This window comes from Methylorubrum sp. Q1 (genome assembly GCF_004683995.1).
In the GTDB taxonomy this organism is placed as follows: Bacteria; Pseudomonadota; Alphaproteobacteria; order Rhizobiales; family Beijerinckiaceae; genus Methylobacterium.
In genome coordinates this window covers 1-43,278 of the sequence record NZ_SRHQ01000033.1, presented here as the reverse complement: position 1 = coordinate 43,278, position 43,278 = coordinate 1, and the positions used below count along the sequence as shown (strand labels likewise).

At 67.9% G+C, this 43,278-nt stretch carries 35 protein-coding genes and 1 pseudogene; 30 read left to right on the top strand and 6 right to left on the bottom strand.

The features are described 5' to 3' along the window. Nucleotides 1-791 precede the first annotated feature (791 nt). The 14 genes from exbB to E4V01_RS22900 all read left to right on the top strand — a co-directional run bounded on the left by exbB (nt 792) and on the right by E4V01_RS22900 (nt 17,727). Complete coding sequence (gene exbB / locus E4V01_RS22965; protein WP_245517666.1) at nt 792-1,466, top strand: tonB-system energizer ExbB; 675 nt, start codon at nt 792-794, stop codon at nt 1,464-1,466. 4 nt (nt 1,467-1,470) lie between these two features. After that, entirely contained in the window at nt 1,471-1,908 is a 438-nt protein-coding gene (gene exbD, locus E4V01_RS22960; RefSeq protein ID WP_060768816.1) for a TonB system transport protein ExbD, read from the top strand. Next, entirely contained in the window at nt 1,905-2,780 is an 876-nt protein-coding gene (locus E4V01_RS22955; RefSeq protein WP_135299957.1) for an energy transducer TonB, read from the top strand. The genes exbD and E4V01_RS22955 overlap by 4 nt, the downstream gene beginning before the upstream one ends. 64 nt (nt 2,781-2,844) lie before the next feature. After that, nucleotides 2,845-4,161: a pitrilysin family protein gene (locus E4V01_RS22950; RefSeq protein WP_245517665.1), complete on the top strand. Its 1,317-nt coding sequence runs from the start codon at nt 2,845-2,847 to the stop codon at nt 4,159-4,161. Between the two features lie 18 nt (nt 4,162-4,179). Beyond that, nucleotides 4,180-5,457 carry a pitrilysin family protein gene (locus E4V01_RS22945; protein WP_135299956.1) on the top strand — a complete coding sequence of 426 codons (1,278 nt, stop codon included), beginning with the start codon at nt 4,180-4,182 and terminating at the stop codon, nt 5,455-5,457. Nucleotides 5,458-5,527: 70 nt separating this feature from the next. Beyond that, nucleotides 5,528-6,025 (top strand): hypothetical protein, encoded by a 498-nt coding sequence (locus tag E4V01_RS22940; RefSeq protein WP_135299955.1) that lies wholly within the window; start codon nt 5,528-5,530, stop codon nt 6,023-6,025. Between the two features lie 99 nt (nt 6,026-6,124). Continuing rightward, nucleotides 6,125-7,231, top strand: a complete 1,107-nt coding sequence (locus E4V01_RS22935; protein WP_135299954.1) for a TlpA disulfide reductase family protein — start codon at nt 6,125-6,127, stop codon at nt 7,229-7,231. A 207-nt stretch (nt 7,232-7,438) separates the two neighbouring features. Continuing rightward, the gene (locus E4V01_RS22930) at nt 7,439-8,044 is read left to right on the top strand and encodes a LysE family translocator (RefSeq protein ID WP_135299953.1); all 606 of its coding nucleotides are present in this window, start codon (nt 7,439-7,441) and stop codon (nt 8,042-8,044) included. Then, complete coding sequence (locus E4V01_RS22925; RefSeq protein WP_135299952.1) at nt 8,041-9,153, top strand: PLP-dependent cysteine synthase family protein; 1,113 nt, start codon at nt 8,041-8,043, stop codon at nt 9,151-9,153. The genes E4V01_RS22930 and E4V01_RS22925 overlap by 4 nt, the downstream gene beginning before the upstream one ends. Before the next feature lie 166 nt (nt 9,154-9,319). Continuing rightward, complete coding sequence (locus tag E4V01_RS22920) at nt 9,320-11,824, top strand: TonB-dependent receptor (RefSeq protein WP_135299951.1); 2,505 nt, start codon at nt 9,320-9,322, stop codon at nt 11,822-11,824. 29 nt (nt 11,825-11,853) lie between these two features. Then, complete coding sequence (locus E4V01_RS22915) at nt 11,854-13,596, top strand: ABC transporter ATP-binding protein/permease (RefSeq protein ID WP_193763285.1); 1,743 nt, start codon at nt 11,854-11,856, stop codon at nt 13,594-13,596. After that, complete coding sequence (locus E4V01_RS22910; protein ID WP_135299949.1) at nt 13,593-15,368, top strand: ABC transporter ATP-binding protein/permease; 1,776 nt, start codon at nt 13,593-13,595, stop codon at nt 15,366-15,368. The genes E4V01_RS22915 and E4V01_RS22910 overlap by 4 nt, the downstream gene beginning before the upstream one ends. Nucleotides 15,369-16,215: 847 nt before the next feature. Next, nucleotides 16,216-16,731 (top strand): sigma-70 family RNA polymerase sigma factor, encoded by a 516-nt coding sequence (locus E4V01_RS22905; RefSeq protein WP_245517668.1) that lies wholly within the window; start codon nt 16,216-16,218, stop codon nt 16,729-16,731. A gap of 3 nt (nt 16,732-16,734) precedes the next feature. Beyond that, the gene (locus E4V01_RS22900; protein ID WP_135299948.1) at nt 16,735-17,727 is read left to right on the top strand and encodes a FecR domain-containing protein; all 993 of its coding nucleotides are present in this window, start codon (nt 16,735-16,737) and stop codon (nt 17,725-17,727) included. A 142-nt stretch (nt 17,728-17,869) separates the two neighbouring features. Here E4V01_RS22900 and E4V01_RS22895 read toward each other — a convergent pair whose 3' ends face one another. The 4 genes from E4V01_RS22895 to E4V01_RS22880 all read right to left on the bottom strand — a co-directional run bounded on the left by E4V01_RS22895 (nt 17,870) and on the right by E4V01_RS22880 (nt 22,823). Further along, nucleotides 17,870-19,894 carry a family 2A encapsulin nanocompartment cargo protein cysteine desulfurase gene (locus tag E4V01_RS22895; protein ID WP_135299947.1) on the bottom strand — a complete coding sequence of 675 codons (2,025 nt, stop codon included), beginning with the start codon at nt 19,892-19,894 and terminating at the stop codon, nt 17,870-17,872. Beyond that, nucleotides 19,881-21,272, bottom strand: coding sequence for a family 2B encapsulin nanocompartment shell protein (locus E4V01_RS26640; protein ID WP_135299946.1), 1,392 nt, complete (start codon nt 21,270-21,272; stop codon nt 19,881-19,883). Before E4V01_RS26640 ends, E4V01_RS22895 begins: the two co-directional genes overlap by 14 nt. Before the next feature lie 421 nt (nt 21,273-21,693). Then, nucleotides 21,694-22,536 (bottom strand): serine O-acetyltransferase, encoded by an 843-nt coding sequence (cysE, locus tag E4V01_RS22885; RefSeq protein ID WP_135299959.1) that lies wholly within the window; start codon nt 22,534-22,536, stop codon nt 21,694-21,696. Between the two features lie 83 nt (nt 22,537-22,619). Next, the gene (locus tag E4V01_RS22880) at nt 22,620-22,823 is read right to left on the bottom strand and encodes a hypothetical protein (protein ID WP_060768829.1); all 204 of its coding nucleotides are present in this window, start codon (nt 22,821-22,823) and stop codon (nt 22,620-22,622) included. 274 nt (nt 22,824-23,097) lie between these two features. On the opposite strand from E4V01_RS22880, the pseudogene E4V01_RS26345 reads away from it, so the two are divergent. Then, a pseudogene (locus E4V01_RS26345) lies at nt 23,098-23,341 on the top strand (transcriptional regulator). Between the two features lie 163 nt (nt 23,342-23,504). Here the strand turns inward: E4V01_RS26345 and E4V01_RS22870 are convergent. Further along, nucleotides 23,505-25,445 carry a heavy metal translocating P-type ATPase gene (locus tag E4V01_RS22870; protein ID WP_135299945.1) on the bottom strand — a complete coding sequence of 647 codons (1,941 nt, stop codon included), beginning with the start codon at nt 25,443-25,445 and terminating at the stop codon, nt 23,505-23,507. A gap of 356 nt (nt 25,446-25,801) precedes the next feature. Between E4V01_RS22870 and E4V01_RS22865 the strand changes: the two genes are divergently transcribed. The 6 genes from E4V01_RS22865 (at nt 25,802) to E4V01_RS22840 (ending at nt 31,161) form a co-directional block, all read left to right on the top strand. Then, nucleotides 25,802-26,227 (top strand): YeeE/YedE family protein, encoded by a 426-nt coding sequence (locus tag E4V01_RS22865; RefSeq protein ID WP_135299944.1) that lies wholly within the window; start codon nt 25,802-25,804, stop codon nt 26,225-26,227. 18 nt (nt 26,228-26,245) lie between these two features. Beyond that, nucleotides 26,246-26,695, top strand: a complete 450-nt coding sequence (locus E4V01_RS22860; RefSeq protein ID WP_135299958.1) for a DUF6691 family protein — start codon at nt 26,246-26,248, stop codon at nt 26,693-26,695. 373 nt (nt 26,696-27,068) lie between these two features. Then, the gene (locus E4V01_RS22855; RefSeq protein ID WP_060768834.1) at nt 27,069-27,965 is read left to right on the top strand and encodes a LysR family transcriptional regulator; all 897 of its coding nucleotides are present in this window, start codon (nt 27,069-27,071) and stop codon (nt 27,963-27,965) included. Nucleotides 27,966-28,067: 102 nt separating this feature from the next. Then, nucleotides 28,068-29,177 carry a carbon-nitrogen hydrolase family protein gene (locus E4V01_RS22850; protein ID WP_135299943.1) on the top strand — a complete coding sequence of 370 codons (1,110 nt, stop codon included), beginning with the start codon at nt 28,068-28,070 and terminating at the stop codon, nt 29,175-29,177. Between the two features lie 108 nt (nt 29,178-29,285). After that, complete coding sequence (locus tag E4V01_RS22845; RefSeq protein ID WP_060768836.1) at nt 29,286-29,582, top strand: DUF485 domain-containing protein; 297 nt, start codon at nt 29,286-29,288, stop codon at nt 29,580-29,582. Nucleotides 29,583-29,592: 10 nt separating this feature from the next. Continuing rightward, nucleotides 29,593-31,161: a sodium/solute symporter gene (locus tag E4V01_RS22840; RefSeq protein ID WP_060768837.1), complete on the top strand. Its 1,569-nt coding sequence runs from the start codon at nt 29,593-29,595 to the stop codon at nt 31,159-31,161. Between the two features lie 74 nt (nt 31,162-31,235). Here the strand turns inward: E4V01_RS22840 and E4V01_RS22835 are convergent, their stop codons facing one another. Further along, nucleotides 31,236-31,940 carry a DJ-1/PfpI family protein gene (locus tag E4V01_RS22835; RefSeq protein WP_135299942.1) on the bottom strand — a complete coding sequence of 235 codons (705 nt, stop codon included), beginning with the start codon at nt 31,938-31,940 and terminating at the stop codon, nt 31,236-31,238. A gap of 50 nt (nt 31,941-31,990) precedes the next feature. Between E4V01_RS22835 and E4V01_RS22830 the strand changes: the two genes are divergently transcribed. The 9 genes from E4V01_RS22830 (at nt 31,991) to E4V01_RS22790 (ending at nt 42,998) form a co-directional block, all read left to right on the top strand. Further along, nucleotides 31,991-33,025, top strand: coding sequence for a GlxA family transcriptional regulator (locus E4V01_RS22830; protein ID WP_135299941.1), 1,035 nt, complete (start codon nt 31,991-31,993; stop codon nt 33,023-33,025). 304 nt (nt 33,026-33,329) lie between these two features. Next, a complete protein-coding gene (locus E4V01_RS22825) occupies nt 33,330-34,937 on the top strand; it encodes a sigma 54-interacting transcriptional regulator (protein WP_135299940.1) in 1,608 nt (535 codons plus the stop codon). A 212-nt stretch (nt 34,938-35,149) separates the two neighbouring features. Then, on the top strand, nt 35,150-35,701 hold the full coding sequence (locus E4V01_RS22820) for an OsmC family protein (RefSeq protein ID WP_135299939.1): 552 nt from the start codon (nt 35,150-35,152) through the stop codon (nt 35,699-35,701). A gap of 60 nt (nt 35,702-35,761) precedes the next feature. Continuing rightward, the gene (locus tag E4V01_RS22815) at nt 35,762-36,955 is read left to right on the top strand and encodes an acyl-CoA dehydrogenase family protein (protein WP_135299938.1); all 1,194 of its coding nucleotides are present in this window, start codon (nt 35,762-35,764) and stop codon (nt 36,953-36,955) included. Further along, nucleotides 36,952-38,286, top strand: coding sequence for an FAD-dependent oxidoreductase (locus tag E4V01_RS22810; RefSeq protein WP_135299937.1), 1,335 nt, complete (start codon nt 36,952-36,954; stop codon nt 38,284-38,286). Before E4V01_RS22815 ends, E4V01_RS22810 begins: the two co-directional genes overlap by 4 nt. Before the next feature lie 165 nt (nt 38,287-38,451). After that, nucleotides 38,452-39,813 (top strand): CmpA/NrtA family ABC transporter substrate-binding protein, encoded by a 1,362-nt coding sequence (locus E4V01_RS22805; protein WP_135299936.1) that lies wholly within the window; start codon nt 38,452-38,454, stop codon nt 39,811-39,813. A 4-nt stretch (nt 39,814-39,817) separates the two neighbouring features. After that, on the top strand, nt 39,818-40,657 hold the full coding sequence (gene ntrB, locus E4V01_RS22800; protein WP_060768847.1) for a nitrate ABC transporter permease: 840 nt from the start codon (nt 39,818-39,820) through the stop codon (nt 40,655-40,657). A gap of 8 nt (nt 40,658-40,665) precedes the next feature. Beyond that, nucleotides 40,666-41,646, top strand: coding sequence for an ABC transporter ATP-binding protein (locus E4V01_RS22795; protein WP_060768848.1), 981 nt, complete (start codon nt 40,666-40,668; stop codon nt 41,644-41,646). Nucleotides 41,647-42,020: 374 nt separating this feature from the next. After that, nucleotides 42,021-42,998 carry an NAD(P)/FAD-dependent oxidoreductase gene (locus E4V01_RS22790; RefSeq protein WP_135299935.1) on the top strand — a complete coding sequence of 326 codons (978 nt, stop codon included), beginning with the start codon at nt 42,021-42,023 and terminating at the stop codon, nt 42,996-42,998. The last annotated feature ends 280 nt before the right edge of the window (nt 42,999-43,278 follow it).

Below are 43,278 nucleotides of genomic sequence, written 5' to 3'. Positions count from 1 at the left end.
CTTCGTGCCGCCGGGTCTGTCGGGCCGCTGCCGGCCGGTCGCCGTCAACGGCCCGCTCGTCGAGGCCGAGCGCGCTCGCATCGACGGCCTCTTCCTCGAGACGCTGACCGGCGATTGCGCATGGACCGATGGATTGGATGACTTCCGCGCCGCCTGAGGTTTGAGGCGTTCACGGCTTGCTGTTCCCGCGGCCGGCCGTTGAATGCCCCCCGTTACGCCACGTGCCCGAGCGCCTCGTCCTGGATGCAGGACGAGGCGCTCTTTTTTAGCCGCCTTTCTTCGAAGGTCGGCGACCGCCGTCCTGGGATGGTGCGAAGGCTCGCCGCACCGTCGCGGCTGCCCTGCAGCGCCGGACTGGACTCACATCGGAACCGTCAAACGCCGAAGCGCGGTCGTAAATCTTACCCACAAATTGAAAAACCGAGCCGATGGCCGTGTCAGTTTGCGGGCCTCGTTGCACAGACCCTTCGAAACCCGACGGTCACCGCAACGAAGGTGAAAGCGCGATGACAGTACTGAAGGACTTGCAACAGTCTGTTTCAACGCCCGGTCTTGGGCGGTTCCTGACCCGGACACTGGTGAAGGCCCTCTTTCTCGGCGCGCTGGCCCTGTCCACGCCGGCCGCGGCGCAGGATACACAGCCGGCGCCTCCCGCAGCAGCCCCTTCGGCGCCTACCGCAGAGTCCGCCCCGGCTGCGACGCCAGCAGAGGCCGCCCCGGCTGCGACGTCAGCAGAGATCCCGGCCGCACCCCGGAAGCCCGAGGCCGCCCACGACCTTTCGCCGATGGGGATGTTCCTCGCAGCCGATCCGGTCGTGCAGGCCGTGATGCTGATCCTGGTCGCCGCCTCGGTGGTCACCTGGACCATCCTGCTCGTGAAGGTCCTGAGCCTCGTCTTCGCCAAGCGGGGGATGAGGGCCAGCCTCAAGGAGATCCGGGCGTCCGCCACCCTCGCGGAGGCCGGTCAGCGTGTTCGCCGCGGCGTCGGCGCCCTTCTTCTGGTCGAGGCCGAGGAAGAGTTGACTCTTTCGCGGGGCCTGCCGAGCGAGGGCGTCAAGGAGCGGGCAGCGATCGCTCTAAGCCGGATCGAGACCATGGTCGGAAAGCGCATGGCGTCCGGAACCGGCATCCTGGCCACCGTCGGCTCGATCGGCCCCTTCGTCGGCCTGTTCGGCACCGTCTGGGGCATCATGGGCAGCTTCATCGGCATCGCCAACTCGAACACCACCAACCTCGCGGTCGTGGCGCCGGGCATCGCCGAGGCGCTGCTCGCCACCGGCATCGGCCTTGTCGCCGCCATCCCCGCCGTCGTCATCTACAATGCGCTGACCCGCTCCATCACCGGCTACCGCGCCATGACCGGCGACGCCGTCGCGCTGATCATGCGCCACCTCTCGCGTGACCTCGACCGCCGCGAGCTCAATACCTACGGCGGCAAGCCCGGCATCCGCGTCGCGGCGGAGTAAGGGCATGGCCGTCAATCTCGGATCCAACGACGGCGGTGATCTCGCCGAGAACGCCGACATCAACATCACGCCGTTCATCGACGTGATCCTGGTGCTGCTCATCATCTTCATGGTGGCAGCGCCGCTCTCGACGGTCGACGTGCCGGTCGAGCTGCCGGTCTCCGCGGCGCCGCAGCAGCCGCGCCCCGACAAGCCGATCTTCGTCAGCGTCAAGGCCGATCTCGGCGTCGCGCTGGGCGAGGACGCGGTGGCCCGGCCGGCTCTGGGGGCAGCCCTTGATGCCGCGACCAAGGGCAACAAGGATGAGCGCATCTTCCTGCGCGCGGACAAGGGCGTGCCCTACGGCGAGCTGATGGGGGTGATGAACCTTCTGCGCGCGGCCGGCTACCTCAAGGTCGGCCTCGTCGGTCTCGAAGACGTTTCGAGCGGAACGCAGCCATGATCCATCCGCCGCCCGAAGCCTTCGTGCGGGCCGCCGAGCGGGGCCGCACGCATCAGGAGAGCCGCGAATCCTCGTCGGCGGTCCAGATCCTGGGCTGGGCGGCGGCGGGCCTGCTGACGCTCGGTGTTCATATCGGCCTCTACCTCCTCCTGACCCGTCAAGCCGAGACGCCGGCCGCCCCCCTCGAAATGCCGGCGGCGGTGATGATCGACATGTCGCCGGAGCCGACCGTAGCGAAGTCCGAGGTCGACAACGCCGCGGAGGGGCCACCCGTCCCCGCCAGCGACGAGGCCGAGCCCGAACCGGTCGAGGAGGCGCCGCCGCCGGACGCGGAACCGGTGATCGAGGCCCCGCCCCCGGTGGTCAAGCCGCAGGCCGTGCTGCCGCCGACGCCGCCCAAGGCGGTGACGAAGCCCGCGCCGAAGCCTCCCGAGAAGAAGCCGGAGAAGAAGCCGCTCGAGAAAAAGAAGCCCGAAAAGCCCGTCCTGAAGAAGGACCACCCGAGCACTGCCGCACGTAGCAGCGGCGGTCCCCGCTCGGATCAGGCAACGGCCGACCGTACGGCGGCCTCCGCCGCCGGCGCTTCGATCAGCCAGGCGTCGCGGGCGTCCTGGCAGAACGAAATGCGGATACGGATTGTGCGCGCCAAGCGGTTTCCCCCAGGGGCGGCGGGGGCGACCGGGGTGGCCGTGGTCAGCGTGAGCTTTGCGGGCAACGGCAGCGTGACCGGCGCACGTCTCATCGCCTCATCCGGCAATGCCGCCCTCGATGCCGAGGCCGTGGCGGTGATGTACCGGGCCGCGCCCTTCCCGCCGCCCCCCGGCGGCCAGCCGATGACGCTGACCGTCCCGATGAACTTCAACCGCCGCTGAGACGGTCAAGGCGTTCCGGTGCAAACGGGCACCGGGACGGAGCGATCGCAAGAAACCGAGACCGATGCTTCCGAATTCCTCCTCTTCGAGCGGGCATGCTGCCTCCGCCGTCCCCGCCTCGGCCTCGGCCTTCCGGCTCGACAACGGGATGCAGGTCGTCGTTATTCCGGATCGACGCAGCCCGATCGTCACGCACATGGTCTGGTACCGGAACGGATCGGCCGACGATCCGGCGGGCAAATCCGGCATCGCTCACTTCCTCGAACACCTGATGTTCAAGGGCACCGACGATCACCCGGCCGGAACGTTCAGCACCCTCCTGGCCTCCGTGGGTGGCGAGGAGAATGCCTTCACGGGCTGGGATTTCACGGCCTACTACCAGCGCGTACCCAAGGAGTATCTGTCCACTTGCATGGCCTACGAGGCGGACCGGATGCGCGGCCTCGTGCTCGACGAGGCGGTGGTGGCCACCGAGCGCGCCGTCATTTTGGAAGAGCGCTCCATGGTCGCCGATGCCAATCCGCCGGGGCTCCTCGGCGAGGCCGTGGCGCTCACTGCGATCCCCTCCCACCCCGCCGGCCGGCCCATCATCGGCTGGCGCCATGAGATCGAGAGCCTGACCCGGGCGGACGCGCTCGCCTATTACCGGCGGTTCTACACACCCGAGAACGCCCTCCTCCTCGTCGCGGGCGATGCCGAGCCGCAGGCGGTGCTGGACCTCGCCGCCGGGATCTACGGCTCGATCCGTCCCTCCGGCGTCCCTCTGGCGCGCAGCCATCCTCAGGATCCGCCGATCCGCGCCCACCGGCAGGTCACGCTGGCCGACCCGACGGTGAGCGAGCCGCAATTGATGCGGCTCCACACCGTACCTTCGCCCGGCACGGCGGCGCCCGGCGAGGCCGAGGCTCTGGAACTGCTCGCCTTCCTGCTTGGCGGGGACGATACCTCGGTCCTGCATACCCGGCTCGCCGTGGAGCGATCCTGCGCGACCCGCATCCAGGCCTCCTATTGGAGCAGCCTCTTTGCGGGCCGCTCGCGCTTCTACATCAGCGGCCTCCCCGCACCCGGGACCACGCTCGATGAACTCGATCAGGCGGTCGATGCGGTTCTCGGCGGCCTGCGCGAAACCGGGTTCGAGGCGCAGGCGGTCGAGCGTGCCAAGACGCAGCTCGTCGCCAGTGCGCTCTATGCTCGCGACAATCAGGTCAGTCTCGCCAACTGGTACGGCATGGCCCTGTGCTGCGGGCTGCGTCTCGAGGAACTCGCGACGTGGCAGGATCGCATCGAGGCGGTCACGCCCGAGGCGCTGAGCGCGGCCCTGCTCCTTCTGGACCGGCAGGGCGGGGTCTCCGGCCATCTCGTCCGGTCCGAAGCGGCCTAAGGAGTGGAGGCGCCCGTCATGACGATCCACGTCCCCCCCCCTGCCACGACCTTCTCCGAACGCGTGCAGCGCGTGCGAAGCCCCGGCGGACTCGAGGCCTGGCTGGTCGAGGACCACACGCTGCCGATCCTGTCGGTGCAGTTCGGGTTCCGCGGCGGACCGGTGCTCGATCCGCCGGATCGGGCCGGCGCGGCGCGGATGCTCGCCGATCTGCTCACGGAAGGTGCCGGGCCGCTGGAGGGCGGCGCGTTCCGGCGGGCCCTGGGCGACCAGGCCATCCGCCTGTCCTTCTCGATCTGGAGCGACACGCTGCGAGGCGAGCTCAAGACCCTCTCGCGCAACGCGGAGCGGGCCTTCGAGTTGCTCGGATTCGCCCTTCGCGCGCCGCTTTTGGCACCCGACGACGTGGCGCGTATCCGGGGCGCCGTCGCGTCCGAGGTGCGCGCAGCCCTGAGCCAGCCGGACAAGGTCGCAGGCCGGGCCTTCGCCGCCCGCGGCTTCGAAGGGCATCCCTATGCGCGCCCCGCCAACGGCGACCTCGCCAGCCTCGAGCGCATCGAACGCGTAGACCTCGTCGCCCTGCACGCGCGCATGGTGAGCCGCGGCAATCTTCGCGTTGCCGTCGTCGGTGCGATCGGGCCCGAGGCGCTCGGCGCCGCGCTCGACCGCGCCTTCGCCGAGCTTCCGCCGGAAGCGGTGGCGCCGACACCCGCCACCGTACTCGGCGGCCTCGGCGACCGGGTCGTGACGCGCCTGGAGTTGCCGCAATCCACGATCCGGTTCGGGCGGCCCGGCATTCCCCGCACGGACCCGGATTTCGCGGCCGCCATGGTCGTGAATCAGTGCCTCGGCGGCGGCGACCTGTCCTCGCGCCTGTTCCGCGCCGTCCGTGAGCAGCGGGGCCTGTGCTACTCGGTCCGCTCGATGCTTCAACTCGCGGACGGTGCCAGCACGCTGGTGGGCACGACGGCGACGCGCAACGACCGCGCGGCCGAGGCGCTCGGCGTGATCCAGGACGAGATCCATCGCCTCTCTCGCGAGGGCCTCGCCGCCGAGGAGATCGACAGGGCCAAGGGCTATCTGCTCGGCTCGCATAAGCTTCGCCTCGACACCTCCCCGGCCATCGCCGCCCTCATGCTCCAGTTGCAGCTGGATGGGCGCGAGCCGGACTGGCTCGATACGCGCAACCGCTGCATCGCGGCGGTGAGTCCGGCGGACGGCCGGCGCGCGGCCGAGCGTCTGCTCGGTGATGGCGGGCTGCTCGTCGCGGTGGCCGGCGATCCGGAGGGGCTGTGAGCGTGCCGGTCCGGCCGCGCGCGCACGAGGACAGAGGGCGGCACGGACCGCCGGACTGGGAGGTGAGAGCATGAGACCGATCGTCGTGATGAGCCTGGGCCTGATCCTCGCCCTGCCGAGCGCGGCCGGGGCGCAGCCATCGCCGCAGGACGCGGGCGCGGCCGCCGTGCCGGGCCAGCCGCTGGACGCCGCGTTGCGGCGACGGGCGGACCAGAATGCGATGGCGGCGGAGACGCGCGGCACGCTCCTGGCTCCCGGAGCCCCGCCGCAGGCGGGAGGCTCCGCTCCGCCGGCCCAGAGGCCCCCGCGGCCGGAGAAGGCCATCGGACCGGATCTGGCGGGCTACATCTTCGCACCGATCGGAGTGATCGTCGGACCGATCACCGAGGGGCTTCACGCCTTCGATGCCGCTATCGCCCCGATCAACGAAGCGCTCCAACCCATCACCGGCCCCTACGGCGCCGCGCTGGTGGTGGGGCCGGACGGCGCACCGGTTCCACCGGAGGTGGCCGTCGCCGAACCGGCCCCACCCGAGCCGCCGCGCTCCGCGCGCGGTCCGCGCAAGTAGCCGCGCCCACCCCTCCACACGGCCCGGCCGGCGCGTCGCGGGCCGAAGGCCGCTCAGCCCCGCTGAAATCCAGCGCAAGCCTGGAAAAGGTTCTCACCCATGTCCCTCTCGGAACTGCTAATCGGCGATCCGGCACCCGCGATCCAGGTCGAGACCTTCCTGAAGGGAGAGCCGATCGTTGTCCTCGCACCGGGGACCGTCCACGTCATCGAGTTCTGGGCGACGTGGTGCGGGCCCTGCAAGGCCAGCCTCCCGCACCTCACGGAACTCCAGAACCGCCACCCTCAGGTTCCGGTCGTCGGCGTCGCGGTGGGGTGGACCGATCTCGACGAAGTACGCGCCTTCGTGCGCGAGCATGACGATGCGATCGGCTACCGGATCGCCGTCGATCGGGTACCGGCCGAAGGCGCGCGCCGGAGCCGGATGCGCGCGGCTTGGTGCGACGCCGCCTATGAGCAGGGCGTGCCGTCCGCCTTCATCGTCGACGGCAAGGGCCGGATCGCTTGGATCGGTCATCCGATGGATCTTGACGAGCCGCTCGCGGCGGTGATCGAGGGGCGATGGGACCTGCCTGCCGCGGCCGAAGCACACCGGGATCAGCTGGTGCAGAACAAGGTCCGCGAGGCCAGGGCTCTGGAACGGGCGGTCGCCGCCAGTTTCGCGGCGGGCGATCGCGAGGGGATCATCCGAGCCTACGACACGGCCTTCGCGGCCGAGCCCGAACTCGAACGGACGCACGGCTTCGGCAGGTTCAAGCAACTCGCGCCCGGGAGCGACGCCGCGCTGGATTACGGACTGCATCTGGTCGTGCGCGCGGCGGCCGATGACGTCAACACGCTCTTCAAGATCGGCACGAGCCTAATACAGGATATCGGCGCCCTGAAGGGACCGGCCCTGAAGCGCACCGCAGCCCTGAGCGTCGAGGCGCTGGAACGGGTGCGCCTCCTGATCGGCCCCGAACCCAGCCCCAGCCTCGCCATGCGTCTCTCGCAGGCCCTCGCGGAGGCCCTGCTCGCGTCGGGCCGGGCAGGCGAAGCGGCCTCTGCGGCCGGGCGGGCGCGGCAGGCCGGGATCGAGGCCGGGGCATCCGCCGAAGCGCTGACGTCAATCGAGGTCCTGCAGGACCGTTGCGCCAGCGCCGCGCCGCCGCAGCCGGCCGAGCCGCGGACGGTGATCTGCGTGGGCGACAGTTGCCGCCTCGCCTGACGGCGCCGCACAACCTACACAGGATAGGGTCGGTCGATTCATCCAGAAATATGCGCGGCAGGCGTGTGAAGTTCGGCGTCTCGTCCCACAGGGAATGAGCGGCCGCGGACCAGCGCCGGTGAGACGCGCGTTTCACCGACCCGTTTTCTGCCTTGGGGTAATCGCCCCGCGGTGTGCCCCGCTGCGGCACGAGCCGAATGCACCTCGATGACCCTCCATACTTGGCTCGCCTTCGTGGCGACCTCCTGCATCGTGCTTGCGATCCCGGGGCCGACCGCCCTGATCATTCTGCGCTACGCCACCCTGGGTGGCCGCGCGACGCTCCCCCGCGTCGTCGCGGGCGCGGTTCTGGGGGATAGCGTCGCCCTCACCATCTGCAATTTCGGCCTCGGCGCCCTGCTCGCGGCCTCTTCGGGCCTCCTGTCGATCCTCAAGGTGGCCGCGGCGGCCTACCTGATCGGTCTCGGCCTCACTTCCCTGTTCGGCCGGGCGGCCACCTCCGAGGCATCGGGTGCGGCGCCCCCACACGGCGGTCGTCCCTTTGCCAGCGTCTTCCTCGTCACCGCGCTGAACCCGAAAGGCCTCGTCTTCTTCTGTGCGCTGCTGCCCCAGTTCGTCGAGGCTTCGGAGCCCGTCCTGCCGCAGCTCGTGCTGCTCCAGGCCACGTTCTGCGGGCTCTCCCTGGTCGCGGCGATGAGCTGGGCCCTGGCGGGCACGCTCCTGGCCCGTACCACGGGTGGTCTGTTCAGGCGCGTCACGGGCGTTGCCCTGATCGGCGCCGGGGTGGCGCAGATGACGGGGAGGCTCGCATGAGCGCGGAATGCGAGCCGCCGGGCACCGCGCGGACGCGCCGCTGGATCGCGGAAGCGGTGGAGACGATCGAGGCGGATTTCAATCGCTCCGCCGACACCCATCTCCTGCGGGTCCCGCTCCCGGCCTTCCCCCACATCCCCCTCTACCTCAAGGACGAATCGACCCATCCCACCGGCAGCCTCAAGCATCGGCTGGCGCGCTCGCTGTTCCTCTACGGTCTGTGCAGTGGGCGGATCGGTCCCCACACCACGGTGGTCGAGGCATCGAGCGGCTCCACCGCCGTGAGCGAAGCCTATTTCGCGCAACTCCTCGGCCTGCCCTTCGTCGCGGTGATGCCGCGGGCGACCTCAGCCGAAAAGGTGGTGCAGATCACCCGCTACGGCGGTCGCTGCCACTTCGTCGAGACGCCGTGCGCCGTCTACGCCGAGGCCGAGCAGCTCGCGGCCGCCCTGGAGGGCCATTACATGGACCAGTTCACCTTCGCCGAGCGGGCGACGGACTGGCGCGGCAACAACAACATCGCCGAATCGATCTTCGCGCAGATGGCGCGCGAGGTGCACCCGATCCCCGCCTGGGTCGTCGTCGGCGCCGGAACCGGCGGCACTTCGGCTACGATCGGCCGCTTCATCCGCTATCGGCGCCTGGCGACCCGGCTCTGCCTCGCCGATCCGGAGGCCTCGGTCTTCCACCGCCACCTCGCCGACCGGTCGGTGCGCCTCGCCGACGGGCGATCCTCCATCATCGAGGGGATCGGCCGCGGGCGCTGCGAGCCCTCCTTTCTGCCCGATCTGATCGACCGCGCCGAGGCGGTGCCGGACGCAGCCAGCCTCGCCGCCGCACGGGTGCTCTCCGAGCGGCTCGGCCGTTCCTGCGGTGGCTCGACCGGCACCAATCTCTGGGCAGCGGCCCGGATCATCGCCGACATGTCGGCGCGGGGCGAGACCGGCTCGGTGGTGACGCTGCTGTGCGATTCGGGCGAGCGCTACCGCAGCACCCATCTCGACCCGCGCTGGCTCGCCGAGCGCGACCTCGTGCTCGATCCCTATCGGGCGGCCGTGGACGCATTCTTCGATCGCGGCCTTTGCCCCGGCGCCGCTTTGTCGGTCTGAGACCCCATCCACACGATTTTGCTGCGCGATCTACGCGATTAGGCTGCGAGCGGCGGCCCGCTCTCAATCGAGAGGCGCAGCGCGCGGTGAATTTCTCAAGCGGAGCCGTAGGGATTCGGCCGCCATCTCAGACAAAGGAGGGGAGAGCCAAGTTCAAGAGGCCGCAATGATCAAGTTTTGGGGGCATTCCGCATGCAGGGCCGGTCTTCCGGTCCTCGCGGTGCTTGTGGCAAGCGTCACGTCGGTGCAGGCCGGCCTCGATACGCAGATCGAGTTCAACATGCCCGCGGGTGATCTCGCCCGTACGCTGGTTGCGATCTCCCGCCAGGGCGGCGTGATGATCTCCTTCCCACCCGAAGTCGCCGCCGGCCGCCGGGCGGCCGCGCTTCAAGGCAGCCTCACCGTCCGCGAGGCGTTGCTTCGGGTTCTGGCGGGGACGGGCCTGCGCATGGTGCCGGGCGCGGCTGGCGGCGTCACCGTCGTCGCCGATACCGGCGCCTCGCCCGCCGCCGCCGCCGCGGGCCTCGGCGATGTCGCCGCCATCGACGTGACCGATGAGAGCGGGGGATCGCGCTTCGGCGATGTCGGGTTTCAGGCCGGCAATGCCGGCGACACGGTGCGTCTTGCCGGTGTCGCAGCGAAAGACATCCCGCTCTCGGTGAACGCAGTCACCTCTAATGTGATTCGATCCCAGGTCGCGACAAACGCAGGTGATGTGGCTCGGAACGTTTCCGGTGTTTCAATTGCAACGACATCTACCGGTGCGCAATCTTTCGTTATTCGAGGCGTCCCGACCGATAATGTTTCGATCAACGGGCAGGGCTTTAGCAACGGGGCGCTCAGCAGCGGCTTCAGCCAGATGCCAATCGACGACGTCGAGCGCGTCGAAGTGCTCAAGGGGCCGACGTCGATATTAAACGGCGCAAGTTCACTGGGCGGAACGGTAAACATCGCGACGAAGCAGCCAACCAATCAGGTAATTCGCGATGCGACGATACGCTATGGCTCATTCAATTATCGAACGCTTGCCTTCGATTTTGGTGGCCCCGTCGCGGACACGGAAAGCCTGACATATCGCTTCAATATCTCAGGAAATCATGCGGATGAAAATCATGCGGGCTACCGCGATGGGTATCAATATTTGATCTCACCCTCGGCACGGTATGACAATGGCGACATTTCCATCTTGGCGGGTGTCCGCTATCGGAAGGAGCGGAGACTGCCGGCGCAGTATACGTTCGTAGAAGCATCAAACCTGATCATAAACAAGGATTTTGACAATTCAGCTTTGATGCGCCCCCTCAGGCTTCCGCGTGGAGTTCCTTATCTCAACCCCCGACTTGCCGTCATCGATGAAACTGTAGATGTGTATTCTGACCAGACGCTTCGCTTCGGAGACGTTCTGGGTTTCGACACGACATTTAACAATCGATTCTTCTACAGCAAATCAAAAAATGAGATCAACACATTCAATTGGCCGAGCACCCTAAGACGATCTTCGGGCGACCCAATCAATGTTTATAGAACTACGCTGAGTTATCTTCCGTACGATTTCGAAAAAATCACAAATCGATCGGATATTACGCTCGTTCATGATGCGGGGTTTGCTCGCCAAACATCGAAATTCGGAATCGACTACCAGGCTCTTGGCCAGACTGTCGGCACCCTCAGATACGGAGGCTTACAGACGAATGCTTTTACTGGGTTACCATACTACAGTTTGATCAGCACTCCAGACTACAGCTTTTTTCCGAACAGCGGTGTTGACTTACGAAATTCGTACGGCGTAGGGTACTATTATATCGATCAAATTGATACTTTGGATAATCGACTTCACATACTTGGATCGGTTCGCTTCGATCGCTTCCGCCAAAGATTCAGAAATCCGATCGTCGTCAAAACTGAAGACAACAGGCAATTGGTGCCGACCTTGGGAAGCGGCCTGTCTTGGCTTGCCGGCGCCGCATTCGACGTCACCCCATACTTTACGGTCTACGGCTCGCGGAATGTGGGATTTAAGCCTAATTATACGACACAAAGGAACGGCCAACCACTGCCGCCCGGCTCAGCCGATCAGTGGGAGGTCGGAGGTCGTTTCTTCCTGTTTGATAAAAAGCTGACCGTTACGACGTCTTACTCGGATCTTTTCGAGAATAATACTTCTATTTGCGATCCGGATGATTGTCGATTTGCCATCCCAATCTCCGGTCTCTCGACACGAGCTTTCGAAGTCGATGTACAAGGAGAAGTTTATCCCGGATTGAATCTCATTGCATCTTTCGGACAAGTGATCGCCAAGTATGCAACAAACGAATTTCTACCCGCTCTGTCGGGAAGACCGCAGTTTACTGGGAGCTTGTGGACAACCTACACGTTTCAGGGCGGCCTTTTCCAAGGATTGACGCTCGGTTTCGGCGGGCGAGGTAATTCGAATAGCACGACAGATGATCCATCCGCACTTGATCAATACGTTCGACCGGTTCTCTACAAGACCCCTGGCTTCGTCACAGCCGACGCATTGATTGGATACGATTACGATCGCTGGTCCATGCAGCTTAAGATCGACAATATTTTCGATAAATATTACTATACGCCGAGCTATGGGGCGCAAGTTATAGGCGTCGGCCAAGGCAGGACGGTCCTTTTCCAGGCTCGATACTCATTCGAGTAAAAATGTATTTCCGCCAAAATCGAACAGCGATGGCCGCCGGTCAGACGACAGCAGACCACTCGATCAACGCCCTCTTCTTCCGGCGGATCGTCCGCCTGACGGTGCCGTTCTGGCGCCGGCCGCAATCCTGGCTGGCCTGGATCGGCCTCGCAGTGCTGCTGAGCCAGGGCGTCCTGCTGTCCTATCTCGTCGTGCGCTCGGCGGCCCTCCTGAAGGACGCCACGAATGCGCTGCTGGGCCGTGACGGGGCGGCGTTCGAGACGGCGCTGACGGCCTATCTGATCGTCTATGCCGCCAAGATGCTGGTGCCGCAGGCGCGTTTCATCGTCGATGGCTTCGTCGAGGCGGCGTGGTGCCGGTGGCTGAGCCGGCACGTGATCGATCAGTATCTGGCCCGGCGCGCCTATTACGACATCCGTTTGCGCGGCGACCTCGATAATCCCGACCAGCGTATTGCCGAGAGCGTGAAGCCTTTCATCGAGCACGCCATCCAGATGCTGCAATGGACGGTCGGCGTCGTGGCGCGGCTCGGCGGGGCCATCGCGGTCTTCCTCGCCATCGACGAGCGCTTCCTGCTCGTGGTTCCGGCGCTCGGGCTCGTGCAGGTCGCCGCGACCTATCTTACCGTCCCCCCCATCGTCCGGCGCCAGCTCGCGCTCCAGGTCGCCGAGGGCGATCTGCGGCGCGACCTCGTCCATATTCGCGATCACGCCGAGGCCATCGCCTTCTATGGCGGCGAGGCGGTGGAGAAGCGGGCGGTGATGGACCGCACCCGCGCGGCCGCCGACCGGGCGTTCCGCCTCGATCGGTTTCAGGCCGTGCTGTACCTCACAGTGCACGCCGCCTTCGCCTTGGCCTGGATGACGCTGCCCTACCTCGTTCTGGGCGAGCGCATCGCGGCGGGCGAGATGAGCTACGGGACGCTGGCCCAGGCCACCGCGATCACCCTGATGATGCGCGGCGTGATCGAGACGCTGTCCCTGATCGTCGCCTCGCTCGGCGAACTCGCCGTCCGGGTCGCCCGACTGGCGCCGCTCCAGGAGCGATTCGATGCGATGGCACGGGCGGACGAGCGGACCGACGTTCCCCGGATCGCGATGCGCCGCGGCGGTTGCCGCGTGACCGTCGAGAACCTCTCCCTCGAAACCCCGGACGGGGCGCGGCAGCTCGTGCGGGCCTTGAGCCTGACGGTCGAGCGGGGGGAAAGCCTCGTGATCGTCGGGGAGACGGGCGTGGGCAAGAGTTCGCTCCTGCGCGCCATGGCGGGCCTCTGGACCCGTGGACAGGGGGGCATCGCCATGCCCCCAGCCCGCGACACCCTGTTCCTGCCCCAGCGCCCCTACTTCACCGGTGGGGATTTGCGCGGCCAACTCCTCTATCCGCACGGGGTGGCGAGGTCCGACGCGGCGCTGCTCGAGGTTCTGGAGGCGGTGCGCCTGCCCGGCCTCGCCGCCACCCATGGCGGCCTCTCGGCGGTGCGGGACTGGTCCCAGACCCTCTCCGGCGGTGAGCAGCAGCGCATCGCCTTCGCCCGCGCCCTGATCGCCCGGCCTGACTTCGTGTTTCTCGACGAGGCGACGAGCGCCCTCGACGCGGCGACGGAGACGCATCTCTACACGCGGCTCGCCCGCAGCGGCGTCGGCTACGTCAGCGTCGGGCACCGCCACGGCATCATTGCGCACCATACCCACATCCTGACGCTCAAGCCCGGAGGGCGCTGGACGCTGGCGCCCGTGGCCGCGCGCTTGGCCGAGCCGGCGGAGGCACTGTGAGCGGGCTCGTCGGAGAGGGTGCTGCCGCCTACGACCCCTCGGTTTCGTCCTCCGCCCGGAAGGCGGATCTCGGCATCGACGGTCTGCTGTTGCGGCGCATCGCGCGCTTCTTCATTCCGTTCTGGACCCGCCGCGCGGCCTGGCCCTATTGGATCGCCATGGCCGCGATCCTCGGTCAGACGGCCCTCGTCACCTATCTGAACCTCGCCTCGTCCTATGCCCTCAGGGACATGACCAACGCGCTGACGGAGCGCGACGGGCCGCTGTTTCGCTGGCATTTCCTCGTCTACGCGGCGCTCTTCCTGGGCGAGATCCTCGTCGGCGGGCTGGCCATGATCCTGACCGCCTGGATCACCAAGGGCTGGCGGATCTGGCTGACCGAGTGGATCGCGGGACGCTATCTCGCCGACCGCGTCTACTACGACATCGCCCAGCGCGGCGGCATCGACAATCCGGATCAACGCATCCAGGAAAGCGTCTCGAACGTCGTCACCCTGTTCTTCGGCCTACCCGTGAGGGTGCTGGGCTCGCTCGGCGCGCTCGCCGCGGGCAGCGCCGTGCTCGGCTCGATCGACGGCGGGCTGATGCGGGTGGTGATCGCGGTCAGCCTCGCGCAATGCGTCGCGACCTATCTCGGCTACGTGCCGCTTGTACGCCTGCGCTACGCGGCGGCGATGGCCGCCGGCAACCTGCGCTACGGCCTCGCCCACGTCCACGCCAACGCCGAGGCGATCGCCTTCTACGAGGGCGAGCCGGCCGAGCGGACACGGTTGCACGGGCAGGTGGACGCTGTCGTGCGGCGCGATCTCATCGTCACGCTGTTCCGGCGGACGGTGACCGACATGGCGCCCCTCATGTTCGGGTTGGCCTGGGTGGCGATTCCCTACCTCGTGCTTGCGCCCCGGCTGTTCGCCGGAGAGATCGATTTCGGGACCCTGACGCAGGGCATCGCGGTCTCGGCCTCTGTCGCCGCCACGGCGGCGGCTCTGCTCGGCATCCTGGCGCCCCTGTCCGGCGTCGCCCCCCACGCGGTGCGCATCGCCCAGATCGTCGAGCGCTTCGACGCAATCGAGGCGGAGCAGGCCGCGGGGGCCGACCGGCGGATTGCGATCGAACGCTGCGCCGGCACGGTCGCCCTCGACGCTCTCAGCCTCGAAACGCCGGGCGGCGAACAGCGCCTCGTGCGCGACCTGAGCCTGACGATGTTGTCGGGGGAGAACCTCGTCATCGTCGGCCGGACCGGCGTCGGCAAGAGTTCGCTTCTGCGCGCCATGGCCGGCCTGTGGACCCGCGGAAGCGGCCGCGTGGTGATGCCGCATGCCGCAGATTGCCTGTTTTTGCCGCAGCGTCCCTACGTGACGCTGGCGGATCTCCGAACGCAGCTTCTCTATCCGCATGGTGGCGACGTGCCCGATGCCGTCCTGCTCGACGCGCTGAAGGCCGTGCGCTTGCCCGACCTCGCGACGATCCATGGCGGCCTCTCGACGATCAAGGACTGGGGGCAGATCCTGTCACTGGGCGAGCAACAGCGGCTGGCCTTTGCCCGCGTGCTGATCGCGCGGCCCCGCTTCGTCCTCCTCGACGAGGCCACCAGCGCCGTGGACGGCGCGACCGAGACTCATCTCTACGGCGTCCTGGCGGCTACGGGCGCGCGCTTCGTGAGCGTCGGACACCGCGCCGGCATCCTGGCGCATCATGCCCAGATGCTGACCCTTGAGCCCGGCGGCGGCTGGACGCTGACCCCGGTATCGGCCGCTCCGCACACGCGGTAAATCCGGTCGCGATCGAACATTCGGGCTCAAGCATCGTCCTGGATCCCAGATCCAGGACGATGCTTGAGGCTCTTGTTTTCGCATCATCTTTTTTCCGAAAGCCGGCAACCGCCTTTCGGGACGATGCTCTGGAGCCGTATCCGGCCCCGTTGCATCGGGCCGGCGCCTCTCGATCCTTGTTGTGACGCGCAATTTTTTTTTCGGCGAACCGGTGACCCCTTCGTCGGAATGCGTTCCAGACCGCGCGTACCGGCCCGTCTCTCCCCACGCGCGGAACATCGCGCCGCTGTCGCGAGGCGCACAGGGGGCATCCGCCGATCGCGGGGCGCCGACCTCCCCTCGCCCCGATGGCCGCGGCCGGGGCGCAGCGACCTGTCGAGGTCGGCCTCCCTCTGCGGATCACGGCCTCGATCGAGCCCGTCGGATGGAAACCGCCACATCGGGGCGCAGCCCGTCCGGTTGCACCTCCAGCGCGATCCCGTCCGGAGCACGGAAATAACGTGCTGGATGAAGTGGGGATCGTGAGAGCGTGGAGTGGATTGGATTATATTTCTGTCATATGTTGGCATGGCGGGTGCATGGTGCTCGATAACAAGTCCCGACCTCGGGGTCGGGATACGGTGCTGGAACAATCATCTGTTCCAGCGCCAAGTCGAAAAGCAAGCTTTCGCGCGCGCGGACAACTTTGGAAAGCTAGACTACAACAAAAAGTGTAAATCCGGGCTAGGGCCTTTTCTAATCTAAGAGACGCTCATCCCCGCATCGCGCGTGTGGCGGATGACGAAACAGAACAACGGGCTGCCTTCACGTCTACGGTGGAGTTCCAGCTGCGAGCGCGGGGGTATTGATGGCACGTGTTGCTGGCGTTCTGGATGCAAGGCTGGTCGAGACGATGTTCCGGGAGCATTCCTCCTGGCTCGGCTCGTGGTTGTCGCGACAGCCTTGGACGGTCCACGCCTCCGAAGATATCGTGTCGGATGTCTTCCTGTCGCTTATGACTCTGCCGAACGTGGGAAGCGTGCGTGAACCGCGCGCGATGATGACCACGATCGCCAAGCGGATCATCTTCGATGCCCGCCGCCGCAAGAAGCTTCAGAATGCCTACGAGGATGCGCTCCTGACCATCCCGGAGGCCGTCGACGTCTCGCCAGAAGAGCGGCTCATCATCGTCCAGGCGCTTCAGAAGATCGATGCCGTGCTCTCCCAACTGTCGCCCAGAGCCCGCGCGGCATTCCTCATGAGTCAGATCGATGGCATGTCGAACAAGGAGATCGCCCAGGAACTCAACGTCTCGCTCAGCGCCGTGAGCAAGTACATGACTCAGGGCTTTTCCGCGGTCTATCTGGCAAGGGCGGAAATCTGAGGGATGGCGAACGCGAACGTCCGGCGGAAAAGCGACATCGACGATCCCCGGATCGACGGGAGCGGCCGTGAAGCCATCAAGTGGATGGTGGCCGTGAGCGCCGGACGGATGTCGGAGAGTCAGCTTCGGGACTTCGAACGGTGGCGCGGTTCCAGCCCCGGCAACGCCGAAGCCTGGAATCGCCTGTCGGGCGGTCTTCAGCCCTTCGACATCCTGGCCCGCTCCGGCCTTCCCCGTGGCACGGTCTCCCAGATCCGTGGGCGGGCGACCACGCGCGACCGCAGATCGGTCCTGGCCGGTTTGGTCGGCCTCGTCGCGGCGGGGGGCGTCGGCACGACCGCCCTGCAGCGCTTCGTGCCGCTGCAGGACCTCTTCAACGATCGATACACCCGCACGGCCGAGCACGCGCGCTTCGAACTCAATGACGGCAGCAAGGTCGTGCTGGCGCCGCGCTCGTCGATCAACGTCGTGCTCTCTGCGGCGGAGCGGCGCGTGGAACTCGTGATCGGCCGGATGATGCTGGACGTGTCCGAGCAGGACACCCGCCCGTTCGTGGTCGATCTGGGCTCATTCCGGCTCGATGCGTCGGCAGGCACCTTCGTTCTCGACCGGCATGAGGGGCGCCTGGCCGTCACGGGCCTCAAGGGCAGCGGCACGATCCAAGGGGAAGGGCGTTACTTCAACGTCTTGACGAGCGAACGCGTCAGTCACGACGGGACCGGTTTTTCCCGCAGCAAGATCGATGCCGAGGCCGAAGCGTCTTGGACAACCGGGTTCACCGTGATCGACGATGAATCCGTCGCGAGCATCGTCGAGCAGATTCGCCCATACTTCGCCGGTTTCATCCGGCTCAGCCCCGAGGTGGCGGATCGGCGCGCAACGGGCGTGTTCAACCTCTTCGAACCCATCGCAGCTCTGGATACACTCGCTCGATCCGTCGGTTTGAAAATGACCCAGACCGCCGGCATCTGGATCAAGATCGAAGCTTCGGCCTGATCAAAGGCCGGCCGTCGATCGCAGGCCTTTGATCAGGCCGATGTCGTTGCCTTCTGCTGCCCCGCAATCCATCAGATCGACAAGAGTGAACGGGCGAGGCCAGCTCGACAGCTTCGCCCGAATGTGTATTTGGACGCGCAGGTCAGCGCCGCGGCAAGGTGTGCAGCCCGCGTAGGAAGAGGTCGACGTCCTCCCGCGTGTTGTAGAAGGCCAAAGAGGCGCGCACCGACTGATCGACGCCGAAGCGGCGCAGGGCCGGCAGGGCGCAGTGATGGCCCGAGCGCACCGCGATTCCGAGAGAATCGAGGTGGTGGGCGACGGCATCGTTGGTGAGGCCATCGATCGTGAAGGACATGACGCTCGCCTTGTCGAGCGCGGTACCGATCAGGCGCAGGCCCTTCACCTCAGCCAAGCCTTCCTGCGCGTAGTCGAGCAGGTCGTGCTCGTAGGCCGCGATCGCCGGCAGGCCGACGCTCTCGAGGTAGTCGAGCGCTGCACCGAGGCCGACGGCGCCGGCAATGTCGGGCGTGCCCGCCTCGAATTTTTCGGGCGCGCCCTTGTAGACGGTCTTGGCGAAGGTGACGTCCTCGATCATGTGGCCGCCGCCCTGCCACGGCGGCATCGCCTCCAGGAGGTGCCGCTTCCCGTACAGGGCGCCGATGCCGGTCGGCCCGAACACCTTATGGCCGGAGAACACCAGGAAATCGGCGTCGAGCGCCTGCACGTCGATGGGGATGTGCGGGGTCGATTGCGCGGCATCGACCAGCACCGGCACGCCGTAGGCATGCGCCAGAGCGATGATTTCCCGGATCGGGTTCACCGTGCCGAGCGCGTTGGCGACATGCGTGACCGAGACGATCTTGGTGCGGCCCGAGAGCAAAGCAGCGTATTGCTCGAAGATGATCTCGCCCCGGTCGTTGACCGGTATCACCCGGATCGTCGCGCCGGTCGCCTGCGCCAGCAATTGCCAGGGCACGATGTTGGCGTGGTGCTCGATGGTCGAGACGATGATCTCGTCGCCTGCGCCGATATTCGCCCGGCCGTAGGAGTTGGCGACGAGGTTGATCGCTTCCGTGGTGCCGCGCAGGAAGACGATGTCGTCCTTGCTCGGCGCGTTGAGGAAGCGCCGCGTCTTCTCGCGCCCGCCCTCGAACAGATCCGTGGAGCGCGCCGCCAGCGTGTGCGCGGCCCGGTGGATGTTCGAGTTGTGGCGACTGTAGAACTCCGCTGTGGCGTCGATCACGCTCTGCGGCTTGTGGGTGGTGGCCGCGTTGTCGAGCCAGACGAGGCGGTGGCCGTTCACGCTCTGGTGCAGCGCCGGGAAGTCCTTTCGCACGTGCTCGACATCGAACGGCGCGCCGGCCGGGACCGACCCGTGCGAGGTCACCCGCGGGGCGGGCCCCGCGTGGCGCGAGGGCTCGACCCGCAGCTGGGCGGCAGCCTTCTTGCCCCTCGCGGGCGGCGGGGCCGGGCTCAGGAAGTAGTAATCGCCCGTGTTGTCGGGAGCGGATCCGCTCGGATGCGGGCGCTGGCCGGTGCGCGAAAAACGCTCCTGCGCGGCGTCGCCGCCGGGCGTGCCGGGATCGCGCGGCACGAGGTGCGGCGCCAGCGCGTGGGCGAAGCCGTTGGCGCGGGGATGGTCGGTCGCGATCTGCCGGTGCAGGTCGGGGCCGCCGGGGATCGCCGCGGCTACGTCGGGCAAGCTCGGTACGAAGAATTCGGGCAGCCGGTCCGGGCTCGGGAACGGATGCACCGAGGGGATCGCCGCTACATCGAACAAGTTTGCGCTCGCCGGCGCGGGCGTCGCACCGACCGGGTTGGCGTGGGACGGACCGGTCAGGCCCGGCAGGCCGACCGGCGGCGCACCGAAGGTCCGGGCAGCCTGGGCCGAGACGTCGGGCTGAAAGCCCGGCGGCAGCGCGCCCGACGGCACGGAGGGCGTGCCGAGGGCGGCGCCGGGCAGCGCGGGCTGCCCGGAACCGGTGGGGAGGGTTTCCAGGCCCTGCGGGGCCTGGAGCGTCTGCGGCAGGTGGGGCTGGAACGGCGCGCTGGCCGCCTGACCCTGGCCATAGATCTCGCGGGCGAGGCGCGAGACGAGATCGGCATGCGCCAGATCGCCCGCGCTGCCGGTCGGAAGACCGAGAGCGGGTGCGTTAGGCGTAGTCATGGTAGTTGCCCAGCAGCACGTTATCGAGACGGGCGATCGCGTCCTCGACCAGCACGGCGGCCGAGAAGTAACGGGTCACGAGGTGCGAGGCGATGGAGTGATCGTTGGTGCCCATGTAACGCACAGACAGGCCGGGCTCGATCTCGCCGGTCACGCCCGACTTCTGCAGGCCGACCACGCCCTGCTCGCCCTCGCCGACGCGCAGCAGCAGGATCGAGGTGGTCTGCGCACCCGTCGCCGGATCGGTGTCGATCGGCAGCTTGTCGCTCGGCACCAGCGGCACGCCGCGCCAAGTGATGAAGGGCGCGCCGAAGAGGTGGACGACCACGGGTGGCACCCCGCGGCGCGTGGCCTCGCGGCCGAAGGCGGCGATGGCGCGCGGATGGGCCACGAAGAAGGCGGGCTTCTTCCACACCAGGGTCAGCAGCTCGTCCAGATCGTCCGGGGTCGGCGGCCCTGAGCGGGTCGGGATGCGCTGGCGGCCGGCGACCTCGCCGAGCAGGCCGAACTGCGAGTTGTTGAGCAGTTCCCACTCCTCGCGCTCCTTCACGGCATCGACCGTGAGGCGGATCTGCTCGCGCAGCTGATCGATCTCGTTGGAATAGAGATCGGTGACGCGGGTGTGGGTGTTGAGGATCGTCTGGATCGTCGAGAGGTGATACTCGCGCGGATCGATCTCGTAATCGACGAAGGTGGTCGGCAGGCGCGGCTCGCCGGCATGGACCGCCAGGAGTTCGATACCCTGCTCGCCGTAGGAGTTGGTGTGGCCTTTCAGGCGGTCACGCTCCTCCTGGTACTGGTCGATGCGCGAGCGGACGGCCTCGTCCTCGATCGCGGCGCGGTCGAGGGTGAGCAGCGTCACCGCCGAGAGCGCCTTCACCGCCGGCGCCGGGCCGGCCTCACCGACGAGGGCGTCGTCGCCGAAATAGTCGCCGCGCGTGGCAAGCCCCTGGCGCAGCCGGCCCTTATAGGGGCCCGACAGGGTCAGCTCGACCGTGCCGTCGGCAACCACAGCGAGGCTGCGGCCGGACGAGCCCTCCTCGGCGATGACCTCGCCGGCCTTGTGCCGGCTCTGCGTGAACTTGTCCGCGAGCGCGGCCAGTTCGGCGTCGCCCAGGCGGCTGAACAGCGGCACGGCCCGCAGCGAGCTGGGGCGTATTGTGCGGCCCTTGTCCTCAAGACTGAGATCGATGCGGCCGGGCTTGGCCAGCACCACAGCGCGGCGGTTGACCCGGTAGACGCCGCCGGCAACGTCGACGAAGGGCAGGAGACGCAGGAGGAAACGGGGAGTGTTGGCGACATTCTGGACCGACGTGACGGTCGCGGTCGCTAGATTACGCGCAGCGGATGCACTCACGCTCAGGCCCGGTCCACTCATCGCTCGTCGTCTCCTTACGGTGTTTCGGACGTTCGGCCGGCGCGGACGGGGGGGACCGGCGCCGGCAGCTCATCGGGTTCTGGTGACAGGCAGCCGCCGACATGGCGCAGGCACAAAGGCCGCGCCGGCACCGCACTGAACTTGCGATCACCGTCACGCTACTGATTACGACTTGCCCGAACAGGGTCTGTCGAGACCTTCAGTTGGAGCGATTGATGTACTAGGCGCGGCAGTAACCAGCGGTCAACGGAATGATCTTCCAATTTTTTAGGCAAGCGCAGAATGCGAATCTTTCGAATCTGTATTATTGAGCAATGTATTTTGCGCAATCGCGAATAATGAGAATAATACTCTCCAGATCGCTCTCTGACGAGAAGGGCGTGAAGCAACCCGTTGCGGAAAGATTTTTCTGGCCGCCGGCTCAGATTCCGTCGCCGAAACCGAAGGACTGATCCATGGTCTGGGCGGGCTCCTCGTCGCTCCGCAGGCGCGAGACCACCCGTGCCGGTACGCCCGCGACGGTGGTGTGGGCGGGCACCTCGTGCAGCACCACCGCGGCGGCGGCGACCTTGGCGCCTTCCCCGACCCGGATGTTGCCGAGCACTTTGGCGCCGACGCTGAGCAGCACGCCGCGGGCGATCTTCGGATGCCGGTCGCCACTCTCCTTGCCGTTGCCGCCGAGCGTCACCGACTGGAGGATCGAGACGTCGTCGGCCACGACCGTGGTCTCGCCGATGACGACGCCGGTGGCGTGATCGATGAAAACCCCCGAGCCGATCCGCGCCGCCGGGTGAATGTCGCAGCCGAACACCTCGGAGATACGGCTCTGCACGTGCAGGGCGAGCGTCGCCCGACCCTGATGCCAGAGCCAGTGCGCCACCCGGTAGCCTTCGAGCGCGGCAAAACCCTTGTAGAACAGGAACGGATCGAGATAGCGCCGGCAGGTCGGGTCGCGCTCACGGATGGCGATGAGGTCGCGCACGGCGTGCAGCCCTGCATGCGGGTCGGCCTCGAATGCGGAGAAGCAGAGATCGCGCATGGTGAGCCGCGACAGGTCGCCGTCGCCGAGTCGGTGGGCGAGGCGATAGGCCAGAGCCTCCGACAGGCTGCGCTGGTCGAGGACCGTCGCCTGGATCAGGCCGGCATAGAGCGGCTCCTCGATCAGCGCGGCCTCGGCCTCGGCGCGCATCGCGGCCCATACGTCGGTCTCCGCCGTGCTGCGGTTCGTGGCGCGCAGCGGCAGCGTGATCGCCAGCGCCGGCATCTCGGGAAGGGGGCGGGCCGCGCGCCAGCCGGCCGCATCGCGGCGCTCGTCATGGCCGTGCATCTTCGGACGGTCCGATCGCTTCAGGAGATGCGCCGGAACAGGTCCGGCAGGTAGCTCTGCAGGGTCTCGTGGCCGTCGAACTGGACATCGATCGTGGCGCGGCCGGCCTGACCGTGGATGCCGACCACCCAGCCCCGCGCATGGCGCCAGATCCCGAGGGCTTCGGCGAGGTCGAGCCGATCGAACACGACCTGATCGCCGGGAAGCATCGTCGCACTCAGCATGATGGTGTCCTTGAAGCGGAAATCCCGTCACGGCTTCCGATCCACCGGCTCGCGCACAGCTTGTCGAATCGCGCATCGCGGGAGGGGTAGGGAGAGCCTACCAAGCGTGCCGGGATACGGGAGAAGATTTGCTGCGCGGGAGAGCGGATCAAGAGCATTATTTTCGATAAGTCATTGTTTCAATTCGATAATTATCGACAGAACGCCGTTTGGCAAGCCTAGTTCCTTACTTCTCGCCGCGCGACCCGGGAACAGGACGGCGGCCCGCCGTCGCCTGGGATCTGATGCCGATACGCCGAGCGGTCGGCCGCTCCGCCAAGACAAGGCGGCGGACGTTGCGCACCGGTTACGACTCCACGCCAACGAGAAGCGCCGGCTCGTCCTGTGCCTGCTGCGTGAGGACCGGCTGGTCGCGTTTCGGCGCGAGAGCCAAACCCTGTCCTACCCGACGGGAGGATCCCAGGGTCGCCCGGCTGCTCGCGACCTTGACGGACATCGTCTGCCCGCAGATCGGCTGAGCGTGCCGGGCACCGCACCCCTCCGCTCGCAGCGCCGCCGGTGACGCAGACGGGCTCATGGCGCACCCGCGGGCCGCATGTCGATGTTGTAGCCTTTGCGTTATCTCGGCCTCATTCGGGTGCCGGACAGGCGCGGAGCCGTACGGGTTGGGCGCGAATGATGTCAGGCCGCCGCCGTCTCGGGCTCTGCTTCTGCCGGCCCTGGAGCCAGCACCCGCATGGCGTTGAGGATGACCGCGACGTCGATGGCTTCCTGGAGCAGCGCGCCCTGAAGCGGCGTCAGGTAGCCGAAGGCTGCGGCAACCATTCCGGCGAGCGAGAATCCGAGGCCGACCCAGACGCTCTGAAGGGCGATGAACTTGGCCCGGCGGGCGATGCGGATCGCGCCCGGAAGCGGGGCGAGGCTATCGACGAGCAGGACCACGTCGGCGGCTTCGGCCGCCGCGGCCGCGCCCCGTACGCCGAGCGCCACGCCGAGATCCGCCGCGGCCAGCGCGGGGGCGTCGTTCACGCCGTCCCCGACCATCATCACAGGACCTCGCGCCCGCTCGGCCGCCACCACGGCGGTCTTGTCCGCCGGATCGAGGTCGGCAGCGATGGCATCGATGGGCGCTCCCGCGACGAGCGCCTCGGCGATCGAGCGCCGGTCGCCCGTCGCAAGCACGATGCGCCGGAGGCCGCAGGCCCGCAGGGCCGCGAGCACGGCGGCGCCGTCCGCCCGCAGCGGGTCCGTCAAGTGCAATCTGCCCGCCGGGCGCCCATCGACGGCCACGAGCACCACCGCCGCAGCGCCGCTCGCCGCGACCGGCTGCTCTTCGGCCGGGAAGGTCAGCCCTATCCTGCGCATCAGGCGCGGCCCTCCGATCGAGACCGAGGCGCCCTCGACCGAACCTGTCACCCCTTCCCCCGGCATCTCCTGCACTCGTTCCGGCTGCGCAAGGTCGAGCCCCCGCTCCAGGGCCTCATCGACGAGGGCCCGCGCCGTCGGATGCGCGGAGACTTGATCGAGGGAGGCGGCGAGCCGAAGCACCTCTGCCTCATCGAACGGCGGGAAGGCCTCGGTGGCCGATAAATGGGCCGTGCCATGCGTCAGCGTGCCGGTCTTGTCGACCACGAGGACGCTGACCTTGGCCAGCGTCTCCAGGGCGCCCCCGCCCTTGATCAGCACCCCGCTCGCCGCCGCCCGCGACAGGCCGGAGACAAGGGCGACCGGAACCGCGAGGATGAGCGGACACGGCGTCGCGACCACGAGGACGGCGAGGCCTCGCAGCGGATCTTGGGTGACCGCCCAGGCGCCCCCGGCGAGAGCAAGGGTGACGGCGAGAAAGGCAAGGCCATAGCGGTCGGCCAAGCGCACCATCGGCGCCTTCCGTTCGCGTGCGGCCTCGACCAGGCGGACGATACCCGCATAGGTGCTCTCCGCTGCCCGGCGCTCGGCCACCAGCGAGAAGGGTGTCCCGACGTTGACGGAGCCGCTGAGCACCGCGCCTCCCGCTTCGTGGATGACGGGCAGCGCCTCGCCGGTAAGGCTCGCTTGGTCGAGCACGGCGCGGCTCGCCACGACGCGCCCATCGACGGGGACGACATCGCCGACCCGGACCAGCACGCGGTCGCCCGGGACGACCGCGTCGATGGGCACCTCGTGCACGCCTTCGCTGTCCTCGCGGAGCGCGGTGCGTGGCTGCCGTGACAGCAGCGCGGTCATCTCCCGGGCCGCGCGTCCCGCCGCGAAGGCTTCGAGCGCCTGACCGCCCGCGTACATCAGGGCGATGACGACGCCGGCAAGCGGCTGTCCGAGAGCGATGGCTCCGCTCATCGAAAGGAGCGCGACGAGGTCGAGGCCGACATCGCCCTTCAGGAGGCTCGTGACGACCTCACGGGCAAGACTGGCGAGCACGACCAGGGTCGGGACGGTCCAGGCCCAGAAGGCAACGTCCGGCGCGCCGAACGCCTGTGCGGCCAACCCGGCGCAGAGCCCGACGAGCGGAAGCGTCGCCTGCCAACGGTGCAGCGCTTGCCGCCACCGGCCACCGTCCGCAGACGCTTCGCCCCTTGCGGGCGTAGATCCGGGGCGGGTCGTCTGGAAGGGTGCTGGAACAGGCATGACATTCGATCAAACGCGACCGGCCGGGCCGGAGCAAGGTGTGATCTTCCCGACCCCGTTCCGCCGGGCGCCAGCGCTGCGGCATCGGCCTTCATCGGCTCAATGCTCGACTTCGCCTCGAGATCGGCAGCGATGCGCCGGTTGCCGCGCGCCTGCTTGAGGCGAAACCCGCTCTGCCGTTTCAGGGATCGCCAAGGCGTCTCCCTCTTGACAGTAAATTAGATATATCTAATTTAGATTCATCTAACACGCTGCGATCCGGCAAGAGGGCAGCCGGTCCAAGCAACTCCGGAGCCGGCGTGCGGAGCCCATAGCGCCCGCGGGTTTGCCGCTGTCGCAGCCCGAGAGAGATCACCATGGAAGGTTTCACGCCACTCAGCGCCACTCTCGGCGGCGTCATGATCGGCGCCTCCGCTGCCCTGTTCCTGCTTCTGAATGGACGGATCGCCGGCATCAGCGGCATCCTCGGCGGGCTGCTCACCCCTCCCTCGCGCGAGACTTGGTGGCGGGCCGCCTTCCTGGCCGGCTTGGTCCTGGCGCCGCGGGTCTATGCCGGCCTGGGAGGAAGCCTGCTGTCGGTGACGGTCGACGCCTCGTTCACGCTCCTCGTCGTCGCGGGTCTGCTGGTCGGGTTTGGCGCGCGCCTCGGGGCCGGCTGTACCAGCGGTCACGGCGTCTGCGGCATCGGTCGCGGCTCACCCCGCTCCCTCGCTGCCACCGGCACCTTCATGGCTGTGGCCATCCTGACCGTCTTCGTCACGCGCCACCTGCTCGGAGCCTGAGCCATGGCCAAAACCGTTATGGCCAAAACCGTTTCTGCCTTCGCCGTCGGCCTGCTGTTCGGGCTCGGCCTGCTCGTCTCCGGCATGGCTGATCCGGCCAAGGTCCTCGCCTTCCTCGACGTGGCGGGACGCTGGGATCCGAGCCTTGCTCTTGTCATGGCGGGCGCCGTCGCGGTCTCGGCCGCCGGCACCCTCGTCGCACGGCAGCGCGGCCGGCCGCTGCTCGCGCCCCGGTTGGAGATCCCGACCCAGCGCGACCTCGACCCGCGCCTGATCGCCGGTGCCGCGGTCTTCGGCATCGGCTGGGGCTTGGTGGGCCTGTGCCCCGGGCCGGCGCTAACCCTCCTGACGGTCGCGCCTGCGCAAGCCGCGACCTTCGTCGTCGCCATGGTCGTCGGGATGCTGCTGTTCCGCCTCGTGCCCTCGGCGGCCTCGAAGCCGACGGCCGTTCAAGGGGCTGACGCGTGAACCCCGGCTTGCTCACACCCGGTCTCGCCACCGCCTCTGGCGGGGGCGGCGGGGCGGCTCGATCCTCGCAGTCCCGCTGCTGACATGCGTGGTCGGCGTGAACTCGCCTCACGTCGCTATCCGCACCCGCGCCCTGGCGGTCACGGTCAGCGCGGCGGTCAACCTCGTCCTGCAGCGGGCCGGGACCGTGACGTGGCGATGCGCGGCCGCGTTCTCGCTGACAGGCTTCCCCGGAGCGCTCTCTGGCTCGGCGGAAGTCGGTCTCGCAGCTCTTCGACGCCGGGCCAGGTTTCAACCAGTTGCTTCTCTTACCGCGATAGAGAAACTTGGCGGAGAACCTTGGCCCGGACCGTGTCTCACGTCAGATCACCGCATGTTCGATTGGAACGACCTCACCTTCTTCCTGGAGCTTGCCCGGCATGGCCGGCTGATGCCGGCCGCGCGTCGGCTCAGGGTCGATAACACGACGGTCAGCCGTCGCATTGCGGAGTTGGAGCGGGGGCTCGACACAAAACTCTTCCAGCGCTGCTCCGACGGCTTCCTGCTGACTGAGGCCGGCCACAAGCTCTTCGTGATCGCGGAGACGATCGAACAGAAGATGCTGTCCGTGCCGGAAGAACTCGGTCTTTCGGATGGAGCCGAGCCCGCGGGACGCGTGCGCGTCGCCAGCATGGAAGGCATCGCCGCGTTCTACCTGTCGGCCAAGTTCGCCGAGTTCGCCGCCGCCATGCCCGGCATCGTGGTCGAACTCGTCACGGAGCGGCACCTCATCAACTTGACCAAACGCGAGGCCGACATCTCGGTGTCCTTCGTGCCGCCCCAGGGCCCGCGCCTCAAGGTGCGACGGGTCGGCGAGTTCCGCTTGGCCCTGTTCGGATCAGAACGCTACTTGGCCACGCACGGCCGCCCGAAGACGCGCGCCGACCTTCAGGACCACGCTTTCGTGGACTACGTCGATGATCTCGTGGCGATCGAGCCGGTGCATTGGCTGCTCGAAGTCCTGAAGCCGACGAACGTGGCCTTCCGCTCCACCAGCATGGCCGCCCAGCAGACAGCCGTCGCCGCAGGGGCGGGGCTCGGCCTGCTGCCGCTTTTTTCAGCAAAGACCAACCCGGCGCTCATCCCCGTCCTGGCGGACGATGTCGTGGTGCAGCGCGAACTCTATCTCGGTGTTCACGAAGACATCGAGCATGCCGGCCGGATCCGCGCCGTGACCCGCTTCCTGGCCGACCTGTTCGCAACGGAGGCAAAGTACTTGAACCGATTTTAGGCAGGTCACGGCAAGAATGCAGCGGGCGTTGCGGATTTTCCACCTTCGCGACGGGGACGGCCTCTGTTGCAAATGCGGCATCCCGTTCCAGGAGCCGTGTCGATGTCCCTCCAATACCCGAAGTTCAAGGCGGCCGCCTGCCACGTCGCCTCGGTCTTCCTCGACAGCATCGCCTCCGCCGAGAAGGCCGTTGCGCTGATCGGCGAGGCCGCCCGCGCGGGCGCCGATCTCGTGGTTTTTCCCGAGGGGTACATGCCGGGCTTCCCCCTCTGGGCGGCCCTGCGGGCGCCGATCCACAACCACGATCTGTTCAAGCGCCTCGCGGCCCAGTCCGTGCGCCTGGACGGCCCGGAGATCGGCGCGGTCCGCGCCGCCGCCCGGCGCCACGGCGTGCTCGTCTCGCTCGGGTTCAGCGAGAGCACCGAGGCCAGCCTCGGCTGCTTGTGGAACGCGAACGTGCTGATCGGCCGCGACGGGGCGATCCTCAACCACCATCGCAAGCTCGTGCCGACCTTCTACGAGAAGCTCATCTGGGCGAACGGCGACGCCCGGGGCCTGCGCGTGACGCCCACCGAGATCGGCCGCGTCGGCATGCTGATCTGCGGTGAGAACACCAATCCGCTGGCCCGGTACACGCTGATGGCGCAGGGCGAGCAGGTCCACATCTCGACCTACCCGCCGGCCTGGCCGACCCGCCCGCCGGGAGAAAGCGCCGCCTACGACCTGAAACGGGCCATCGAGATCCGTGCCGGGGCGCATGCCTTCGAGGCCAAGGTGTTCAACATCGTCTGCTCCGCCGTCCTCGACGCGGCTGCCAGGGCCACCCTCTGCGACGGGGACACCGCCCTCGCCGAGCTCGTCGAGCGGACCCCGGCGGGCGTATCCATGGTCCTCGACCCCACCGGCTCCCATGTCGTGGAGCCGCACCAGGGGGACGAGACGATCGTCTACGCCGACATCGACATCGAGGCCTGCGTCGAGCCCAAGCAGTTCCACGACGTCGTCGGCTACTACAACCGCTTCGACATCTTCCGCCTCCATGTCGACCGCACGCCGCGCGAGCCGATCAGTTTCGACGCGGCCGTCCGGCCGTCGGGAGTTGCCGCCGAAGGCGTCGATGGGATCGAGGCCCTCGATCCGGATGGCGCTCGCGCACAGCCCGGCTTCGGCGAGCCGGCGCCGGTCCAGCCGCTTCGCCGCGCAGGCCACTGAGACGGTTCGGGCGCGGCCGAGCCTCGAAGGTGACGCCGCGCCGGCTCCGGGGGCTTCGGCCTCCCGGAGGTATTCGCCAGATCCCGCACGAATGGACGGAGGTGCAGCATGCTTTCACCCGATAGAGTGGCCCCTCGCGAGGAGGCCGAGGCGATCACAAGACTATCGCGAACGCGATCGCGCGTGGCGATCGCGCTGAGTCTCGTGATGATCACGATGTATTTCGGGTTCATGACGATGTTCGCCTTCGCCAAGACTGCGATGGGCACGATCCTGATGCCCGGCTTGTCGCTCTGCATCCTGCTCGGCGCAGGGGTGATCGTCGGCTCATTTGTCCTTTGTCTGGTCTACGTCGTCTGGGCGAACCGGTTCTACGACCCGGCCGTGCGCCGCATCATGAGCTGAGGAGCGAACCATGCAGGCCGCCAACAATCCCCTCGCTGTCACGTTCTTCTTCATCTTCATGGCGCTGACGCTCGGCATCACCTATTGGGCCGCCCGGCGCACGCGCACCACGGAGCAGTTCTTCGCCGCCGGAGGCCAGATCACGGCTTGGCAGAACGGCTGGGCGCTCGCGGGCGACTTCCTCAGCGCGGCCGCGCTGCTGGGCATCGCCGGTATCATCACGTCGAATGGCTTCGACGGCTTGATCTACTCCATCGGCTTCCTGGTCGGCTGGCCGATCATCTCGTTCCTGATCGTCGAGCCGCTGCGCAACCTGGGCAAGTTCACCTTCGCCGACGTCGTCGCCTACCGCCTGCGGCAGCGCCCGGTGCGGATGGCCGCCGCCATCGGCACCCTGACCGTCATCCTGCTCTACCTGATCGCCCAGATGGTCGCGACGGGCTCACTGATCAAACTCCTCTTCGGCCTGCCCTACACCGCCTCGGTCATCGTGGTTGGCACCGCCATGCTCATCTACGTGATCTTCGGCGGCATGCTGGCCACCACCTGGGTTCAGGTGATCAAGGCGGTGCTCCTCTCCCTCGGTGGCCTCGTTCTGGCGCTCCTCGTGCTCGCCCATTTCGAGATGAACCCGCTGCGCCTGTTCTCGGCGGCGGCCGACAAGTACGGCGAGCGCGTGCTCCAGCCGGGATCCAAGGTCGCCGGAAGCGGATGGGACGCGATCTCGCTGGGGGTCGGGCTGATGTTCGGCACGGCGGCGCTGCCGCACATCCTGATGCGTGCCTTCACGGTGCCGGACGTGAAGGAGGCCCGGATGTCGATCCTCTACGCCACCGGCATCATCGGCTCGTTCCACCTCCTCGTCTTCGTGATCGGCTTCGGGGCGATGGTCCTCGTCGGGCCCGAGGCCGTCACGAAGGCGGGCGGCGGCGGCAACATGGCGGCACCGCTGCTCGCGCTGACGGTCGGCGGCAACGGCTTCTTCGGCTTCATCTGCGCGGTCGCCTTCGCGACCATGCTGGCGGTCGTCGCGGGCCTGACGCTCTCCGGGGTCGCCACGGTCTGCCACGACATCTGGGTCAACGTCGTCCGCAACGGCCATGCCCCGGAGCGCGAGCAGCTCACCGTCGCCCGGATCGCGACGGTCGCCATCGCGGTGCTGGCGGTGTTTCTCGGAATCGTCTTCGAGGGCCAGAACGTCGCCTTCATGGCGGGGCTGGCCTTCGCCGTCGCCGCGGCCGCCAACTTTCCGGCCCTGTTGCTCTCCATCACGTGGAAGCGGTTCACGACGGCGGGGGCGGTCGCCAGCATCCTGATCGGCACGTTCTCCTCGCTGCTGCTGATCAGCCTCTCCCCCACGATCCAGGTCGATGTGCTGGGGCGGAGCCTCGCGGAGGTCTCGCAGGCCTGGTGGTTCGTCCCGATGAAGAACCCGGCCCTCATCAGCATGCCGCTGTCCTTCCTCGTCGCGATCGCCGTCTCGCTCCTGACCAAGGAGGATGCGGCCGACAGCACCTTCCAGGAGATGCGCCGGAGGATCATGTTCGGTGCGTCGCGGACGGCCTACGCCGGCCGCTGAGCCCTCGGCCGGGGATTACCCATGGACGGGGCGTCGAGCGACGCCCCGTCCATGGGCGTCCGGGTGTCGGCCGCTCAAGGCTGCACGCCGAGCCGGGCGGCGGCGCGCCGGGCGGTGGCCGTGCGCCGTTCCGTGATCGCCGCCACCGCGGCGCGGGCCTGTTCGAGGATGGCCGGCGGCGCCCTCTCCGGCGTGCCGCTGTCGAAGGGCGGCTCGGGCGCGTAGGCCATGTAGAGCTGGATGGCCTTCGCAGCGTCCTCGCCGCGCAGCTCCGCGGCCAGCCGCAGCGCGCCGTCGATCCCCGCCGTGACGCCCGCCGCAAACACCCATGTGCCGTCGACGACCACCCGCTGATCGACGGGGATCGCGCCGAAGTAGGGCAGCAGATCGAACGAGGCCCAGTGGGTCGTGGCGCGGCGGCCTTTCAGGAGACCTGCGGCCCCGCAGAGCAGGGCGCCGGTGCAGACCGAGAAGACGCTCCGCGCGCCGCCCGCCTGGCGGCGGAGCCAGTCGAGGACGGCCTCGTCCTCCATCAGGTCCTCCTGGCCGAAACCGCCGGGGACGTGCAGCACGTCGAGTTGCGGCGCGTCCTCGATCGCCGCGTCCGGCGTCAGCCTCAGGCCGCGCACGTCCCGGACCGTCTCGGATGTCTTGCCGTAGACGCGGTAGGTCGCGTTCGGGATGCGCGACAGCACCTCGAACGGGCCGGTGAGATCGATCTGGTCGACGCCCTCGAACAGGAGGGAGCCGATTTCCAGGTGAGTGTCGGACGGGATCATCGTTACCTCCGGTGGACAGCGGAAGGGTACTCGGGCAGGCTCTGGCGCGAATGCCAAAGAACCCTCGTTTCTCGCCAAAACCGGTGCGGTCCGTGGAGGTGCTCGCCTTCCCGGGCGTGCAGGTTCTCGACGTCACCGGTCCGCTTCAGGTCTTCGCCTCCGCCAACGAGCATGTCGCCCGCAACGGAGACGGGCCGCCCTATCGGCTCCGGGTGGTCGCCAAGAACGGCGGTGCCGTCGCGTCCTCAGCCGGCCTCGGGCTCGCGGCGGAGCCGCTGACGCCGATGCCGGAAGCGGTCGATACCCTGATCGTTGCCGGCGGGCCCGGCGTCGATGCGGCAGCCGACGATCCGGACTTACTCGAATGGCTGCGTCGACGCTCCCTGCAGGCGCGACGGGTCGCCTCTGTCTGCACCGGCGCCTTCATCCTGGCGGCTTCGGGCCTCCTCGACGGCCGGCGGGCCGTGACCCACTGGTCGTCCTGCGACGCCTTCGCCCGGCGCTTCCCAGCCGTGCGCGTGGAGGCCGATCCGATCTTCGTGCGCGACGGCCCCGTCTGGACCTCCGCGGGCGTGACGGCCGGAATCGACCTCGCGCTGGCACTCGTCGAGGCGGATCTCGGCCGCGAGACGGCACTCGCCGTGGCACGCTACCTCGTCGTCTTCCTCAAGCGTCCAGGCGGTCAGGCGCAATTCAGCGCAGCCTTGTCGCTGCAGACGGAAGGGGACCACTTCGACGCACTGCATCGCTGGATGCGGGCGAATCTCGGTGCGGACCTGTCGCTCCCGGCCCTGGCTGCGGAGGCGGGGATGAGTGAGCGCAGCTTCAGCCGGCATTACCTCAAGGAGACCGGGCTTACGCCGGCCAGAGCCGTCGAACGGCTGAGGGTCGAGGCCGCCCGCCAGATGCTGGCGGAGACCCATCGACCGGTCAAGCGGATCGCGCAGCATTGCGGCTTTGCGTCCGAGGAGACGATGCGCCGAAGCTTCCTGCGTCTGCTCGCGAGCACGCCGCAGGATTATCGCTCTCGCTTTGGCATCGATCCGCAGATGAACGAAATCCCTCGTCCCTTTTTGCAATCTTAGAGCGCATGCCGACGAAGTGGTTACCGGCTCGTCGAAAGAATGCGCGTCGAAACAATGACCTAGAGCCGTATCCGGCCTGCTCCGGATTCATCCCGATTTTGGGTGAGCCGAATTGATGTTTTTCGAGCCGATCTGCGCCCCGTCGAGACGGGCTCATAGGCCTGCAATTTCGGGCATGCAATTTCGGCTGTTTATGCCTGATCGGCGCTTCTCCTCGGACCAACCGGTTCTGATGTGGGCCGACATTTGCACGAAGCTTGCAGGTTGCGGAGGTGCCAATCAGGAATCTGGGGTGCGCCGCGGAATGGATGGAAGCCTCCTTAAGGGCGCGTCGAGCACACACTGGCGTACGCAGGAGATGTTCCTCGTCCAGGAGGTCATGAACCTGATCGGCAAGGGCCTGCGCCTCGATCAGGTCGCGCGGGAGATGCTGCATCTCCTGTCCGAGATCGTCGGACTGAACCGGGGACGGATCGTCCTGAAAGACCCCGACGGCGATGGGCACCGCATTGCCTACTCCTACGGGCTGACCCGCGAAGAGGTCGCTCGGGGCCGCTACGCACCGGGCGAGGGCATCACCGGACGCGTCATCCAGGACGGTCACCTCATCATCGTGCAGGACATCGACAAGGACCCCACCTTCCTTGGGCGGGCGGTGGCGCGGGCGCAGCTTCCCCGCGGCGCCGTGTCGTTCCTGGCGCTGCCGATCCGGGTCGATCACAGGACCGTCGGAGCCATTGCCTGCCACCGCATCCGTCACCGGGAGCGCGCGCTCTCGGACGATCTCACCATCCTGCGCATCATCGCCACGATGGTCAGCCAGTTGCTGACCCTGAACGAGCGGGTGGAGCAAAAGACGCGGGCGCTCGAGGAGCACAACGACATGCTGGCGCGCGAGCTGCGCATCAAGCGCGCCCGCTACGGCATCATCGGAACCTCGCCCACGCTGCTGCGCGCCCTCGCGCAGGTGGAAAAGGTCGCGAGCGCGACCGCGAGCGTGCTGCTGCTCGGCGAGTCCGGAACCGGCAAGGAACTCTTCGCTCGGGCGCTCCACCTCGCGAGTCCGCGGCGAGACCGGCCCTTCATCAAGGTCAATTGCGCCGCGATTCCCGACAGCCTGTTCGAATCCGAGCTGTTCGGGCACGAGCGCGGCGCCTTCACCGGGGCCGTCGATGCGCGGGCCGGCTGGTTCGAGCAGGCGAGCGGCGGCACAATCTTCCTCGACGAGATCGGCGAGATGCCGGCGGTCCTCCAGACCAAGCTGCTGCGCACCCTGCAGGAGGGGACGGTCGTGCGCCTCGGCGGCAAGCGCGAGATCCGGGTCGACATGCGCCTCGTCGCCGCGACGAACCGGGACCTCGCCACCGAGGTCGCCCACGGCCGCTTCCGAGAGGACTTGTTCTACCGCCTCAACGTCGTGCCGATCACCCTGCCTCCGCTGGCGGAACGGCGCAGCGATATCCCCGATCTGGTGCTGCACTTCCTCACCCAGGCGAATCAGATCAACCAGCGCAACGTCAACCTGACCCAAGGCGCGGTCACGCATCTCGCCCGCCAGCCCTGGCCGGGCAACATCCGCCAGCTCGCCAACTTCATCGAGCGGCTCGTACTGCTGGCGAGCGAAGGTGTCTTGGACGTCGAGGACGTGCGGCCGATGCTCGAAGGCGCCGTCGTCACGGCGCCCCCGCTGCTCGCACCTGCCTCGGCTCCGTTCTTCTCACCCGAACGGGAAGCGGCGTTGCGCGCGATCGGCACCGTGCGCCCCTACCTGCCGGCCGACTCGCACGGCCACGAACAGTTGCGCATGGCTCTGGCCCAGGCCGGCGGCAACAAAACGCGGGCGGCCCAGCGGCTCGGGCTCACCGAACGCCCATTCTCCTATCGCTGGCGCAAGCTCCAGCCGGCGCCCTGACCCGGCTCTGCCAAACCCGACAATGTCGACAAAGTGTCGACATTCATCAACGTTTCATCCGGGGTCGCCCTTCGCAGATCCTAGCTAAACACCTGAAATATATCATCAATATGAAATCGTCGCATTCGCCGCCGATTTGGCACCCGCTTTGCGCAAGCCCCTCCGAGCCGGCCCCGATGAAGACGGGGACAGGGCACGCACAGGAGTTGCCGATGAGCGCGAACGCCGCCCCCACCACCGTCACCACCTACTTGCGTCCGATCGACCGGGACGGCCTGATGCAGTTCGCCGAGAAGGGCCGCTGTAATCCCGGCTCGCGTGGCACCAACAAGGTGCACACCGTCGTCGACGGGCAGTACCGCACCCTCAGCTATGTCGGCGACCACCAGCCTGTCGTGGTGGACGAGCCCCTGCACCTGTTCGGCGAGAACACGGCGCCGGCGCCGGGTGAGATCGTGCTCTCAGCCCTCGGCGGCTGCCTTGCGGTCGGCATCACCGCCGTCGCGACCTGGAAACAGGTGCGCCTGTCGCGCCTCGAACTGCATCTCGAGGGCGACATCGGCAACCCCGCCGCCTGGGGCGCGGGCGGCGCCGAGAAGCTGCCGGAGGACATGGGTTTCCAGGAGATCCGCGTGGCCGTGACCATCGAGGGCGATGCGAGCCGCGAGGAACTCGACGCGATCGTGCGCCACGCGAATGTCTACTCGCCGGTGGCCAACTCCATGCGAAACCCGATCGCCTTCAAGATCGGCTTGGCTAGCTGACGCGCCCAGGCGGGGCCATGCGGCCCCGCCGCCTTCCCCGATCCTTGAGGAGACTGCACGATGCCGAGCGCCCTCGCTTTGCGGCCAGCGGATGATTCCGTCGGGCCGGTGCCGCCTGCCACGCCGAACCGCCCCGATTGGACCGACGAGGCCGTCATCGCCGAAACGAAGGCCATCGCCGATGGTCCCTTGAGCGCCGCCGCGGCGGAGATCGACCGCGGCGCCTACCCGCTCGAGATCCTGGGTCGGCTCGGTGGCGCGGGCGCGCTCGCCGTGCATCTCGACCGGCACGGGGGGCGCTTCGGGCTCGCGGTGGCTGCCATGCAGGCGGCGAGCCGGGCCTGCGGCGCCACCGGCTTCCTGATGTGGTGCCACGACGTGTGCGGCCTCTACCTGGAGCAGTCGGGCAACCCGGCCCTGACCGGCGCGGTGCTCGACGATCACGCGGCGGGCCGCCGCTTCGGAGGCACGGCGCTCTCCAACCCGATGAAGGCCTTCGCCGGGATCGAGCCGATCCTGCTGCGCGCCCGTCGCGTCCCCGGCGGCTACCGGGTCAGCGGCATGCTGCCCTGGGTCAGCCATATCGGCCCGGGCCAGTATTGCGGCGCCATCGCGGGCGTCGTCGGCGCCAACGACACGATCAGCCACGAGATCATGTTCGTGCTGGCTTGCGACCGTACCGAGTTGCGGCCCTGCCCGCACTTCTCCGGCATGGAGGGCACCAGCACCTGGGGTGTGCGGCTCGACGATCTCTTCGTCGGGCATGACGACCTCATCGCCGATCCGGCGCGCCCCTTCATCGGGCGCATCCGCGGCGCCTTCATCCTGCTTCAATGCGGCATGGGCCTCGGCATCGCCGAGGGGAGCCTCGACGCCATGCTGGCGGTCGAGGAGACGCTGGGCCACGTCAATCAGTTCCTCGACGATCGACCCGACGCCATCGCGGCCGAACTCGCCGAGTTGCGCGCCCGTGTGATGCGGCTCGCCGAGACGCCCTATGACGGTGCCGCCGACTACCTGATCGATGTTCTCGACGCCCGTGCCCAGGTCTCCGAACTGGCCTTGCGCGCCTCGCAATCGGCGCTGCTGCATCAGGGCGCGCGGGGCTACCTGATGTCGGCGGCTCCTCAGCGCCGCATCCGCGAGGCGCATTTCGTCGCCATCGTCACCCCCGCGATCAAGCATCTGCGCTGGGAGATGGCCCGGCTGTCGCGGGAGACGCAGCCCGCCGCGACCGAAGGGGGCCGGGCATGAGCCGCCCTGAGCCCGCCGACGGCCTCGGCCCCTGGCAGCTTTTCCTCTGCCGGGCCTGCGGCCTGATCTACGACGAGGGCGAGGGCGACCCCGATAGCGGCCTGCCGCCCGGCACCCGCTTTGCGGACATTCCCGATGACTGGGCCTGCCCGATCTGCGGCGTCACCAAGTCGGATTTCGAGCCCTACCAGCGGCGCGCGCCTGTCGCGCCGGTGCCGGCCTCGCCGGTGCCGCAGCGCCGGCCCGGCATGGTGATCGTCGGCGGCGGAATCGGCGGATGGAGCGTCGCCGAGGCGATCCGGGCCGAGGATGCGGGGGTGCCGATCACCCTGGTGAGCGCTTGCGACGGCAGCCTCTACCACAAGCCGGAACTCTCGGTCGCCCTCGGGCGCGGCCTGACACCCGACGCGCTCCGCCGCGAGACGGGCGCCGCGGCGGCGGCACGCCTGTCCCTGCGCCTGATGGCCGACACGGTCGCGGTCGGCCTCTCGCCGGAGCGACACGCCTTACGCACGACGCGCGGCACGCTTCCCTACACCCATCTCGTCCTCGCCCACGGGGCGCGGCCAGCGCTGCCGGACGGCCTCGACCCCACCCTGTGCTGGCGGATCAACGACCTTGCCGCGTGGTCTTCGCTCCATGGCGAGCTCGCCCGCGGCCCCCGCGCGGTCGCGGTGATCGGGGCCGGCATGGTCGGCTGCGAGCTGGCCGAGGATCTGGCCCGCGCCGGCCATGCCGTCACGCTTCTCGGGGCCAAGGCGCTGCCGCTGCCCGAACTCCTGCCGGAGCAGGCCGGACGGCGCCTGCTGGCGGGCCTCGAAGGCGTGGGTGTCCGCTACCGGGGCGAGAGCCTCGTGAGCGGCCTGAGCCGCCGGCCGGACGGCACCGTCGCCCTCGCTCTCCCGGACGGGACGAGCCTGGTCGCCGCGACCGTGATCGCCGCGACCGGCCTCGCTACGCCCTCGCGCCTCGTGCGGGGAGCGGGCCTCGCCTTCGACCGCGGCATCGTCGTCGATCCGGCGACCCTGCGCACGAGCGGGCCTGACATCTTCGCATTGGGCGACTGCATCAGCATCGCGGGGCGGCCCTGCCGCTTCATCGAGCCCATCGCCCGCCAAGCCGCAGTCATCGCTCACGCGATCCTCGGCCGGGCCCATCCGGGCTACGCGCACGCCGCCCCGGTCATCCGCTTGAAGACCCGCTCGGCCCCGATCGCCCTGCACGGCATCCCCGTCGCCGAGCGCCCCTGGCACGTCGTCGAAGAGAGCGAGCACCGGCTCGCGATGGAGCAGCGGCAGGGCGGCGACATCACGGCCTGGCTCGCGGCCTGAGACTGCCGACAATGTCGACAAAAGATCGACATTGTCGAAGGCACGAGATCCGGCCGAGCCGTCCCTACGGACGTCAAGTCTCTGATCCGAAAGCAGAAATAAAAAATTCCAGCGATTGGCGCGACTGTTGCTGAGGATTCGTTGCCTGCCCTGCCGGAGACCATGATGGCCCCGTTCGACAATCCCTTCGATGCCAAACGCCGCTTCGCGCGCGGCGGCTGCTCCTGCGGCTCGCACGCGTCCCAGGCCGCGCACGAGGCGGCCCTGCCGAGCGGGGACGCTGCGATCGAGCGGGCGGTCGAGACGACGATGATGCGGGCCCTGTTTCCGCATCACGCGGAGCGCCGTGCCTTCCTGCGCAGCGTCGGCCTCGCGACGGCGGCGGCGGCCGTCAGTCAGTTCCTGCCGACGAAATTCGTGGCCGAGGCCTTTGCCCAAGCGGGCAAGCCGGAGAAGAGCGACCTCAAGATCGGCTTCATCCCGATCACCTGCGCCACGCCGATCATCATGGCCAAGCCCATGGGCTTCTATGAGAAGCAGGGCCTCAACGTCGATGTCGTGAAGACCGCTGGCTGGGCGGTCGTGCGCGACAAGACCCTGAACAAGGAATACGACGCCGCCCACATGCTGGCACCGATGCCGCTCGCCATCACGATGGGGCTCGGATCGAACCCCGTTCCGTTTGCCGTGCCGGCGATCGAGAACGTCAACGGACAGGCAATTTGCCTCGCGAATAAGCACAAGGACAATCGCGACCCGAAGAATTGGAAAGGCTTCAAGCTCGCGATCCCGTTCGATTACTCGAACCACAACTACTTGTTGCGCTACTACCTCGCCGAGCACGGCATCGATCCCGACACCGACGTGCAACTGCGCTCGGTGCCGCCGCCCGAGATGGTCGCGAATCTGCGCGCCGACAACATCGACGGCTTCCTGGCGCCCGACAACGTCGTCCAGCGCGCGGTCTACGACGGCGTCGGCTTCATCCACATTCTGTCGAAGGAGATCTGGGACGGGCATCCCTGCTGCTCCTTCTCGGTGGCGCAGGACACGATCCGCGAAATGCCGAACGCGACGGCCGCGATGCTGCGCGCCATCCTCCAGGCGACCGCCTACGCCTCGAAGGCGGAGAACCGTAAGGAGATCGCCGCCGCCATCGCGCCCGCCAACTACCTCAACCAGCCGCTCACCGTGGTGGAGCAGGTCCTCACCGGCACCTATGCCGACGGGCTCGGCAGTGTGAAGAAAGACCCCAAGAGGGTCGCCTTCGACCCCTTCCCCTACGAGAGCTTCGCGATCTGGACGCTGACCCAGATGAAGCGCTGGGGCCAGATCAAGGGCGATGTCGACTACGCGGCGGTCGCAAAACAGGTCTACCGCGCCACCGACGCCGCCAAGCTGATGCAGCAGGACGGATTGACCCCGCCGCAGGCCACCACCAAGACCTTCGTGGTGATGGGCAAGACCTTCGATCCGGCCAAGCCCGAGGAATACCTCGACTCCTTCAAGATCAAGCGTGCGAGCTAACGCCATGCAACGCACGCTCTCGCTGCGCGCCGGCATCCTCTCCCTCGCGCTTCTCGCGCTGATCCTGCTCAGCTGGCAGATCGCGGTCAGCGGCACCGCCCGCACCGAGGCCATGGACCCGGAATACGCCGCCCTGATGGGGCAGGCGGCCACCACGGGCAAATCGGCCATGCCCGGCCCGCTGGATGTCGGGGCGACGATCTGGAAGCACCTGAAGGATCCGTTCTACGACCGCGGGCCCAATGACAAGGGCATCGGGATCCAGCTCGCCTACTCGATCGGCCGCGTGGCGCTCGGCTACGGCCTCGCGGTGCTGGTGGCGATCCCGGTCGGCTTCCTCATCGGCATGTCGCCGCTGATGAGCCGGGCGCTCGACCCGTACATCCAGATCCTGAAACCCGTCTCACCCCTCGCCTGGATGCCGCTCGCCCTCTACACGATCAAGGATTCGAGCCTGTCTGCGATCTTCGTGATCTTCATCTGCTCGATCTGGCCGATGCTGATCAACACGGTCTTCGGCGTCGCGGGCACGCGCAAGGAATGGCTCAACGTCGCCAGAACCCTTGAGGTGAGCCCGATCCGGCGCGCCTTCACGGTGATCCTGCCGGCAGCCGCCCCGACGATCCTCACCGGCATGCGCATCTCGATCGGCATCGCGTGGCTCGTCATCGTGGCGGCCGAGATGCTCGTGGGGGGCACCGGCATCGGCTACTTCGTCTGGAACGAGTGGAACAACCTCTCGATCACCAACGTGATCACCTCGATCCTGGTGATCGGCCTCGTCGGCATGGTCCTCGACCAGCTCCTGGCGCGTGCGCAGCGCCTCGTCACCTTCCCGGAGTGAAGCGAACCATGAGCACGCTCCTTCCGTTCGCGCGGCGCGCCCGCCGCTCCGCTTCCGAAACGGCTGATGCCGGGACCAGCCGCATGTCGACGTCTGAAAAATTCATCTCCATCGAGGGGATCGCCCGGCGCTACCCGGCGCCGGGCGGCAAGGCCACGACGATCTTCGAGAACCTGTGGCTACCGATGCGCCGCGGCGAGTTCGTGTGCATGATCGGCCATTCCGGCTGCGGCAAGACCACGGTGCTCAACATCCTCGCCGGGCTCGATGCGCCGAGCGAGGGCGTCGTCATCGTCGACGGGCAGGGCATCACCGGCACGAGCCTCGACCGCGCCGTCATCTTTCAGGGCCACGCCCTGCTGCCCTGGCGCAGCGTGCTCGGCAACGTCGCCTACGCGGTGTCCTCGCGCTGGCGGAAGGCGAAACGCGCCGAGATCGAGGCGCGCGCCCGCAAGGCGATCGCCACGGTGGGACTGGCCGGCTCCGAGCATAAGCGTCCTTCGGAGTTGTCGGGCGGCATGAAGCAGCGCGTCGGCATCGCCCGGGCGCTGGCGATCGAGCCGAAGATCCTGCTCATGGACGAGCCCTTCTCGGCGCTCGACGCGCTGACCCGCGGCACGCTGCAGGACGAGGTGCGCCGGATCTGCGTCGAGACCGGACAGACGGTCTTCATGATCACCCACGACGTCGACGAGGCGATCTATCTCGCCGACCGGATCGTGCTGATGACGAACGGGCCGGAGGCGAAGGTCGCCGAGATCGTCGAGAACCCGCTGCCCAAGAACCGCGACCGCACGCAACTTCACCATGCGCCCGGCTACTACGCCCTGCGCAACCACCTGATCGACTTCCTCGTGACCCGCTCCCGGACCCTGCGGGACGCCATGCCCGGAGACTACGACCCCCGCCATCCGCCGGTGGTGCGCCCCTCGCTCAGCGAGGCGGACGCCGCCGCCATCGCCGCCGAGCCGCCGGCCCGGCGAGCCTGATCCCGGCGCCGACCTCGCGCGGGTCGGCGCCTCGGCATCCGAGAGCCCGCTTCGTGGAGCGAGCCGATCCACCGGGTCGTCTGGATGCGACGCCTGTGCGCCGGGTCCTGGCGGGGTTTGCCTGGCACCTGCGGACGTGCGGAGACGGGCCCGCGCGCTGCCGGCCGGCTCTCTGCCCTGGCGTACGATCGACGGCTGGTTCCGGTGCTGGATCGCGAAGGGGCTGTTCGAGGCTCTGATGCGGGTTCTGGCCCGCCGCCCCTCCAGCCAGGCCTTCTCCAGAGCCGCGTTGACGCCGAGCTTCGGCCGGTGGCGGAACCGAGGAAGGTCGAAGGTGGTCTCGGCAAGGATGGCCCTCATGAACGGGTGAGCGAATGGCTAGGTTTCTGTCCGCCGATCCCTCGGAGCCTATCGACTGCCTGATTGTCGGGGGTGGCCCGGCCGGGCTGACAGCCGCACTCTACTTGGCCCGCTTCGAGCGCCGCTTCCTCGTGGTGGATGCAGGCGACTCCCGCGCGTCTTGGATACCCACCAGCCACAACATCCCGGTCTTCGCCGACGGCATCTCCGGACAGGAGATCCTCCTCCGCCAACGCGAGCACCTCGCTCGGTATGGATCCGAGGTCGCACATGGCACCGTCAGGGCCTTGCGCAGGGTCGAGGGAGGTTTCGCGGCCAGCGTCGAAGAGGCGGCGGGCGTCTCACGCGAGGTGCGGGCGCGCCGGGTGCTTCTCGCCACGGGCGCGGACGACGTGGAGCCAGACCTGCCGGACCTTCCCGACGCCGTCAGACGCGGCCTCGTGCGCTACTGCCCGATCTGCGATGGCTACGAAGCGAGGGGCAAGCGCATCGCCGTGATCGGCCATGGCGACAGGGGCCTGGGAGAGGCGGTGTTCGTGGCCCGCACCTACTCGCGCGACGTGACGCTTCTGACGCTGGGGCAAGACATGCACCTTGACGCGGGCGCGCGCGAGCGGGTCGAGAAGCACGGCATCAAGGTCGTCCACGAGCCCGTGACAAGCCTCGATGTCGAGGATGCCCGGATTACCCGGCTACGCACGGCGGGCGGTGATGAACACCGGTTCGAGGTGCTCTACTCGGCTCTCGGATTGAAGCTTCGATCCGAGCTCGCCTTGGAACTGGGAGCCGAGCACGATGGAACGGGAGCTCTCCTCGTCGACGAGCACAACCGCACGACGGTCCCGGGCCTATATGCCGCCGGCGGCGTGGTGCGCGGTCTCGACCAAGTCGTGGTTGCGATGGGACATGGCGCGATGGCGGCCACCGACATTCACAACCGCTGCGAACTGCCGACCGAGGAAGAAGTCGACGGAGCCGACAGCTCCGCCTGATCCCGACAGCGGGCGCGTAGCCCTCGGAACATCGCGGCTGGCCCGCGGGCGGTGCCGACCGACGGCTCCCGGTGTGGGCCAAACCGAGCAAGAGAGCCGACAGGGGGTGATGCGATGGATCGTCACGATCACGGTGATGTCACTGATGGGCTGTGACTAATATATCATATGACGTGAGCTTGGCCGCTGCTAACAGGGCGCACGTTTCAAAAACCCCTGGTTCAAATCTTGCGCAACTCCCTGATCCTCGCCGGCCTCACGGGCCTTCTCCTGTCGGGCA

Bases quoted from the DNA above. Each gene is read 5' to 3' on its own strand.
- E4V01_RS22830 (WP_135299941.1), top strand. From the start codon at position 31,991: ATGCCAAAGAACCCTCGTTTCTCGCCAAAACCGGTGCGGTCCGTGGAG.
- E4V01_RS22870 (WP_135299945.1), bottom strand. From the start codon at position 25,445: ATGCCTGTTCCAGCACCCTTCCAGACGACCCGCCCCGGATCTACGCCC.
- E4V01_RS22935 (WP_135299954.1), top strand. From the start codon at position 6,125: ATGTCCCTCTCGGAACTGCTAATCGGCGATCCGGCACCCGCGATCCAG.
- E4V01_RS22845 (WP_060768836.1), top strand. From the start codon at position 29,286: ATGCTTTCACCCGATAGAGTGGCCCCTCGCGAGGAGGCCGAGGCGATC.
- E4V01_RS22900 (WP_135299948.1), top strand. From the start codon at position 16,735: ATGGCGAACGCGAACGTCCGGCGGAAAAGCGACATCGACGATCCCCGG.
- exbD (WP_060768816.1), top strand. From the start codon at position 1,471: ATGGCCGTCAATCTCGGATCCAACGACGGCGGTGATCTCGCCGAGAAC.
- E4V01_RS22820 (WP_135299939.1), top strand. From the start codon at position 35,150: ATGAGCGCGAACGCCGCCCCCACCACCGTCACCACCTACTTGCGTCCG.
- E4V01_RS22860 (WP_135299958.1), top strand. From the start codon at position 26,246: ATGGCCAAAACCGTTTCTGCCTTCGCCGTCGGCCTGCTGTTCGGGCTC.
- E4V01_RS22940 (WP_135299955.1), top strand. From the start codon at position 5,528: ATGAGACCGATCGTCGTGATGAGCCTGGGCCTGATCCTCGCCCTGCCG.
- E4V01_RS26640 (WP_135299946.1), bottom strand. From the start codon at position 21,272: ATGAGTGGACCGGGCCTGAGCGTGAGTGCATCCGCTGCGCGTAATCTA.
- E4V01_RS22840 (WP_060768837.1), top strand. From the start codon at position 29,593: ATGCAGGCCGCCAACAATCCCCTCGCTGTCACGTTCTTCTTCATCTTC.
- E4V01_RS22795 (WP_060768848.1), top strand. From the start codon at position 40,666: ATGAGCACGCTCCTTCCGTTCGCGCGGCGCGCCCGCCGCTCCGCTTCC.
- cysE (WP_135299959.1), bottom strand. From the start codon at position 22,536: ATGCCGGCGCTGGCGATCACGCTGCCGCTGCGCGCCACGAACCGCAGC.
- E4V01_RS22790 (WP_135299935.1), top strand. From the start codon at position 42,021: ATGGCTAGGTTTCTGTCCGCCGATCCCTCGGAGCCTATCGACTGCCTG.
- E4V01_RS22950 (WP_245517665.1), top strand. From the start codon at position 2,845: ATGCTTCCGAATTCCTCCTCTTCGAGCGGGCATGCTGCCTCCGCCGTC.
- E4V01_RS22895 (WP_135299947.1), bottom strand. From the start codon at position 19,894: ATGACTACGCCTAACGCACCCGCTCTCGGTCTTCCGACCGGCAGCGCG.
- E4V01_RS22930 (WP_135299953.1), top strand. From the start codon at position 7,439: ATGACCCTCCATACTTGGCTCGCCTTCGTGGCGACCTCCTGCATCGTG.
- E4V01_RS22920 (WP_135299951.1), top strand. From the start codon at position 9,320: ATGATCAAGTTTTGGGGGCATTCCGCATGCAGGGCCGGTCTTCCGGTC.
- E4V01_RS22865 (WP_135299944.1), top strand. From the start codon at position 25,802: ATGGAAGGTTTCACGCCACTCAGCGCCACTCTCGGCGGCGTCATGATC.
- E4V01_RS22850 (WP_135299943.1), top strand. From the start codon at position 28,068: ATGTCCCTCCAATACCCGAAGTTCAAGGCGGCCGCCTGCCACGTCGCC.
- ntrB (WP_060768847.1), top strand. From the start codon at position 39,818: ATGCAACGCACGCTCTCGCTGCGCGCCGGCATCCTCTCCCTCGCGCTT.
- E4V01_RS22945 (WP_135299956.1), top strand. From the start codon at position 4,180: ATGACGATCCACGTCCCCCCCCCTGCCACGACCTTCTCCGAACGCGTG.
- E4V01_RS22810 (WP_135299937.1), top strand. From the start codon at position 36,952: ATGAGCCGCCCTGAGCCCGCCGACGGCCTCGGCCCCTGGCAGCTTTTC.
- E4V01_RS22915 (WP_193763285.1), top strand. From the start codon at position 11,854: ATGGCCGCCGGTCAGACGACAGCAGACCACTCGATCAACGCCCTCTTC.
- E4V01_RS22805 (WP_135299936.1), top strand. From the start codon at position 38,452: ATGGCCCCGTTCGACAATCCCTTCGATGCCAAACGCCGCTTCGCGCGC.
- E4V01_RS22905 (WP_245517668.1), top strand. From the start codon at position 16,216: ATGGCACGTGTTGCTGGCGTTCTGGATGCAAGGCTGGTCGAGACGATG.
- E4V01_RS22880 (WP_060768829.1), bottom strand. From the start codon at position 22,823: ATGCTGAGTGCGACGATGCTTCCCGGCGATCAGGTCGTGTTCGATCGG.
- E4V01_RS22855 (WP_060768834.1), top strand. From the start codon at position 27,069: ATGTTCGATTGGAACGACCTCACCTTCTTCCTGGAGCTTGCCCGGCAT.
- E4V01_RS22835 (WP_135299942.1), bottom strand. From the start codon at position 31,940: ATGATCCCGTCCGACACTCACCTGGAAATCGGCTCCCTCCTGTTCGAG.
- exbB (WP_245517666.1), top strand. From the start codon at position 792: ATGTTCCTCGCAGCCGATCCGGTCGTGCAGGCCGTGATGCTGATCCTG.
- E4V01_RS22815 (WP_135299938.1), top strand. From the start codon at position 35,762: ATGCCGAGCGCCCTCGCTTTGCGGCCAGCGGATGATTCCGTCGGGCCG.
- E4V01_RS22825 (WP_135299940.1), top strand. From the start codon at position 33,330: ATGGATGGAAGCCTCCTTAAGGGCGCGTCGAGCACACACTGGCGTACG.
- E4V01_RS22925 (WP_135299952.1), top strand. From the start codon at position 8,041: ATGAGCGCGGAATGCGAGCCGCCGGGCACCGCGCGGACGCGCCGCTGG.
- E4V01_RS22955 (WP_135299957.1), top strand. From the start codon at position 1,905: ATGATCCATCCGCCGCCCGAAGCCTTCGTGCGGGCCGCCGAGCGGGGC.